This window comes from Myxococcus sp. AB025B (assembly GCF_006518215.1).
Lineage (GTDB): Bacteria > Myxococcota > Myxococcia > Myxococcales > Myxococcaceae > Myxococcus > Myxococcus fulvus.
The window spans coordinates 1-42,406 of sequence record NZ_SRLW01000049.1 but is presented as its reverse complement, the minus strand read 5'-3'; the positions used below and the strand labels follow the sequence as shown (position 1 = coordinate 42,406).

The 42,406-nt window shown below is 70.7% G+C and carries 33 protein-coding genes; 23 read left to right on the top strand and 10 right to left on the bottom strand.

Annotated features, from left to right (window positions below; translation table 11 throughout):
* The first annotated feature begins 2 nt into the window (after positions 1-2).
* From FL311_RS10835 to FL311_RS10825, 3 genes are all read left to right on the top strand, one after another.
* Positions 3-872: a hypothetical protein gene (locus FL311_RS10835; RefSeq protein WP_141324908.1), complete on the top strand. Its 870-nt coding sequence runs from the start codon at positions 3-5 to the stop codon at positions 870-872.
* 134 nt (positions 873-1,006) lie between these two features.
* Positions 1,007-2,188 (top strand): serine/threonine-protein kinase, encoded by a 1,182-nt coding sequence (locus FL311_RS10830; RefSeq protein WP_141324906.1) that lies wholly within the window; start codon positions 1,007-1,009, stop codon positions 2,186-2,188.
* 206 nt (positions 2,189-2,394) lie between these two features.
* Positions 2,395-3,387, top strand: coding sequence for a sensor histidine kinase (locus tag FL311_RS10825; RefSeq protein ID WP_141324914.1), 993 nt, complete (start codon positions 2,395-2,397; stop codon positions 3,385-3,387).
* On the opposite strand, the gene FL311_RS10820 is transcribed toward FL311_RS10825, so the two are convergent.
* On the bottom strand, positions 3,326-3,898 hold the full coding sequence (locus FL311_RS10820) for a cysteine dioxygenase family protein (protein ID WP_141324904.1): 573 nt from the start codon (positions 3,896-3,898) through the stop codon (positions 3,326-3,328). The two genes, FL311_RS10825 and FL311_RS10820, sit on opposite strands and share 62 nt — an antisense overlap.
* A 124-nt stretch (positions 3,899-4,022) precedes the next feature.
* Between FL311_RS10820 and FL311_RS10815 the strand changes: the two genes are divergently transcribed.
* From FL311_RS10815 to FL311_RS10805, 3 genes are all read left to right on the top strand, one after another.
* Positions 4,023-5,504 (top strand): FAD/NAD(P)-binding protein, encoded by a 1,482-nt coding sequence (locus FL311_RS10815; protein ID WP_141324903.1) that lies wholly within the window; start codon positions 4,023-4,025, stop codon positions 5,502-5,504.
* 118 nt (positions 5,505-5,622) lie between these two features.
* Complete coding sequence (locus tag FL311_RS10810) at positions 5,623-6,912, top strand: hypothetical protein (protein ID WP_141324901.1); 1,290 nt, start codon at positions 5,623-5,625, stop codon at positions 6,910-6,912.
* Positions 6,913-7,403: 491 nt separating this feature from the next.
* A complete protein-coding gene (locus FL311_RS10805) occupies positions 7,404-8,858 on the top strand; it encodes a hypothetical protein (RefSeq protein WP_194869156.1) in 1,455 nt (484 codons plus the stop codon).
* Between the two features lie 7 nt (positions 8,859-8,865).
* On the opposite strand, the gene FL311_RS10800 is transcribed toward FL311_RS10805, so the two are convergent.
* On the bottom strand, positions 8,866-9,651 hold the full coding sequence (locus tag FL311_RS10800; protein WP_141324899.1) for a 2-keto-4-pentenoate hydratase: 786 nt from the start codon (positions 9,649-9,651) through the stop codon (positions 8,866-8,868).
* A 233-nt stretch (positions 9,652-9,884) separates the two neighbouring features.
* Between FL311_RS10800 and FL311_RS10795 the strand changes: the two genes are divergently transcribed.
* Positions 9,885-10,493, top strand: coding sequence for a hypothetical protein (locus FL311_RS10795; protein WP_141324897.1), 609 nt, complete (start codon positions 9,885-9,887; stop codon positions 10,491-10,493).
* A 102-nt stretch (positions 10,494-10,595) separates the two neighbouring features.
* Here the strand turns inward: FL311_RS10795 and FL311_RS10790 are convergent, their stop codons facing one another.
* The 4 genes from FL311_RS10790 to FL311_RS10775 all read right to left on the bottom strand — a co-directional run bounded on the left by FL311_RS10790 (position 10,596) and on the right by FL311_RS10775 (position 16,940).
* Complete coding sequence (locus FL311_RS10790) at positions 10,596-11,930, bottom strand: hypothetical protein (RefSeq protein ID WP_141324895.1); 1,335 nt, start codon at positions 11,928-11,930, stop codon at positions 10,596-10,598.
* Positions 11,927-14,077 (bottom strand): hypothetical protein, encoded by a 2,151-nt coding sequence (locus FL311_RS10785; RefSeq protein WP_141324912.1) that lies wholly within the window; start codon positions 14,075-14,077, stop codon positions 11,927-11,929. The genes FL311_RS10790 and FL311_RS10785 overlap by 4 nt, the downstream gene beginning before the upstream one ends.
* Before the next feature lie 295 nt (positions 14,078-14,372).
* Positions 14,373-15,155, bottom strand: coding sequence for an SDR family oxidoreductase (locus tag FL311_RS10780; protein WP_141324893.1), 783 nt, complete (start codon positions 15,153-15,155; stop codon positions 14,373-14,375).
* A gap of 48 nt (positions 15,156-15,203) precedes the next feature.
* Complete coding sequence (locus FL311_RS10775) at positions 15,204-16,940, bottom strand: HAMP domain-containing sensor histidine kinase (RefSeq protein WP_141324891.1); 1,737 nt, start codon at positions 16,938-16,940, stop codon at positions 15,204-15,206.
* Positions 16,941-17,222: 282 nt separating this feature from the next.
* Between FL311_RS10775 and FL311_RS10770 the strand changes: the two genes are divergently transcribed.
* The 9 genes from FL311_RS10770 (at position 17,223) to FL311_RS10730 (ending at position 25,558) form a co-directional block, all read left to right on the top strand.
* The gene (locus FL311_RS10770) at positions 17,223-18,665 is read left to right on the top strand and encodes an aldehyde dehydrogenase (RefSeq protein WP_141324889.1); all 1,443 of its coding nucleotides are present in this window, start codon (positions 17,223-17,225) and stop codon (positions 18,663-18,665) included.
* Positions 18,666-18,686: 21 nt separating this feature from the next.
* Entirely contained in the window at positions 18,687-19,115 is a 429-nt protein-coding gene (locus FL311_RS10765) for a RidA family protein (protein ID WP_141324887.1), read from the top strand.
* Positions 19,116-19,640: a 3-hydroxyanthranilate 3,4-dioxygenase gene (gene nbaC, locus FL311_RS10760; protein ID WP_141324885.1), complete on the top strand. Its 525-nt coding sequence runs from the start codon at positions 19,116-19,118 to the stop codon at positions 19,638-19,640.
* Positions 19,637-20,653 (top strand): amidohydrolase family protein, encoded by a 1,017-nt coding sequence (locus FL311_RS10755; RefSeq protein WP_141324884.1) that lies wholly within the window; start codon positions 19,637-19,639, stop codon positions 20,651-20,653. Before nbaC ends, FL311_RS10755 begins: the two co-directional genes overlap by 4 nt.
* On the top strand, positions 20,650-21,927 hold the full coding sequence (gene kynU, locus FL311_RS10750; RefSeq protein ID WP_141324882.1) for a kynureninase: 1,278 nt from the start codon (positions 20,650-20,652) through the stop codon (positions 21,925-21,927). The genes FL311_RS10755 and kynU overlap by 4 nt, the downstream gene beginning before the upstream one ends.
* Positions 21,920-23,311, top strand: a complete 1,392-nt coding sequence (locus FL311_RS10745) for an NAD(P)/FAD-dependent oxidoreductase (RefSeq protein ID WP_141324880.1) — start codon at positions 21,920-21,922, stop codon at positions 23,309-23,311. The genes kynU and FL311_RS10745 overlap by 8 nt, the downstream gene beginning before the upstream one ends.
* Entirely contained in the window at positions 23,289-24,026 is a 738-nt protein-coding gene (locus tag FL311_RS10740; RefSeq protein WP_141324878.1) for an SDR family oxidoreductase, read from the top strand. The genes FL311_RS10745 and FL311_RS10740 overlap by 23 nt, the downstream gene beginning before the upstream one ends.
* A 94-nt stretch (positions 24,027-24,120) precedes the next feature.
* Positions 24,121-24,792: a TIGR02269 family lipoprotein gene (locus FL311_RS10735; RefSeq protein ID WP_141324876.1), complete on the top strand. Its 672-nt coding sequence runs from the start codon at positions 24,121-24,123 to the stop codon at positions 24,790-24,792.
* Between the two features lies 1 nt (position 24,793).
* Entirely contained in the window at positions 24,794-25,558 is a 765-nt protein-coding gene (locus FL311_RS10730) for a double-CXXCG motif protein (protein WP_141324874.1), read from the top strand.
* 63 nt (positions 25,559-25,621) lie between these two features.
* On the opposite strand, the gene FL311_RS10725 is transcribed toward FL311_RS10730, so the two are convergent.
* Positions 25,622-26,101: an SRPBCC family protein gene (locus FL311_RS10725; RefSeq protein WP_141324872.1), complete on the bottom strand. Its 480-nt coding sequence runs from the start codon at positions 26,099-26,101 to the stop codon at positions 25,622-25,624.
* Entirely contained in the window at positions 26,098-26,436 is a 339-nt protein-coding gene (locus FL311_RS10720) for a helix-turn-helix transcriptional regulator (protein ID WP_046711055.1), read from the bottom strand. Before FL311_RS10720 ends, FL311_RS10725 begins: the two co-directional genes overlap by 4 nt.
* Positions 26,437-26,663: 227 nt before the next feature.
* Here FL311_RS10720 and FL311_RS10715 point away from each other — a divergent pair, with 227 nt between their 5' ends.
* On the top strand, positions 26,664-28,718 hold the full coding sequence (locus FL311_RS10715) for a thaumatin family protein (protein WP_141324870.1): 2,055 nt from the start codon (positions 26,664-26,666) through the stop codon (positions 28,716-28,718).
* A 10-nt stretch (positions 28,719-28,728) separates the two neighbouring features.
* Here FL311_RS10715 and FL311_RS10710 read toward each other — a convergent pair whose 3' ends face one another.
* Positions 28,729-29,535 carry a S9 family peptidase gene (locus FL311_RS10710; RefSeq protein ID WP_141324868.1) on the bottom strand — a complete coding sequence of 269 codons (807 nt, stop codon included), beginning with the start codon at positions 29,533-29,535 and terminating at the stop codon, positions 28,729-28,731.
* Positions 29,536-29,824: 289 nt separating this feature from the next.
* Here FL311_RS10710 and FL311_RS10705 point away from each other — a divergent pair, with 289 nt between their 5' ends.
* Positions 29,825-31,264, top strand: coding sequence for a glutamine synthetase family protein (locus FL311_RS10705; RefSeq protein ID WP_141324866.1), 1,440 nt, complete (start codon positions 29,825-29,827; stop codon positions 31,262-31,264).
* Here FL311_RS10705 and FL311_RS10700 read toward each other — a convergent pair.
* The gene (locus FL311_RS10700; RefSeq protein WP_141324865.1) at positions 31,261-32,505 is read right to left on the bottom strand and encodes an APC family permease; all 1,245 of its coding nucleotides are present in this window, start codon (positions 32,503-32,505) and stop codon (positions 31,261-31,263) included. The two genes, FL311_RS10705 and FL311_RS10700, sit on opposite strands and share 4 nt — an antisense overlap.
* 339 nt (positions 32,506-32,844) lie before the next feature.
* Between FL311_RS10700 and FL311_RS10695 the strand changes: the two genes are divergently transcribed.
* The 5 genes from FL311_RS10695 (at position 32,845) to FL311_RS10675 (ending at position 42,272) form a co-directional block, all read left to right on the top strand.
* Positions 32,845-34,377: a hypothetical protein gene (locus FL311_RS10695; RefSeq protein WP_141324863.1), complete on the top strand. Its 1,533-nt coding sequence runs from the start codon at positions 32,845-32,847 to the stop codon at positions 34,375-34,377.
* Between the two features lie 263 nt (positions 34,378-34,640).
* Positions 34,641-35,132 (top strand): hypothetical protein, encoded by a 492-nt coding sequence (locus tag FL311_RS10690; RefSeq protein WP_141324861.1) that lies wholly within the window; start codon positions 34,641-34,643, stop codon positions 35,130-35,132.
* A gap of 5 nt (positions 35,133-35,137) precedes the next feature.
* Positions 35,138-35,818 carry a hypothetical protein gene (locus FL311_RS10685; protein ID WP_141324859.1) on the top strand — a complete coding sequence of 227 codons (681 nt, stop codon included), beginning with the start codon at positions 35,138-35,140 and terminating at the stop codon, positions 35,816-35,818.
* 95 nt (positions 35,819-35,913) lie between these two features.
* Positions 35,914-37,731 (top strand): sigma 54-interacting transcriptional regulator, encoded by a 1,818-nt coding sequence (locus tag FL311_RS10680; RefSeq protein WP_194869155.1) that lies wholly within the window; start codon positions 35,914-35,916, stop codon positions 37,729-37,731.
* A complete protein-coding gene (locus tag FL311_RS10675; RefSeq protein ID WP_228556805.1) occupies positions 37,728-42,272 on the top strand; it encodes an SUMF1/EgtB/PvdO family nonheme iron enzyme in 4,545 nt (1,514 codons plus the stop codon). Before FL311_RS10680 ends, FL311_RS10675 begins: the two co-directional genes overlap by 4 nt.
* The last annotated feature ends 134 nt before the right edge of the window (positions 42,273-42,406 follow it).

The following is a 42,406-nucleotide window of genomic DNA, read 5'->3' as shown; positions in this document are numbered from 1 at the left end:
GGGTGGAGTTGGAGCCGGTGGGGGAGGAGCTGGGGCAGCTGCGCGTGCATGCGCTGTCCGTCAACGGGCTCTCCACCAACGGCCTGTCCACCAACGGCCTGTCCACCAACGGCCTGTCCACCAACGGCCTGTCCACCAACGGCCTGTCCACCAATGGCTTCAAGGATTGGTTCAACCAGGACCCGAGCACGGCGGACGCGGTGATGTCCTACGTGGTGACGTGCGCGGTGGCGGCGGGGCAGACGCGCACCTTCACCAACCCGGTGACGGGGGTGCAGTACACGTGGCTGGGCTCGTTGGGGCTGGCGACGAGCTGGGCGAACGGGGCGGCGGCGACGGAGGCGGAGCAGCAGGTGGTGTCCGCGTGCCTGGCGGCGCACGCGAACAAGTACGGCCTGCACGTGCCCATCTCCGTGCTGGGCCGCGTCGCGGCGACCGGCTCCTCCACGCCTCCAGCCATCCCCTACACGCAGGCGGAGCTGGACCTCTACAGCGAGAAGGAGGCCTGCTACTTCGGCAACCTCTTCGACGGCACGGGCGTGTTCGCGGCCAATGACCAGCCGTACCTCGCCGCGGAGCGGAGCACGCCTCGCACGTGTGGGCTGGCCTCGGGCACCACGCAGCAGTGCCCACCCATCACCCACCTGGGCATGTGCGCCTCGCTGTGCACGGTGGCCAGGGACGCCGGCAACAACCCCCTGCCCTACTACGCGTCGTGCATGCACAACGGGAAGACCTACCAGCCCATCACCGCGCGCATCCGCCCCGCGGAAATCTATCGGTGCGGGGATGGCGTCTGCCAGTTCACCGAGCGCTGCGGCACGGGCACCACCGCGACGAGCTGCAACGCCGACTGCGGCGCCTGCCCCTGAGGGCAGCGCGCCATCCGCTGCCGCACACTCGCGGCCGGGGCGTGGGGGCCCCTCCCCGCTGTCGGGGGGGACATCCTCGGAGGTGGTGCTAGCGTCACCCCATTCCCGAGGTCGTGTCCGACTGGGGAGGTGGCATGGACAAGCATCACGTCCTGGACGCGCCCGAGGGCGCGGACATCGCGGGCTACCGGGTGGAGGCGTTGCTGGGCGCGGGAGGGTGCGGCGTGGTGTACCGCGCCTCTCGCGACGGGGCCCCCGTGGCGCTCAAGCTGCAGTCGCTGGAGCAGTTGGGGGGCTGGGCCCTGCGCGAGGTGGCCATCCTCACGCGGCTGGCGCATCGCAACGTGGTGGGCTTCCGCGCGGGCGGGCTCTTTCCTTCCGAGTCCCCCGCGTGGCTCTACCTGGCGATGGAGTACGTGAGGGGGCGTCCGCTGGCGCAGTGGGTGGAGGAGGAGAACCCGTCCGCGAGAGGGGCCGCGACGCTGGCGCTGGGCATGGCGCGGGGGCTGGAGGCGGCGCACACGGCGGACGTGCTCCACCGCGACATCAAGGAGGACAACGTCGTCGTGCGCGAGGAGGACGGCACGCCGGTGTTGATGGACTTCGGCGTGGGGGACTACTCGGGGGCGCCCCGGCTGCCGCGCGGGGTGCTGCCACCGGGCACGCCGCGCTACCGCAGCCCGGAGGCGCTGGCGTTCCGACGCGCGCACCCCGACGGGGTGTATCCGCCCACGTCCGCGGATGACCTGTACGCGCTGGGCGTGGTGCTCTACTGGATGCTCACCGCGCGCCACCCGTTCGTGGACGTGGAGACGCCCGAGGGCGAGCTGGCCGTCATCCACCACCCTCCGGTGTCGCCGCACGTGCTCAACCCGCGGGTGCCGTGGGCGTTGAGCGAGCTGTGCTCGCGGCTGTTGTCCAAGCAGCCCTGGCGGCGCGGCACCGCGAGCACGTGGTGCGCGGTGCTGGAGGCGGAGCTCGCGTCGGCGGACGGTGCGTGGGACGCGCCGCTGTTCCCCGATGTGGCGGACGTGCCCGCCTCCACCGAGGGGACTCGGCCACCGTCGAGAGGGCGGCGCGGCGCGGCCAGCTCGGGTGGACTGCCCGCGTACCGGCCGGCGTCCGAGCCCGAGGCGCCCCGGCTCGTGGTCCGGGCACGGCCCGCGACGGGGACGGCGCGGCTCAGGGGCGTGCCGAGCCTCCTGCTCGCGGTGGTCATGGGTGCGTGTCTGGTGGGTGGCGCGTGCTGGGCCCGGCGCGCGCAGCCCTCGGTGGCGTCGGACCGCCACGCCTCCGAGACTCCGCGCGCGCGATGACACACCTCGCGCCCAAGCTTCCACCGCCCAACGGTGGCTCCGACACGGGGGCGCGCCGCCGTCGACTACCCACCGGGAAGTGCTTTCGCCGCCTCGCCAGACGACATCGGCTCCTTGCCCAGGCCGTCCTGGCGGTGTTGACTGGCGCTGTCCCCCGTCCCCGCGCGTTCCACGGGCTGGACACCTGACGCTGGGATTGCGACGTGATGACGCTACGAGCCAGGGTGCTGTTGATGTCGGCGGTGGCGCAGCGGCGAGGCACGCTGCGACGCGCCTTCCTGGCACGTCAGGGGATACCGTCCGGCCCGGAAGCTTCCAGCACGACCAGCGCGCGCGCGGCCTCGGAGGCGCTGGAGGAGACGGTGCGCGAGCGCACCGCGGAGCTCGAGGCCGCCAACGCCAAGCTGTCGCGCAGCCTGGAGCAGCTCCACGCCACCCAGGCCCAGCTGCTCTTCGCCGACCGGCTCATCGCCCTGGGCCGCATCGCCGCGGGCGTGGGCCACGAAATCAACAACCCCCTCGCCTTCATCCTCAGCAACCTGGAGTACATCCACCAGGAGCTCCAGCAGAAGGAGCAGCTGCCGGAGCGCGAGCGCCAGGAGGTGCTGGAGGCGCTCGCCGAGACGCGCGACGGCGCCGAGCGCATCCGCCTCATCGTCCGTGACTTGCAGACGCTCTCGCGCTCCGAGGACGTGGGCAGCGGCCCGTCGGACGTGGGCGCGGTGGTGCGCACCGCGGCGAAGATGGCCATGCACGAGCTGCGGCACCGCGCGCGCCTGGTGGTCGAGTGCGACGGCGTGCCCCCGGTGCAGGGCAACGGCGCCCGGCTGGGTCAGGTGTTCCTGAACCTGCTGCTCAACGCGGCGCAGGCCATCGTCCCCGGTCAGGTGGAGCTCAACGAGGTGCGCGTCGTCGCGAGCGAGGCGATGCCGGGGCGCGTCGTCGCGGTGGAGGTGCGCGACACCGGCTGCGGCATCTCCCCCGAGCACCGCGAGCGCATCTTCGACCCGTTCTTCACCACCAAGCCCCTGGGCGTGGGCACCGGCCTGGGCCTCGCCGTCTGCCACGGCATCGTCACGTCGCTGGGCGGCACCCTCACGCTGGAGAGCGCGCCCGGCCGGGGCAGCATCTTCCGCGTCACCCTGCCCGTGGCCGGCGCCTTCGCCCAGCCCCCACGGCAACTGGACGCGGCGCTCTGACCACCTGGCTGTCGTAGGGCGTCATGCCCTCCATCGGCGGCGCGTACAGGTGCAACGACACCGCGCCCCGACGCGACGAGTTGTGCACGCGGTGGATGGTGTCCGACGCCTCGAGCAACAAGTCGCCCTCCCGCGCGCGCTCGACGACGGCCGGCAGCAGCCTGTCTCCCGCCCAGTCGTAACGCGTCTCGTCCAGGCTCCCCTGCACGAGCAGCGACACGCCGGCGGAGCCGCCATGGTCATGCACGAGCGAGCCCTGCCCCGGCCTCCAGCACACGAGCAGCAGCTCACACGCGTCCGTCTTCGCCAGCGTCCTGCGCACGTAGCGCGCGTCGTCGAACCGGACGAGCGAGCCCAGCAGCCCCCAGTCGGGGCGGCTGTCACGAAGCCGCTCCATCAGCCACGTCAGCGACGGGACGGCGTCCCGACCCTCTGGCAGTGACCAGCCGAGCAGGCTCTTCGTGTCCGGGACCTCACGGTCCCACTCTCCTATGGTGGAGCGCTCTCGCATGGGTCCTCCCGGGATGTGCGTGGGAGTGTGGACACGCCCTCAGACCCTGACCAGGGGTTGCCATCCGATTGTCCACACCGCCAGCGTGGATGCCGTCACGCGCAGGCGGACATAGGATTGCGGCGTGCAAGGACACAGCAGCCCATGGGATGTGGCCATCGTCGGGGGCGGGGCCAGCGGAACATTGTTGGCCATCCACCTCCTGAAGCAGGCACGCGCGCCCCTGCGGGTGCTGCTGCTGGAGCGAGGCCGGAGCGTGGGCCAGGGGCTCGCCTACTCGACCCGCAGCCAGCGTCATCTGCTCAACGTCCCCGCCGGGCGCATGGGCGCCTTCATGGAGGACCCGGAGCACTTCCTGCGCGCCGTGCGGCGACAGGCGCCCGACACGGCGCCCGGAGACTTCGTCCCCCGGCAGCGCTATGGCCAATACCTGGCGGAGGTGCTGGAGGAGACCCGCGCGCGCGCGGCCCCGGGGGTGCGGCTGGAGACCAGGTTTGCGCAGGTGGTCTCGATGCGCGAGCACGGCGGCCTGGTGACGCTGACGACCGGGGACGGCGCGGAGCACGTCGCGCGCCGCGCGGTGCTGGCGCTGGGCAACGCGGACCCCGCGGACCTCCGGGTGGAGGACGGCGGGCTGTACGCGAGCCCCCACTACCACCGCTCGCCGTGGGTCCCTGACGCGCTCGCCGGCATCGGCGCGAAGGACGCGGTGCTGCTCATCGGCACGGGGCTCACCATGGTGGACGCCGTGCTGTCGCTGGAGGAGCAGGGCCACACGGGCCCCATGTACGCGCTGTCGCGGCACGGGCTGCTGCCCCACCGGCACCTGCGCGCCTCCGCGGGGACGTACGACTCGCCCGGCATCCGCGACGTGCTGCGCGCGCTGCGACGCGAGGGCTTGCGGCCCCAGGACGACACCACCCCGCACCCCATCCCCGTGCGCGTGCGCGCGCTGCTGCGGGTGCTGCGGCGCGAGGTGCGCCGGGCCACGGACGCGGGGGCCAGCTGGCGCGCGGTGGTGGATGCGCTGAGGCCGGTGACGGTGCCCCTGTGGCAGCGGCTGTCGGACGTGGAGCGACGGCGCTTCCTGCGCCACCTGCGCTCCTACTGGGACGTCCACCGCCACCGGATGGCGCCCGGCGTCGCCGAGGGGCTCGAGCAGCTGATGGAAACAGGACGACTGACGGTGCGCGCGGCCCGGGTGCGCGGCTTCCGGCTGGACGACACCGGCACGGTCCACGCGCGAATCCTCCCGCGAGGCGAGGGCCGCGAGGAGCACCTCCAGGTCCGCCACGTGGTGAACTGCACCGGCCCCGAGGGCACCGTCACCCGACACGGCCACCCGCTGCTCAAGCGCCTGGCGGACGAGGGGCGGCTGCGGCCGGACGCGCTCGGCATGGGCCTGGACACCGACAGCCACGGCGCCCTGCTGGACGCGAGCGGGCGGACAGGAGGGCTCCTCTATACGCTGGGGCCCCTGCGCCGGGGGGAGCTGTGGGAGACCACGGCCGTGCCGGAGATTCGCGCCCAGGCCCGCGCGCTCGCGGACCACCTGCTGGCCCGGCTGAACCATGGCCTCCTGCCTCCCCGCCGCAGTGCCGGCTGACCCTCGGGCCGGACGCTGGCCCCCGGGCCCAGACGGCGAGTGAAGTCACGGAAGGATGACGCGGCGAGTCCCCCGAGCGGAGGTTTCATGCGAGGCTCCGCCCGCCGGACTCCCCCTCATGGCCCTCCACCGTCCCCTCTACACCCTCGCTGGCGGCGCACTCGCCGTCCTCCTCGCCTGCGGGGGCGGGTGGGCGTACGTGAAGCTGCGCACGGGGCCCCTGGAGGAGCGGCTGGTGCGGGAGGTGGGGGAGCTGTCGCGCACGAGCTACGCGCGGCCCTCACACGTGAATCCCTCGGTCCCGGGCAGCTTCGCGCGCCACCTGGAGCCGCTGCTCGAGCCCGTGCTGCAGCTGTATCAGGAGCAACAGAAGCCACAGGGGAACTCGGCGCAGGGGCAGCCCTGTCGGGACGTGGCGGACGGGAAGCTGCCCACGTCGGCGCTGACGCAGGGCTGTGAGCAGGCGCTGGAGCGGGCCCGGCCGTTGCTCGCGCGGGTGCTGCTGGCGACGCACGCGGAGGTGGGGGGGCTGCCCGAGCGCTTGGGGGCGCTGGCGCCCCTCACGCCCGCCCGCGCCAATGGCCGGTTCGCGCTGATGTACGTGGTGCACCTGGCGGCGTTGGAGACGCGGGTGCGGCTGTCCCACGGGCAGGCCTCGGCGGCGCTGGATGTGTGTCTGGACGCGCTGGCGCTCAGCCGGGAGCTGGAGCTGGGGGGAGGCATGGAGGGGCAGCTGCTCTCCGCCACGGGCCATGGCGTGCTCTATCACCCCTGCGCGGACGCGCTGGACGCCGCGCCGCTGGAGCGCAAGCGCCTGGCGATTTCGCAGCTGGCGCGCCTGGCGGATGGGTACGCGCCCTTCTCCGTCACGCTGCGGCAGGAGTCGGTGCTGCTGCAGCTGGTCCACTTCCGGCCGCTGCTCTCCGAGCAGACGCTGGCGCGGCTGCCGGCGGGGAGCCAGGACATCGTCCCGCCGGAGCTGCTGGGACTCGCGCCTCCGGACGACAACGCGCTGACGGCGCGGCGCGCGTGGTGGCGGTTGGTGGAGGGCTTCGACGCGCTGACGGCCGTCGCGGACCTGCCCACGGGGGCGCGCCGGCGCGCGTTCGCGCTGCTGGAGCTGGGCACGCTCAGCCTCCACGGCCCGGACGTCGTCACGTATGGCGAGTACGCGGAGCGGTTGGATTTGCGCCGGCTGCAGCACGACGCGCTCATCACGCTGGCGGAGGTGGACCTGGCGCGCGCCGAGCGGGGGCACTGGCCGGACTCGCCGCCCCGACACAAGGACTCCTCCTTCGTGCTGGAGCCGATGGGGCCCACCGAGGCCCGGCTGCGTCCCTGCTCGCGCGCGTACGCGGCCCAGGGGCTGCGCGTGACGGCGGACCTGGCGCGACAGCCGGGGCCCTGACGCACGGCGTCCACGCAAGCCTCCCGGGACTGCAGGCGAGCAGACCCCGGTCAGCGGCCTGCCCGGCAGGTGCGCCAGGGCTACCTTGCCTGAGGACGCCGAGCCAGAGCCCTGGAGGGGGAGATGAATCCACCACACGCACGTCGTGCGGCGTCGGACGCGCACGGGGCTCGTCGCGAGGAGTCTGCACGCGAGGCATGGTGCTCGCCCGATGCTCGTCGGCGCGTGCCGGACGCGTACGAGCCTCGGCGCGTGGCCCCGGAGCAAGCGGCGCGAAGCGCACTCCTCTCTTGTCGTCTCACACCGGACGCGAACGGGCCTCGGCGCGTGGCCCCGGAGCAAGCGGCGCGAAGCGCACTCCTCTCTTGTCGTCTCACACCGGACGCGAACGGGCCCCGGCGCGTGGACCCGGAGCAAGCGGCGCGGAGTTCGCCTGACGCACGTCATCTCGCACCGAACCCGCACGAGACTCGTCACGCGGAGCTGGCGCCATGATGGCGCGCCGCTTCGTCGCGGACCTCGACTCGTCGGCCGCGCTGCTGCGGGCGCTCGCGGCCTTCCTGCATGGCCGGGACGCCCCCGCGCTGGGCGCCCACCGCCACACGCATCCGCTGTTCGAGGCACTGGCGCCCGCCGTCAACCGCCTGTCGGTGCCGCTGCGCGAGAGCGCGTGGGTGCGCGGCGCGCTGGCGGAGGCGCTGACGCCGAAGGCGCTCGCGCGCTTCGACGCGGAGGCCCTCGCGCGCTGGGTGGTGAGCCGCTACCCGAGACGCCGCTATCCCGCGGCCGTGGTCGGCGCCACCAACGGCGCGCTCGTCCACCTGTGCGCCGCGCTCGGAATCCCCTGGCTGCCGCAGACGCACCTGCTGTCCGTGCGCCATGACGGCCAGGTGCCCGTGGACGAGCCGATGAAGACCCTCGGCTTCGCGCGCGAGCCCGCACGTCGTCTGCTGGAATCCCATCCGGAGCTGCAGCTCCACCACACCCACGACGCCAACCACGACCGGCTCCTCCTCCAGGGACTGACGCACTTCCGGGTGAAGCGGCGCGGGCTGAGCCCCGCGTACATCCGCTTCCTGGAGGAGGCGCTGGAGCCCGGCGCCACCCTCTTCGTGTCCGAGTGCGAGCTGCGCTGGCCCACGCTCCAACAGGGCGAGCGACACGTCTTCCAGCAAGGCTCGCTCGGGGGCGCGAGCCCGGACGAGTACTACCTGGGCGGCCCTCGCGTGGAGGCCTACCTGCGCCAGCAGGGCTCGTCCCTGACGCGCTGGCCGTCACCCCCGCCCGACAGCGACAGCCCGGAGGCGGAGTGGGGCTTCGAGCCCGCCCTGCGCGACGACTTGCTGCGGCTCGCACGCAAGCGGCGCTGGAGGCTCAAGCGCATCGTCTACCCGGAGCCGGAGGCGCTCAGCCCGCTGGTGGCGGACCTGTACCGGCACTGGTACCACGAGCGGAAGATGCCGTCCGTCAAGCTGCTGGCGGAGTGCTCCATCCTGCTGGAGCCCTGGTGGACGCTGCGCACCGGCGCGGTGCCGTTCTGGATGGTGCTCAACACGCGGGCCTCGGCGCGCGCGCTCGAGCGCTACCTGGACCGCTCCACGCCGTGGGACGCGATGTACCTGACGCTCTGCTCACGCGGGGTGGAGTCCATCGGCCTCGCCACGATGGAGCACTGGCGCGCGCTGCTGTCACGAGGCCGCACCCGGGGCCAGCTGCTCGGCGTGGACGCGCGCGAGTACCCGCGCGACTTCGCATCCTTCGTGCGCTACCACCCGGCGATGCGGCGCGCGCTGTCCGCGCATCACTCCACCCGCGAGCGCTTGAGGCCGGAGCGCCTGGACGCGTTCCTGAAGCAGCACGGCGAGCGGTACGCGGTGCAATGGCTGGAGGCGGACGTGCGCCCGCGCCACCAGAGCGCGGGCGTGGCCTCCTCCTGGTTCCTGTGACGACGCCTCAGGCGGCCGACACCGCCACCGAGCCGAGTCCCTCGACGACGAGCTTCACCCGGTCTCCGGGCTGGAACATGTGCGCGATGGTCGCCGCGCCCGCCAGGACGATGCTCCCCGCGGGCAGCACCTGTCCGCGCTTGGCGAGCAGCTCGCACAGCTGCACCAACGACAACACGGGGTCCCCGGAGATGGCGTCCGAGCGGGCCGAGTGCGCCAGCGCGTCGTTCACGAACATCTTCATCTCCAGCCGCGTCAAATCCATGGCGCGCGGCGGGTGCTCCTGGGTCGCCAGGACGAACAGGGACGAGGACGCGTTGTCCGCCACCACGTCCGGCAGGGAGAAGTACTTGAAGTCGCGGTAGCGCGAGTCGAGGATCTCCATCGCCGCGAACACGGACTCACACGCATCCAGCGCCTCGTCGCGCGTCACGGTGCCCTTGAGCTCGCGCGCGGTGCGGAAGGCAATCTCGGGCTCGATTTTCGGGTGGATGCCCTGGGCGAGCGACACCACGCCGTCCGCCTGCACGCGCATCTTGTCCGTGAGGACGCCATACACGGGCGAGTCCAGGTTCATCTGCCGGCGCTTGGCCTCGGACGTCAGGCCCATCTTCAAGCCCACCAGGCGCTCACCGGCCGCGAGCCGCAGCTTCAGCCCCTCCTCCTGGATGGCGTACGCGTCCGGCACGGACAGCGCGGGCAGCTCGTTGGTGAGGGGCGGCACCTCCCGCCGCTCCCGCCTCGCGTCGTCCAGTCGTCGGGCCAGCTCCGCGGGGTTCACAGTCCCAGTCATCGCATCCCTCTTCTGAGTCCGCGGCGCGGAGAGCCGGCGCCGGGGGGCGCGCAGCAGAGCAGCTTTCGCGGTGTCGGGCGAGGGTTGCTCGCATCGGCCGTCACCGGGGTATAAGCCCGAGGACCCGGGAATGGGGGTGTCTCCCGGGCTGGCATCGAGCGGTCGCCAGGCGGCATCACCCCGACGAGACCTCCCGGCCGGGGCGGGCTCCACCGAAGCAAGGACTCGACTTCATGCGCTACTCTTGGCTCTTCGCGGCAGTGCTGCTTCCCTCTTCCATCGCGCTGGCGGATGACCGCGGCCGACACACCCACGATGGCTTCTACCTGCGCGGTCAGCTCGGCCTGGGCTACACGCACTCGGCCGCCGTGGGACAAGGCGTGGACCTGGCCCTCAAGGGCGGCGCGGGCACGCTCAACCTGGAGCTGGGCTTCGCGCCCATCAACAACTTCATCCTCTACGGAAAGCTGTTCGGCACCTCCACACCCAACCCGGACATCGAGGTGGAGGGCGTCACCATCGAGGGGGACGAGGACGACGACGTGGCCAGCAACTACGCCGCCATCGGCGTGGGCCTCGCGTACTACTTCATGCCCGTCAACTTCTACCTCTCCGGCGCGGTGGTGGCCAACCAGCTCAGCGCCTCGTACGAGGGCGAGACGGAGGCGGAGACCGACACCGGCGTGGGCCTGCACCTGGGCCTGGGCAAGGAGTGGTGGGTGAGCGACAACTGGGGCGTGGGCATCGGCGCGGAGCTGGCGCTGGGCCGCATCCGCGGCGAGGGCAACGACGACTGGAACGTCACCCACTTCTCGCTGCTGTTCACCGCGACCTTCAACTGACGTGAGGTCGCGCGCCGGGCCGTGACGCCTCCTCGAGCCGAGGAGCTCACGGCCCGGTCCGTGCCCATCCGGTCTTCGTGTCGCCCCGCCATGGCTTCCCGGTCAGGGGCGGTGCCGCTCGGACTCCTTGAAGAACTGGGTGAGCGAGCAGTCCAGCAGCGACTGGCGCGACTGCAGGTACCGTCGGGCGCGAAGGAAAGGCAGCCACACGCGCTCGCCGACCCGCACCTGGGACTCCTCCAACTTCCGCCGCGGCACCCAGGTGCCGCCGAGCCGCCGTACCAGCATACCGCCCAGATATGCCCCCAGCGCTGGCGCGGTATGACTGTCGATGAGCTCGCGCTCGTACCTCTCCGGGAAGTTCTCCCTCCAGAAGTAGAAGTCCAGGTCCGTGAGGGACTCGGGGGTCTCCTCCATGATGGAGGGCACCTTCGTATGCAGCGCGGCCACGAGTTCCTCGGACAGCTCCGCGTAGGAAGTGAGGACGCTCTCCGGACTCTCCACGTCTGACGGCAGCGCGACGGGCAGCCACTCCTCCGGCGCCGGGGGCCGGAACGCGTTGAGTTCGGCAATCTTCTTCTGACGCTCGCCGATGGCGAACTCATCCGGCAGCCGCGAGAGGAATGGAGCCACGTCCGGGTGGAAGCTCGGCTCGACAGGCACCAGCGCGGCGCTGCGCTCCTTGAGCGCCCTCAGCACCGTGTCGAAGTCGAGGTCCGGGCGCAGGTGGACATGCGCTCGCGCTTGGGCCACGCGCGCCTCATCGCTCGCGAAGTCAGCGGCGGTGGGACGCAGCACCAGCAGGATGGCACCGTTGGGCAACTCCTCCACCAGGTGCGCGGGGGTCGACAACACCCGCTCACGCCCCACGCTTTCCACCAACTCCGGACCGAAGATGTTCAGCCAGAACAGCTCATAAATCTTGTCGAAGCCATCTCGCCTCGTCACTTCATCTTCGCGACCAAAGTTGGGGTAATCCGCCAGCTGCCTGTCGGCCATGCTGTGAGCCATGGCATTGACGACTGCGTAGCTCGAGGCCCATGCACGGATCATCTGCACGAACTTTCGGCAGCGCTCCACCTGCCCAAAGAAAGTCTGCGGCTGGACCGCGATCCAGATGTGCAGCCTGCATTCATCGGGCTCCAAGAATAGCCGAAGCGTCATGTCCAACGAGGGACGATTCGTGCGGTAGAACCCAACGACAGCGCTGCTCTCATCACGCTCTTCGTCAAATGCTTTCCAAAATGCAGCGCGAGAATATTTGCGCTGTCGCTTCCCCTCGACAACCTCCGGCATCCAATCGGCTGAATATTCTTCAAGAGCCAGAAGGAACGGCGCCAGCGCGTGCTCGACCCCCTCTTGATGGCCAAAGATACCTTCGAGGGAAAGGCGGAGAACGTCTTCCGAGGCGACCTCGCGGAGTTCAAGCACTTTCATTCGAACGACACCTCCACTCCCTTGACCTTCCTTTCAGTGATGCGCACGGACTCCCTCATTGCATCGAAATTCGAGGGTTTCAGTGGCCCCCCTTCGTAGACGAGGCGCACCCGCAGAACTTTCGCTTGCTGCCTGATGTGGGGCCTCAGGATGCTCAACGTCTCACCGTAGTACGTCAAAGCAGCGCTAGCATCCGTGATCATCTGTGCCTGGAGGGCCTTGTCCTTCAGTTGTGACAGCTCCCGACTCTTGAAGCTGAAGGTCTCCACGCGGGGTGACTGGCCGGGGGGCGGCCGCTCCTCGATGACGAGCACGTCCGCGAAGCGCAGGTCCGCCTTCATCACTCCCACGTGTGTCTCGATGCGCGGCTGGTCGAAGTCCTTCAGCCAGCGCCGCTGCCCTCGCGGAAGCGCCGCGTCCGCCTCCAGTATGGCGACCATGGTCTTCTCGAAGGCCAGGCCACGCGCATACCTGTCTCGCATCGCCCGGTAGCCCGCCCACTCCAGTGGCCCCTTCTGCGCGACGCCCGTCTCGAACTCAGCCGTCCTCCTCTCCAGGTACGACAAATACTCCGGCCAGCGCGCGTTCACCTCCGCGCCGCGTGGCGTCGCCTTCAACAAGGCCTCTCGGTGCCTCTCCAGCAACCTCACCTCCACCGGCAGACGCCCGCCCGCCGCCTCCGCCTCCGCCTGCTTCAGCTTTGCTTCCGCCACCTCCGCGCGGAGTCCGGCCGCCTCCGGTGGCAGGGACGGGGTGCCACCACCTGGCGTCCTACCGCCGCTCGTTGCGCTGGCCCGCGCGGACTCCCGATACCGCTCCGCCAGCATGGCCTGCGCCTTCGGCAGGTTGCCTCGCGCTTCATGCAGGGCGATGACACCAGCCGGCCCTTCTACCGCCGCGAAGAGAGCAACCTCACGCCTGCCCCTGAATAGGGAGACGAACTCGCCGACCACGGCGGAGCCGAATTGCTCCTCCATCTCTTTCACGATCGCCTTCAGTGCTTCGACGTCCGGAGCAGAGACTCGCCGCAGACCGCCGGGCCTGGACTCCACCAGCGCCCGCGCGCCCTTGCTCCCGGCATACAGCGCCACCACCAGCGCGGCCGGTGCCAGCTCCATCGTGGCCTGCTCGTACCTGCCCTGCGCCAACGAGCGCGCCCCGTGCCCCGTCCCCACCACCAGGTGGTAGAAGCCCATCGGCACTCCAAACGTCAGGCTGTCGAAGGCTCCCGCCGCGACACTCCCAGGCGCGTAGTGCCTCTGCATCAACTCCTTCTGCACGTCGTCGAGGACTTCCTGGTAGCGCGGGGGCATCTGCCCACCCATGGCCATCAACTCCGTATACCGGGCCTCGCCACTCACCAGGCTGCTGGAGAGCATGTCCCGGCCCGCTCGTCCCAGCCCCCGCAGCACGTCTCGCCCCTGCTCCCCACGCTCCGGGAAGCCCTCCAGCGCGAGGCCTCGCTGTTTCAGCTCCTCACGGACGACGGGCATGCTCCCCAGCGTCTCGCCCAGTTGCTTGTCACGCGACAGCCGCCGCACCACCTCGCGCAGCTCGTCGTCGAAGGCCGAGTGCAGGACGAAGAGGGCAAGCACCTCCGCATACGGCACCCCGTACTTCTCCACCGCCGTGACGAGGAAGGCCGCGCGCTTGCGGCCCAGCACTCCCGAGGCCCTTGCGTCCATCGGCCCCAGGGCCCCCAGGCGCACCGCGTCCCAGTCCGTGAGCGACTCCACCAACGCGGCCATGTCCACCCCGCGCTGCATCGCCACGAACTCCCCGGGCGAACCACACCCAAGGAACGACTCCACCACCTCTCGGCTGGGCGCCAGCTCGGGCCAGCCCACGGGCAAGGCCGTGCCACCACAAACCACTCGGGTCACCGACTTCGAGCCAGTGGCTCCCGCCCCTTCGCTCCCGTCCGACAAGGGCTCTCGTCGAAGGTGCAACGGCACGTCTTCCGATGAGGCCACCTCCTCCTCCGGCGATGCCCCCGCCCCCCTCATCACCTGGCCGGACGCGGAGAAGGCACCGAAGGCCAGCACGTCTGTCGGGCCTGGGTTCGCCGGCAACGAAGCGCACCCGGACACCAGCAACGCCACCCACACGAAGACGGACACACCGCGCCACCACCGCTCACCTCGCATCGTCCGCCCCATGCCCCAGCGCCAGAGCGGCGGCCCCCGCTACCGACACGTCTTCGCCAGCAGAGGTCAGTGCCTCCACCCACGTCATTCCAGGCAACACCACGACCGCCCAGCGCACGCGCATCGACGTCTCCCGTGAAGGCCCCGAAGGTGAGGCCATGGGCAAGGATTCCCTTCCGGTCCGACAGGGCGTCCAGCCGGAGGGAATGCATGGCTCGACGGAAGTCGCCGACGACCCGACCTCGCCGGGCCATCAGCCGCCGTGTCACGTCACGGCCCAGACCGTGTCAGACGCTCAGCCCTGCTGGTTGAGCCCGGCGACCATGGCGCGCACGGCGGCGCGCGGGCTCAGGCGCACCATGAAGGCCCCCACCGCGTTGGCCACGCCGTGGATGGCCAGCACGCGCCCGCGCATCATCTTCGCGTACGCGTGCTCCACCACGTCCGGGGCCTTGGCCACGCCGGTGCGCTGGAACAGGCGGGTCTTGTCGTTGCCCGCGCGCTGGGCGAACTCGGTGTGCGTCGCGCCGGGGCAGTGGCACGTCACCGTCACGCCCGTGCCCTTCAGCTCGTAGGAGAGCGCCTCCGACAGCGACACCACGAAGGCCTTGGTCGCGTAGTACGTGGCCATGTAGGGCCCTGGCTGGAAGCCGGCGGTGGAGGCGACGTTGAGGATGCGGCCGTGGCCGCGCTCGCGCATGGGCCGGGCGAACAGGTGCGTGAGCTTCAACAGCGCGGTGCAGTTGACCTCCACCATCTCCCCCTCGCGCTTCACGTCCTGGTCCAGGAAGGGGCCTGCGGAGCCGAAGCCCGCGTTGTTGACGAGGAACTCCACCGCGAGGCCGCGCTCGGCCACCTGCGCGAAGAGCTGCTCGGGCGCCTCCGGCCGCGTCAAATCCGCGGGCAGCACGTGGGCTGTCACCCCGTGCTCCTTCTGGAGCGTCGCGGCGAGCGCCTCCAGGCGCTCGGCGCTGCGGGCGACGAGGATGACGTCGTGTCCGTCCCGAGCGAAGCGCCGCGCGAACTGCTCACCCAACCCCGCCGATGCACCGGTGATGAGGGCCACCTTGCGTGACATGTTGTTTCCTCCCGGGGCGTTTATAGCCGAGCGGGAGCGGGACGCACGTCAGGTGCTCTCGCGTCGGGGCAGGGTCACCTCGAAGTGGCTGCCCTTCTGCGGCTCGCTCGCCACCTGGATGGTGCCGCCGTGGGCCTCGACGATCTGCCGGGTGACGTAGAGCCCCAGGCCCAGGCCGCCGTAGTGACGCTCGCTGACGGCGCGGCCGAAGCGCTCGAAGATGTGGGACTGGTACTCGCGCGCGATGCCGATGCCCGCGTCCTCCACGCGCACCACCACGTCCTCCCCCGCGCCCTCCAGCTCCACGCGCACCGGCTGCCCCGCGCCGTACTTCAGCGCGTTGGCGAGCAGGTGCGTCAACACCTGCTCCAGCCGGGCGCGGTCCCAGTGCCCCTTCACGTCCCCGTGCGTGGTGAGCGACACCTCGCTGCCTGCCTGACTCGAGGCGAGCGCCAGGCGCGTCTTCACCTCGCGCGCCAGCACCTCCAGGTCCACGTCCTCACGGTGCAAGGACAGCCGTCCGCTGGACATGCGCGAGACATCGAGCAGCCCGTGCACCAGCCCCGACAGCTTGTCCACCTGGCGCTGCACGACGTCCAGCTGCGAGAGCACCAGCGACGTGGGCAGGTAGGGCTTGTCCTTGCGCGTCTGCTGCCGCAGCCACTGCAGGCGCAGTTGAAGGGGCGTGAGCGGCGTCTTGAGCTCGTGGCTGGCCACGGCGAGGAACTCGTCGCGCAAGAGCACCGAGCGGCGCGCCTCGCGGTAGAGCCGGGCGTTGTCCAGGAACAGCGCCGCGCGGCGGGCCAGGTCCTGCGCTGTCTCCAGGTCCGCCTGGCTGTAGTGGCGCGAGGGGCGCACGGCGAGGAACGTGAGCGCCCCCAGCGAGCGTCCCCGCGCGACGAGCGGCACGGACAGGATGCCGTGGAAGCCCACCTCGCGCATGGTCTCGTAGTGCGCCTCGCTCACCGACACCCGATGCAGCCACGCGTCGTCGACGTCATCGACGAGCAGGGACTCGGCGTGACGGGCCACGCGCGTGGTCGGGTGGGAGCTGCCCTCGGGCCCCGGGGGGAACTCACGCACGCGCAGGGCGAGCGGCGCATCGCGCGCGTCGGCGTGCGCCACGGACGTGCGCTGCACGGTGCCCCCCTCGTCGATGATGTCGACGAAGCACCAGTCCGCCATCACGGGCACGCTGAGCCGGGCCAGCGTATCGAGCGTCACCTTGGGGTCGAGCGACGACGAGGCCAGCAGGCGGCTGGCGTCGGAGAGGAAGGCCGCGCGGTGCTCGGCGTCCTCGGCCTCCGTGCGCGCCTGTTGCTCCTCGCGCAGCAGGCGGGCGGACTCCAGCGCCAGGCCCGCGAGGCGGGCGAGCCGGGAGAGGGCCACCTCGTCCTCGCGGCTGAAGTCCCCCACCTCCCGGTCGAAGAGGTAGAGCACCCCCGCGTTCGAGGGCAGCGCCACCGCCAGGCGCCCCCGGGGCTCCGCGGCCCCCGTGGCGGCGCGGCGCCCCCGCCGGGCTCGGCCGCCTCCCGAGGGCACGGCGTACCCGCCCCAGACCTCGTAGGCGCGCGAGAGCGAGGTGACGCTCGCCCCCCCAGTCCTGCCGGGAGCAGGCGTCAGCACCACGGTCGCCTGGTGCGCGCGCGTCAGCCGGCGGGCGACCTCCACGAGCACCGTGAGCGCCTCCTCGACGGTGGCCGCCGAGAGGAGCTGCCGTGAGTCCGCATCCGCCGCCGCGCGCGCCTCTTCCTCGGACATCGGCGCGACAGGTTCCATGGGCATGTCTGACTCCCTTTACACACAACCCGGCCCGGCCCCTCGCGCCTCCAGTCCTCCGTATTCCCCCGCCGCTCGCCCACCCTCCAGGCAGCCGGAGTCGTCACCCGTTTGACGCGAGAGGACGACGCTCCGAGGCGCGCTTTCCGTGATGCTGGTGACGGCTGGCTCGGTTGCGTACATTGCGCCCCGTTCGACCCGGGCCCCCGCGCTCCCCCTGTCTCCCGGCACCCGAGGGACCAGGCGCTCGCGAGCCATCCCGGGGACGGGCGCACGGAGGGCTCGGACATGCAGAAGGTGCTCAACTACATCGGCGGAGAGCTCATCCCCGCGCGCGGCGGCCAGTGGCTGGACAAGCCCGAGCCCGCGACGGGCAAGGGCTACGCGCAGGTGCCGGACTCGGACGCCACGGACCTCCAGCACGCGGTGGAGGCCGCCCAGCGCGCCTTCCCGGCCTGGGCCGCCACGCCCGCCGCCGAGCGCTCGCGCCTCCTGCGCAAGGTGGCGGACACGATTCGCGAGCGCCTGGACGCGTTCGCCCGCGCGGAGTCCATCGACTCCGGCAAGCCGCTGTCGGTGGCGTCCACGGTGGACATCCCGCGCAGCATCCTCAACTTCGAGTTCTTCGCGGACGCGGTGACGCAGTTCTCCAGCGAGGCGCACGCCACGGACGGCGTCGCGCTCAACTACACGCTGCGCTCGCCGCTGGGCGTGGTGGGCTGCATCTCGCCGTGGAACCTGCCCTTGTACCTGCTGACGTGGAAGCTCGCGCCCGCGCTGGCCATCGGCAACTGCGTGGTGGCCAAGCCCTCCGAAGTCACCCCGATGACGGCGTTCCTGTTGTCGCAGGTGTGCCGCGACGTGGGCCTGCCGCCCGGCGTGCTCAACATCGTCCACGGCCTGGGCCCCAAGGTGGGCGCGGCCATGAGCGAGCATCCGGACATCCCGGCCATCTCCTTCACCGGCAGCACCCGCGTGGGCGCGGAGATTGCCCGCGTGGCCGCGCCGAGCTTCAAGAAGCTGTCGCTGGAGATGGGCGGGAAGAACCCCAACGTCATCTTCGAGGACTGCGACTTCGAGGAGGCGCTGGCGACGACGGTGCGCTCGTCGTTCTCCAACCAGGGGCAGATCTGCCTCTGCGGCCCGCGCATCTTCGTGCAGCGCCCCCTCTATGAGCGCTTCCGGGACGCGCTGGTGGCGCGCACGCAGGCGCTCAAGGTGGGCGACCCGCTGGAGGCCGGCACCGAGCAGGGCGCGCTGGTGTCGCAGCAGCACTTCGACAAGGTGATGGGCTACATCGACCTGGCGAAGCAGGAGGGCGGGCGCGTGCTCGCGGGTGGCAAGCGCGCGAGCCTGGCGGGCCGCTGCCGCGAGGGCTGGTTCGTGGAGCCCACGCTCATCGAGGGCCTGGACGCAAGCTGCCGCACCAACCAGGAGGAGATCTTCGGCCCGGTGGCCACGCTCATCCCGTTCGACACCGAGGACGAGGTGCTCGCGTGGGCGAACTCGACGAAGTACGGCCTGGCGGCGAGCGTGTGGACGCGGGACGTGAAGCGGGCGCACCGCTTCGCCTCGCGGCTGCACAGCGGAATCGTGTGGGTGAACTGCTGGATGCTGCGCGACTTGCGCACGCCGTTCGGCGGGGTGAAGGACTCGGGGGTGGGGCGCGAGGGCGGCTGGGAGGCGCTGCGCTTCTTCACCGAGCCGAAGAACGTGTGCATCAAGCTGTGACGCGCTGGACGGAGACGCGACGTGAGCACCAGTGAGCGAGTCGATTCCCAGAAGGCCCCGGAGCCGGTGGGCCTGTATCCCCACGCACGGCGTGTGGGCAACTTGTTGTTCCTGTCGGGCGTGGGCCCGCGCGAGCGCGGGACGAAGAAGATTCCCGGCGTGGAGCTGGACGCCGAGGGCAACATCACCTCGTACGACATCGAGGCGCAGTGCCACTCGGTGTTCCGCAACGTCCGCTACATCCTGGAGGACGCGGGCTCCTCCTGGGACAAGCTGGTGGACGTCACGGTGTACCTGACGGACATGAAGAAGGACTTCCCCACGTACAACCGCCTGTGGGCGGAGTACTTCAAGGACAACCCGCCGTGCAGGACGACGCTCGAGATCAACCGGCTGCCCACGCCGATCGCCATCGAGCTCAAGTGCATCGCCACCATCGGAGATGAATGAATGGGCCGGCTGACCCCCATCAACTTCAAGAAGTGGATCGACGAGCACCGCCACCTGCTCAAGCCGCCCGTCGGCAACCAGCAGGTGTGGGCGGACCGTGAGTTCATGGTCACCGTCGTCGGCGGTCCCAACTCGCGCACGGACTTCCACATCAACGAGGGCGAGGAGTTCTTCTACCAGTTGGAGGGCACGATGAACCTGCGCGTGCTCGACGAAGGCAAGCCCGTGGACATCCCCATCTCCGAGGGCGAAATCTTCCTGCTGCCGCCCAAGGTGCCGCACTCGCCCCAGCGCCCCGCGGGCACGGTGGGGCTGGTGCTGGAGCGCCGCCGCCTGCCGCATGAGCTGGATGGCTTCATGTGGATGTGCCCCTCCTGCGGCGAGAAGCTCTACGAGGAGTTCGTGCACGTCACGAATCTGGTGACGCAGCTGCCGCCCATCTTCGAGCACTTCTACGGCAACGACGCGAACTGCACCTGCAAGAAGTGCGGGACGAAGGTGACCAAGGGAGGGCCTTCTCGTTGAAGGTCGACATCCACACGCACCTGCTGCCCGAGAAGCTGCCGCGCTTCGCCGAGCGCTACGGGTACGGCGGCTTCATCACGCTGGACCACCACGCGCCGTGCCGCGCGCGGATGCTGCGCGACGACGGGAAGTTCTTCCGGGAGGTCGAGAGCAACTGCTGGGACCCGGTGAAGCGCATCGAGGAATGCGACGACGTGGGCGTCCACGTGCAGGTCCTCTCCACCGTGCCGGTGATGTTCAGCTACTGGACGCAGCCGGAGCACGGGCTGGACCTGTCGCGCTTCCTGAACGACCACGTGGCCTCGGTGGTGCGCGAGCACCCCAAGCGCTTCGTGGGGCTGGGCACGGTGCCGCTGCAGTCGCCGGAGCTGGCGGTGCGGGAGCTGGAGCGGTGCGTGAAGGAGCTGGGCCTGGCGGGTGTGCAGATTGGCAGCCACGTCAACGACTGGAACCTCTCCGACGAGAAGCTCTTCCCGTTCTTCCAGGCGGCGAGCGAGCTGGGCGCGTCCATCTTCGTCCACCCGTGGGACATGATGGGCGAGGCGAAGATGCAGAAGTACTGGCTGCCGTGGCTGGTGGGCATGCCCGCGGAGATGTCGCTGGCCATGTGCTCGCTCATCTTCGGCGGCGTGCTGGAGCGGCTGCCCGAGCTGCGCTTCGCCTTCGCGCACGGCGGCGGCGCGTTCCCCGGGACGCTGGGGAGAATCGAGCACGGCTTCGAGGCGCGGCCGGACCTGGTGGCGGTGGACAACAAGGTGCCGCCGCGCGAGTACCTGGGGCGCTTCTGGGTGGACTCGCTGGTGCATGACGCGGACACGCTGCGCTTCATCGTGAAGCTGTTCGGCCAGGACAAGGTGGCGCTGGGCAGTGACTATCCGTTCCCGCTGGGCGAGCTGCGCCCGGGCACCCTCATCGAATCACTGACGGAGCTTTCATCCGACGCGCGCGAGCAGCTCCTGTGGAAGAACGCCCTGGCGTGGCTGGGGCGCTCGCGCGAGGACTTCGCCCCATGACGACGTACACCTTCGAGGACTCCCAGGACTTCGCGCGCAAGGCCGACGCCGAGGATGCGCTGCGCTCCTTCCGCGAGCAGTTTCACTTCCCGCCCGGCCCGGATGGCAAGCCGGTGGTGTACCTGGCGGGCAACTCGCTGGGGCTCCAGCCGAAGAACGCCGCGCGCTACGTGCAGGAGGAGTTGGAGGACTGGGCCCGCTTCGGCGTGGAGGGCCACCACCACGGGCGCCACCCGTGGCTGCACTACCACGAGCTCGTCACGGAGCAGGCCGCGCGGCTGGTGGGCGCGAAGCCGCGGGAAGTCGTGGTGATGAACACCCTGACGGTGAACCTGCACCTGATGATGGTGTCGTTCTACCGGCCCACGAAGGAGCGCTTCAAGATTCTGGTGGAGGGTGGCGCGTTCCCGTCGGACCAGTACGCGGTGGCCTCGCAGGCGCGCTTCCACGGGTTCGACCCGCGCGAGGCGGTGCTGGAGCTCAAGCCGCGCCAAGGTGAGGAGACGCTGCGCACCGAGGACATCCTGGCGACGCTGGAGCAGCACGGCCACGAGGTGTCGCTGGTGCTGCTGGGCAGCGTGAACTACCTGACGGGCCAGGCGTTCGACATCCCCGCGATTACGCGCGCGGCGCACGCGAAGGGCTGCTTCGTCGGGTTCGACCTGGCGCACGGCGCGGGGAATCTGAAGTTGTCGCTGCACGACGACGGGCCGGACTTCGCGGTGTGGTGCTCGTACAAGTACCTCAACGGCGGACCGGGGAGCCTGGGCGGGGTGTTCGTGCATGAGCGGCATGCGCGCTCGAAGGACATCCCCCGGTTCGAGGGCTGGTGGGGGCACGACAAGGCCACGCGCTTCCAGATGGGACCGCACTTCGACGCGCTGCCGGGCGCGGAGGGGTGGCAGCTGTCGAATCCGCCCATCCTCCAGCTGGCGGCGCTGCGCGCGTCGTTCGAGCTGTTCGACCAGGCGGGCATGGCGGCGCTGCGCGCCAAGAGCGAGCGGCTCACGGGGTATCTGGAGTTCCTGCTGGACACGCTGCCGTCGGGCTACGTGCGCATCACCACGCCGCGCGACGTGAAGCAGCGCGGGGCGCAGCTGTCCCTGCGGTTCCAGGGCGACGCGCCGAGCATGCTCAAGCGGCTGGCGGACGCGGGCATCATCTGTGACTTCCGCAAGCCGGACATCATCCGCGCGGCGCCCGCGCCGCTGTACTGCTCGTTCACGGATGTGTACCGCTTCGTGAAGACGCTGGAGGGACATGCCCGTGGGTGAGCGGAACGAGGCCGTCACGGTGGTGGGCGCGGGCCTGGTGGGCTCGCTCTTGTCCGTGTTCCTGGCGCGGCGTGGGCACACCGTGGAGGTGCTGGAGCGTCGGCCGGACATGCGGCGCGAGGTCATCGACGCGGGGCGCTCCATCAACCTGGCCATCTCCACGCGCGGGCTGTACGCGCTCAGGCAGGTGGGCCTGGAGGAGGAGGCGCTGCGCCACGCGATTCCGATGCGGGGACGGATGATTCATCCCCCGAAGGGCGCGCTGATGTACCAGCCCTACGGGAAGGATGACTCGCAGCACATCAACTCGCTGTCGCGCGCGTGGCTGAACAAGTTCCTGATGAGCGCGGCGGAGGCCACGGGCAAGGTGCGCATCCGCTTCAGGCAGCGGGTATCGGGCGCGGACCTGGATCAGGGCGTGCTCACGGTGGTGGACGAGGCCACGGGTGAGGAGCGCCGCGAGGAGGGCCGCGTGGTGTTCGGCACGGACGGCTCCGGCTCGGCGGTGCGGCAGGCGCTGGAGAAGGTGCCGGGGTTCGAGTCGACGGCGGAGACGCTGGGGCACGGGTACAAGGAGCTGACGATTCCCCCCGGGCCGGGCGGCGCGTTCCAGATGGAGAAGCACGCGCTGCACATCTGGCCGCGCGGGACATACATGCTGATTGCGCTGCCGAACGAGGATGGCAGCTTCACGTGTACGTTGTTCCTGCCGTGGAAGGGGCCGGTGAGCTTCGAGTCGCTGGACTCCCCGGCCCGGCTGGAGGCGTTCTTCGAGGAGCAGTTCCCGGACGCGAAGGCGCTCATCCCGGACTTGACGCAGGCGTTCTTCGCTCGGCCCACGGGCAGCATGGTGACGGTGAAGTGCGCGCCGTGGAATGTGGGCGGCAAGGCGGTGGTGATGGGGGACGCGGCGCACGCCATCGTCCCGTTCTTCGGCCAGGGGATGAACTGCGGCTTCGAGGACTGCACGGTGCTCGAGGGGTTGCTCGGCAAGCACGGGGACTGGGAGACGCTGTTCGGGGAGCTGGCGCGGCTGCGCAAGACGAACGCGGATGCCATCGCGGACATGGCGGTGGAGAACTTCGTGGAGATGCGCGACAGCACGGGCAACCCGCGCTTCCTGTTGGAGAAGGCGGTGGAGAAGGTGTTGCTCAACACCTTCCCGGGCGAGTTCGTGAGTCGGTATTCGATGGTGAGCTTCAGCCGGGTGCCGTACCGGCTGGCGTACGAGGTGGGGGCGATTGCCGGTGGCATCGTCTCGGAGCTGTCCGAGGGGCTGACGCGCGCCGAGGACGTGGACCTGGAGCGGGCGAAGCGGCTCATCCACGAGCGGCTGGTGCCATTCATGAAGGAGCACGCGGATGGATTTCGGACTGAAGGGTAGGCGCGCGCTCGTGATGGGCGCGTCTGCGGGGCTGGGCTACGCGACGGCCGAGGCGCTGGTGAAGGAAGGCGCCACGGTGGCCATCTGCTCTCGCGGTGGGGAGAAGCTGGAGAAGGCGGCGAAGTCGCTGGGCGCGGCGCTCGCGGTGCCGGCGGACTTGAACCAGCCGGGGGCGGCGAAGCGGTTGGTGGACGAGGTGGTGGCGAAGCTGGGCGGCGTGGATGTGCTCGTGGTGAACACGGGTGGGCCCCCGGCGGGTGGCTTCGAGTCGCTGACGGCGGAGCAGTGGCAGCTGGGGTTCCAGAGCCTGTGGATGGCGGCGGTGGATGGAATCCAGGCGGCGCTGCCGGGGATGAAGGAGCGCAAGTGGGGGCGCATCGTCCTGGTGACGTCGCTGGCGGCGCGTGAGGCGATGCCGAACCTCACCATCTCCAACGGCCTGCGCGCGGGGTTGCTCGGGTTGGTGAAGACAGTGAGCAACGAGGTGGCGCAGCACGGCGTCACGCTCAACGCGGTGCTGCCGGGCTTCCACGCCACGGAGAGGATGACGCAGCTGGGCCTCACGGACGAGAAGGTGGCCCCGCAGATTCCCGCGCGGCGACTGGGGAGGCCGGAGGAGCTGGCCTCCCTGGTGGCGTTCCTATCCTCCGAGCAGGCCTCGTACATCACCGGCCAGTCGATTGCCGTCGACGGTGGCGCGGCGCGCGGGTTCTGACGTACCTCCGTGACGCCGAGCCCATGCCAGCTCGGTGACGAAGGCAGGAGACGGTGGCGCAGTGCTTGGATTGCAAGGCAGGCTGCGCCACCCAATGAACGTTCTGAGAGCTGTTTGGCTTGCGGCGCTTCTAGCTGCGTGGTCGGGCTGTGCAACCGCAGGGAAGGCTCCCATGCAGGGGGCTTGGGAAGCGGCGGAGCTCGAGTGCGATACACCGCTCGAAGACCAGTGCGTCACACTGCTGTGCCTGGGTGATGCCTGTGGTTTCTACCCGTGCGACCAGGACTTCGGGCAGATAGAACTGGCCCGATTCCCGCCGGCGCGCCCGCCAGCAGCCGCGGCCGCACCAGGTTCCGGCCCGCGGCGGAACTGGGGTGGCGGGCAGCGGCTCCCCAAGGGTTGGGTGATGACGTTCCCCAACTGGAACGGCGCTCCCGAGAGAATCATCCCTCCCTCGCACCAGCTTCCTTCTGGGAGATGGGAGAAGCACCACATCTTCCCGCAGGAGGCTCGGCTCAAGGAGTGGTTCGAGCGGCAGGGGGTCAAGATCCATAACTACACGCTCCCGCTCCCATACGAGGTGCATCGACGGATTCATCAAGTCGGAGGACAGGGAGGGCAGTGGAACGAGGCCTGGCGTCAGTTCATCAGGAGCAACGCCTCCGCATCGCCAGAGGAGATCTTCAAGCACGCCGGCGAGCTCATCTACCGGTTCCAGCTCACGGGCGGACCGATTCAATCGTACTATTCACGGCCTGGGACGTGAGATGGACCGATTCTACTGGTTGGACGAGGACCAAGGCGCGGCCACCCAGCACGGCGGGCATGTCGACGCTGCGCATCGCTGGGGGCTCCCTGGCCTGCTGAAGTGCCCCACCTGTGAGAAATCATGGGCCGCGGCCGGCCACTACTACCCTGGAGTCGACCTCGCGCCACTCGGGGAGACGGAACGTGAGTTCCGGAAGGCACGGCAAGAGCCCTTCGATGAGTTCGCGCGACTGAGAGCGATGGTGCTCCCCCTTGCGCCACCTGGTGCCGTTCTGCCGCCTGGGACGACCTTCGGCCCATTGGTCGGCAGATGCAGTGGGCAGCTCCCGGACTTCACCTGGGTCGTTGATGAACTGTTGCTCCATCGTCGGGTGCTCGATGGCCTCCAGTCGGGGGGAGTCCGAGGACTCGAGGCCTTTCCTACGGAACTCCGGTCTCGCCAGAAGACGCCACCAGACCTCGTGGAGGTGCAGTTGGCCCACCGTGGGCAACTCCACCCGGACTGCATTCCGGACGGAGTCGCGCCGCCCTGCACGACCTGTGGACGGTTTGCGCTCAAGCGCCCCGATGAGCCCATTCTGGACGCGTCGTCACTGCCCTCCGACCTTGACCTCTTCCGGGTCGGGAACTTCGCGACGATGGTCATCTGCACCGAGAGATTCCTCGACGCTGTGAGCAAGGTCGGGGGCGACGGACTCACCTGGCGCGAGTTGCCAGTTCGAGCGCGCACTGCGACGGCATGCGATTCTACGACCGCACCCTGAACTGATGCGAGCCTCCCGCCCATCACCTCGCGTGGTGGGCGGGAGGGCTTCACGCTTCCGCGACTACGGCTCGCGGGCCAGCAGTGCGTCGAGCGCGCGGTAGCTCTGGTTGAGGCCGTCCGCCATGCCGGAGGCCGCCATGCCGTCGCGCTCCTCCGTCGTGAAGAAGAACGACACCGCCACCACCTTCGTGCGCCCGTCGCCCAGGTCCTCCAGCGTCGTCGTGTTGAGGATGACGTAGCCGGGCATGCCGTCCCATTCGAAGGTCTGCACCAGCCGCTCGACGGGCGTCACCTCGCGGAAGCGCCCCTCGAAGCCGTGCTCCTGTCCATCCGCGTGCTCGACGAAGCGCCAGTGGCCACCCCGCTCCACCTCCAGGCGCTCCACCACGAGCTTGTTGCCCCGCCCCCACCACTGCGCCACCTGCTTCGCGTCCGTCATCGCCTTCCAGACCCGCTCGCGCTTCGCATCGAAGATGCGCTCGATGCGAATCTCGCGGTCCGTCGGCTGCGTGACGAGTGCTTCCCTGAGTGCCGTGTTCATTCCTCTTCCCCTTTCGTTCGCGCGAGGAACTCGCCGAGCCGGTCGAGCCGCGCTTCCACCAGACGCCGATAGCCATTCATCCACGCCACCTCGTCCTCGAGGCGACATGGCCCTAGCCGGCAGGTCCTCACCCGCCCCTGCTTCTCCGTGATGACCAACCCTGCTTCCTCGAGCACGTGCACGTGCTTCTTCATGCCCGTCAGGGTCATGTCGAAGCGCTCCGCCAGCTCCGTGATGGACGCCTCCCCCTGGCCCAACCGCTCCAGGACTCCCCTGCGCGTCACATCCGCCAGTGCTCCAAACGTCGCATCGAGTCGGGCTTGATACTGAACCATATAGTTCAGTTTAGCAATGGCTCTTTCTCGCGCAAGTCCTGGGGCGCGAAATCCCACGACGGGCAGTGCGTCGGGCCGGACTCGGCCATGGGGGTGGGGCCCATGCCCCCGGGAATCACGGGCCTTGGGTTCGTTCGCGCACGTGCGAGCAGCCGACGCCCCGAATCCTTGGGCTGGAGGCGGCCGCTCACTACCGTCGCTCGGCAGACCTGATTGAGAGGCCCGTCATGGCATCACGTCGTCTGCTCATCCCCGCGGTGTCACTCGGACTGGCTGTCGCGCTCGTGGTGTTCGGCACGCTTCAGGGCCGCGCACCCTCGGACACACCGGCTCCGGGCGACGCGGGCTCGTCGACCTGCCCGCCCGGCTTCCGTCCCTTCACGCTGACGAACCAGGCGAGCCAGACGGTCTGGATTGGCCAGACCGCGGGCGCGGCGCCTCCGCCCTTCACCTGCACCACAGGCAGCGACTGTGGTCCGAACCAGGCATGTTTGAACCCCGGTTGCACCAGCAGCGCGGATTGCAACGCGGGCAATATGTGCGACACGAACACGGGACAGTGCATGGTGGCCCCGGGCACGACGTGCAACGGCGGTGCTCCCATCGTCACCGTCAATCTCCCCACCGCGCTTTGCACGGGTGCGACGCAGGTGCCCGCGTGCGCCAACTGCGGCTCCGAGGGTTGTGACTCCACCACGGGCCTGTGCAAGTGCGCCGACGGAGGGCAGGCCGCGTGCCCCGGCAGCACGACCTGCTCCACCACGGTGCAGGAGTGCAGCCTCGCCAATGGCGGGACGTGCTACTTCCAGTCCGTCGTCCCTGGTGAGAACCAGGCGTGCAGCTCCGAGAGTTCACCGTGTCCGAGCGGGCAGTCCTGCACGGTGGCGCTGGGGCTCTGTCAGTACCCGAGGACGGATGGCGGGGTTCCGCTCGATGCACTGAAGTTGACCGCCCAGGAGTCGACGACGCTGTGCATGCCCTCGTCGCTGCCTCCCGCGTTCGCGAACCTCCAACCTGGGATGACGGCGTGCACGCAGAACGCCCAGTGCCAGAGTGGCCGCTGCCTGCTCGCGGACGGAGTCAACCTCGCGAATCCGCCGACGCAGTGCCCGGAGGATGGCGGCGTCGCGTGCCTGTGCCGTTCTCCCATCGGCTGGAGCGGCGGTCTGTTCGGACGGCTCGGCTGTCAGTCCGATGGGACGGGCTGCCTGAGCGCGGACTGCGGCAACGCGGCCGGCATGCCCTGCCCGCTCGGCAAGGGCGGAACCAATCCCTTCACGGCCGCGGAGTTCACACTCCAGCCGGACACGGTCGACTTCTACGACGTCACCGTCATCAACGGAGCGAACGTGAGCCTCCAGATGGGCCCCAGCGGTGACGGAGGCTTCGCGGCGGCGAACCCTCCCTCGCCGTACTCGTGCGGCACGGCGGGCTCCACGAGCGCCCAGGGGAACAGCACCCTGGGCATGCTGGAGGCGTGCTCTTGGAGCTTCACGCCCGACACGAGCGCGGGCCTCCCCGCCGACTACACCACCCTGCTCCGGGCCGTCGTGCTGCCGGCCTGCGGACAGGACAGTGACTGCGGCACGGGGACGACGTGCACCGGCGGCGTGTGTCAGCCGACGTGGACGAAGTGCGGCCCCACGTGTGCGAACGGCGCGACGTGCGGCAACCCCAACAACCCGGACGCGGGCTACTGCGGCACGTGCACGTCGGACAGCGACTGCGCGGGGGGCGCCGTGTGCGGAACGGCGTTCCTGCCAGGAGTCGGCGGTACGTCTCCGCTCGTCCAGACGTGTGGCCAGTCCATCGGCTGGTGGTCCTATGAAGACCTGTGCTCGGCGAGCACCAGCTTCGGCTACGGGCCCCTGGACTGCAGCCAGCTGATGACCGTGCAGGTTCAGGGCGGCACGGTGCAGGACACGCTGAGCAACCTGTTCCAGTGCGCCGGCAACTTCGGTGCGTCCTGCTACAACAGCAATGGCAACACGCCGGCCTGCTGCGGCTGCGCGACGTATCCGGGCAACGACGCGGGGAGCTTCTGGCCCACGCTGCTGGAGCCCGGCAACAACCCGAGCCAGCAGGCCCAGGGGCAGTGCTACGCGAACAACCCGGCGTGGGCAGAGAGCGTCCAGCCGTGGCTCGCGTTCCTGAAGAAGGCGTGTCCCACGGCGTACACGTACGCCTACGACGACGTCACCAGCACCTTCACGTGCATGAGCGGGGGCACGGGCGGCACGAACACGGTGGGCTACGACATCGTCTTCGGTGACGTGAACTGACGCGCTCGCGTCACAGCAGCGAGCGCACGGCGTCGACGACCTGGGCCCACTCGCGCGAGCGTGGGTCCACGACCTCGAAGTGACCCGCGCCGGGGAGCACGACACAGCGAACTTCATCCCCGTGCGCGCGGCCCCGTGAGCAGAAGTCCGCGCTCATCGACACGGGGACGGTGTCGTCCTCGGAGCCATGCAGGAGGACCTGGGGGACGCCGAGCGGCTGGAGCGCGGCGGGAGAGGCGCGCTGGTAGCGCAAGGGCACCTCCAGGGGCGAGCCCCCGAGGAACTGTCCCGCCGCGTTGTCACTGAGGCCCAGCTCATAGGCGCGCGTCACATCGGCCACGCCCGCGAGCGAGACGACGCCGACCGGACGCAGCGGCGTCTGGCTGTAGAGAGGACTGCCCGAGGGCAGCCGGGGCCGCGCGGCGAGCCACAGCGCGAGGTGACCTCCCGCCGAGTGTCCGAGGAACACGACCCGCGACAGGTCCAGGGGATGCGACTCCGCGAGGGTGCGCAGGAAGTCCGCGCCAAGGGCGACGTCCTCCAAGGTGCCGGGGTAGCCGCCGCCCTCGTGGCCGACACGTCGGAACTCCAGGCTCCAGGTGGCGAAGCCGCTCGCGGTGAGCGCCGCGCACGCGTGGCCCAGGTGGGCCAGGTCGTACTTCGCGCGCCAGAAGCCGCCGTGGATGGCGACGACGACAGGATGCGGCCCCGGCCCCGAGGGAAGCCGCAGCTCTCCGAAGTGATGCATCCCCGGTCCATAGGGGATGCGCGCATCCGGCGCCGGAGGTGCCTCGTCCAGAATCCACATCGAGCTCATGCCGGCATCTTCGAAAACCACCCCAACGCTCACAAGAAACTACCCCGCCACCCCCGACCAGGCAGGCAGGCTCCGGAGGGCGCCCAAGTGTCCACCGGGCGTCATCCCAGGCCCTCCAGCCCCCCTCCAGAGTGTTGCCCACCGTGCTCTAAAGCTTTTTGGACCAATCCTTTAAGCTTCGCGGCGCGGAATTTAGGCTTGATTTCCCGTCCTCAAATGTAAATACCTGCGCCCACGGATTCGAAATCACCGCGCTGACGGTGACGACCGGCCTGGAGGCACGGCAAGCATGGACACGAAGGGGCTGCGGACGTTCCTGGAGATTCCCTACGACGAGTTGGAAGAGCGCAACCTCAAGGTGAAGGAGCAGCGCCTCCAGCACGTGTCGGCCGACAAGGTCCGCGAGGAGCGCATCAAGTACCTCACCGACGAGCGCAGCCTGAAGGCCGTCACCGTGTGCTTCACCGACCTCGAGGGTCGGCTGCACATGCTGGACTACGACAAGAAGTTCCTCCTCAAGAGCGCCGACAACCTCACCTTCGACGGCTCCTCCATCCGCGGCTTCTCCCAGCAGGCGGAGAGTGACCTGCGCCTCAACGTGGACTGGGGCTCGTTCTACTGGCTGCCCTCGGACATCTTCGGTCCCGGCAAGGTGCTGGTGTTCAGCGAGGTCCTCGAGCGCGACGGCTCGCCCTACCACGCCGACATGCGCGGCCAGCTCAAGCGCGTCACCGAGGCCCTGTACCAGAAGGACGGCACCGTCTTCCACGCCGCGCCCGAGGTCGAGGGCTTCCTCTTCAAGGGCCGCGACGCCGAGCGCCACTACCACGAGACGGGCAAGTTCGACTTCATCTCCACCGGCGGCTACTACCACTCGCTGCCCGGTGACCCGCTGCGCGCCTTCATCGACAAGGCCGCCGAGGCCCAGCGCGCCATGGGCTTCCAGAACGAGAAGGACCACCCCGAGGTGGCCCCCAGCCAGTTCGAGATGAACTTCACGTACAGCGAGGCCCTCATCTCCGCGGACCAGATCCAGCTCTACAAGCTGCTGTGCCGCCAGGTCGCCGCGCAGATGGACACCACCGCCAGCTTCCTCCCGAAGCCGGTGACGGGCGTCAATGGCAACGGCATGCACATGAACATGTCGCTGTCGAAGAACAACAAGAACCTGTTCTACGACAAGGCCGGCCAGGACAACCTGAGCCAGATGGGCTGGGACTTCATCGACCGGCTGCTCACCAACGCCAACGACATCTGCCTGGTCCTCAACTCCAGCGTCAACGCGTACCGCCGCCTGGACCCGCACTTCGAGGCGCCGAATCAGATCAAGGCCAGCGCCAACAACCGCGGCGCCATGGTGCGCATCCCCTATGGCAACGAGCGCTCGGCCCGCGTCGAGTGCCGCTCGGTGGGCCCGGACGCCAACCCGTACCTGGTGCTCTACACCCTGCTGCGCACCGGCCTGGAGGGCCCGCAGCCGCAGGAGGACGCCGAGTCCAAGCGCAGCCGCACCCGCTTCCTGCCCGACAACATCTTCGACGCCATCCGCCTCTTCAAGGGCAGCTCGTTCGTCGCCAACATCCTGGGCGAGAACGTGCAGAGCAAGTTCGCGGAGCTCAAGACGGCCTCCGCCGAGCGTTGCCCCAAGCAGCTGGGCACGCGCGTGAAGACGTCCGAAATCCAGTTCCACCACGAAATCACCAACCAGTACCTCTGGAGCCAGTTCTAGGCCCTCGGCCGGGACAGGCCCCAGAGCACCAGGCCCGCCACCACCGCCACACCGGTGGTGGCGGCCTCCCGCACGCTCGCGCCGAACGCCACCAGCGTCAGGCCGAGCGCGAGCGTGGGCACCGCCAGCACCGCATGCCACGGCGTCAGCGCGCGCTCCCGCTTGAAGGAGAGCCACGCCAGCGCCGCCGCCGTGACGCCGTACTGCATCAGCACGGCGATGCTGGAGAGCGCGAAGAGCTCCGACAGGTTCCCCAGGTTCACGAACACCAGCACCACCGCCCACGTCACCCCCAGCGCCCGCTCGGGCACGCCCCTGGGTGACATGCGCTCCAATCCCAAGAGCGTCCTGTCCCCCGACGCGAGCGCGGACAGGTAGCGCGGCGTCGTCACCATCATCCCCACGCAGATGCCCAGCGCGGACAGGCTGGTGCCCATCGCCACCACGCGCGACAGCCCCGCCCCTCCCCACACGCCCGCCGCCGAGGCCAAAGGCGCGCTGGAGGACGCCAGCTCCGGCAGCGCCGTCACGCACGCCCACACCAGGCCCACGTACAGGAGCACCGCGCCCAGCAGCGAGCCCACCGTGGCCCACGGCACGCTCTTCTCCGACGAGCGCACCTGCCCGGCAATCACCGGCACGATTTCGAAGCCCTGGTACGCGAACATCACCGTCAGCCCCGCGGGCAGCCACGCCCCCGCCGTCCACGCCACGGGGCTCGCCGCGACGGGCAGCGGCCCCGACAGCGCCACCGCCGCGAAGGCCACGAGCAGCGCCCCGAGCGGCAGCAGCTTGAGCACCGTGAGCGCCGTCCACGCCCTCGCCGACACGCGGATGCCCGAGGCGACCATCGCCCCCAGCACCGTCACGAGCGCCGAGGCCAGCACCCGCTGCCCCCACGCGCCCTCCAGCCCCAGCGACGGGGCCACCGCCTGCGACAGCCCCGCCACCACCGCGGACGTGCTCAGGAATGCGCTGACGTAGGCCACCCAGCCCACCAGGAAGGCCACCCGCTCGCCGAAGGCCGCGCGCGCGAAGACCACGGGCCCGCCATCCGCGTCGAAGCGCCGGCCCAGCACCGCGAACGCCAGCGCCACCGGCACCAGCGCCAGGCCCGTCACCGCGAACGCGAGCACCGCGCCCAGGCCCGGCGTGCGCGCGGCCACCTCCGCGGGCGCGAAGAAGATGCCCACACCGACGATGCCGTTGACGCCCAATGCAAGCAGCTGGAGCGGACCCACGGTCCGTTCCTGCGCCACGGAGGAGACAGCGGGAGAGGCAGGCACGGCCGAGAAGTTCACTACAGCCAGGGGCCCGACACCAACCCACCGCGTCAAAGAGGGCCCGCCGAACGCTCGCTCTGGGGGCGTGAGAGCGACGGGCTCCGGTTCGTCCCCGTCGACGGGAGCACAGGCCTGGCGCCCTCCGCGCGGGCGCGTGTCCCCCACCGCACGGCCCGTCCCCACCGGCTGGGGAGGTGACTCCCCCCGCGATATACTCCCCGTGCACCGGTCGTTCCCGCAGCGGTTCCAGCATGAGACACCGCGGCCCGGATGCGCCTGGGCTGCACGGAGGAAGTGATGCGTCGAATCGGCTTGCTGATGGGCGTCCTGGGGTGTGCGGGGTGTGCCACCCTCACCCGGGGACTCGACACCCAGTTGAACCCCGAGACGGGGGAGTACGAGACGCCCACGCACGAGACCGTGTACCTGGCGCCCCCCGAGGACGCGATGATGATGGCGCGGCGCGTGCTCGAGGAGCAGCGCTACGACGTGATGGAGAAGGAGGGCGGCCTGGAGCTGTTCTCCTCCGCGCACGAGCCCGGCAAGAACCGCAACGGCCTGCGCAACCACGAGCGCTACTACGTGAAGGGCGAGCGGCTGGGGCCCCGCCAGACGCTCATCCGGGTGTTCCGCCTGAGCTACTCCGAGATGGAGAACCTCATCGAGGAGACGCCCAAGCAGCTTGGCGACATGACGAGCCGCGACAGCCAGCTGTCGCTCGAGGAGACCGAGCACGCGTTCGACGCCAGGTCCGAGGCCCACCTGAGCGCGCCCCCCGCGCGGCACAACGCCCTGCGCACCATCGCCATGCGCAACCCCTTCCCCAACGCGCCCGGCCTGGAGCGCTTCCGCTACGTGCGCGGCTACCGGGACCTGGACGTCGAGCAGACGCTGCTGGCCCGGATGGAGATGGTGCCCGCGCTGGAGCTGGTGGGTGGCAACGCGCCGGTGTCCATGCGCTCGGTGATGATGGAGGGCTGGGGCGAGGCCGGTGATGCGTCCGCCGCCACCCCCGACTGCGGCGAGCCGGTGGAGGGCGCCACGTCGCTCTTGTCGGCCGGCGGGGTGGTGCTGATGGCGGACCCGCTGGGCACCCAGGAGCTGCCCTCCGCGGCGCTGCGCATGCTGTGCGAGGCCACCGCCCAGGGGCTGCCGGTGACGCTGGCGCTGTCGGTGCCCGCCTCCGAGCAGCCGCTGCTGACGCGCTACCTCGCCAGCGCGGGCACGTCGCAGGACGCGCAGGAGCTGCTCCGGGAGAGCGCCTTCTGGCGCCGCGCGCACCAGGACGGGCGCAGCAGCCGCGCCATGCTGTGGCTCGTGGAGCAGGCCCGCCGCCTGCGCGCCTCCGGCAAGGACGTGGCGCTGGCCGCCATCGACGCGGACAAGGCGCAGGGCAACGAGCGCGAGGCGCAGCTGGCCGCCAACCTGCTCTCCTTCCAGGCCCAGCGCGCCCAGGCGTGGACGCTGGTGCTCACCGGCAGCGTGCACGCGCGCACCACCAAGGTGGACTGGGATGGCGACCTGGAGCCCATGGGCGCCCGGGTGGCGAAGGCGCTGCCCTCCGTGCGCGCGCTGGACGTGGGCTTCCAGCGCGGCACCCAGTTCGCCTGCCGCTACAGCGTCTGGGACGACGTGGAGTGCAACGTCTTCGGCATCAGCCCCACGCTCCAGGCGCGGCAGTCCTCGAAGCAGCGCCCCGGCGTGGCGCTCGCGAGCGAGGCGCGCGCGGATGGCTTCCACGGGCGGCTGTACCTGGGCACGCTGAACGCCTCGCCCCCGGCGCTCCAGTCGCAGAGCCACGTCGCGCACAGCGCGCCCGCGCGCAAGTAGTCCCCCCAGCGTCGTGAGTCCCGAAGCCCCGGCGCCAGCACCTGGCCGGGGCTTCGTCGTTCCCACCGGCAAGGTTCGCCGGCCGAAGGCAGGGCTTGCCGGCCGACGCGCGCGGGAGTCCGGCAAGACTTGCCGTGCTCGCGAGCCGCTCCGGGGCGCGGATGGCTGGCACTCGCGTTGCTCTTCCTCGCGGTCAGCACGTCACTCCAGGTTTCGCATGACGCGACAGCTCGCGGGGGACGCGCGCGACGAGGAAGACCTCCATGACGAAGAACCTGTTCAAGCAGTCCGTGGCCGCGCTCGCGCTGCTCGGTGCGATGCCGACGTTCGCGGGGCCGGCGACCTACGCGGGCTCGCTGTGCACCTCCGTGTCGGGCTTCAGCGCGCCCAGCATGTTCCGCAGCGGCCGGCTCATCAACCAGACGGGCAGCGCGCTCGAGGTGGTGTGCCCGGTGCAGCGCAACGTCTCCATCCCCAGCTTCAACGAGACGGTGTCCTTCCTCGTCACCGCCAGGGACCCGCACCTCACCGAGAACGTGTGCTGCACCGCCACGGTGACGGAGCCCGACGGCAGCGCCATCGCCTCCGACTCGGGTTGCACGTCGGGCGCCGACACCGCGAACCCGAAGACCATCAGCCTGAGCGTGCCGACGACGTTCGCGTCCTCGAACGGCTTCATCGCGCTGCGCTGTGAGCTGCCAGCGCCCTACTCCGGCTTCCAGTCCGCGCTCTCCAGCTTCTACATCTCGGAGTAGCCGCCATGTCCAAGGTCCGCTGGGGAGTGATGGGGTTGGCGGGAGCCGTCGTGCTCACCGCGGGAGTCTGGAGCTGGAAGGGAGAGGCGCCTGGGGGAGGCGCCGCGCCCGCGGAGGCCGCTGGGGCTTCCGCCAACACTCCAGCGGACCTGGAGCGGGAGGTGCGCGCGCTGCGCGCGGAGCTGGAGTCCTTGCGTCAACGACAGGGGCGTCTGGAGCAGCAGCCGTCCGCGGGCGCGCTGGAGCAGGGGGCTCCCCAGACGCGCGAGGACGTGCCAGCAGCGGAGGACCCCGCGCCCTCGCGGGAGGCGGCGATGGTGGTGCACGAGCAGCGGCGGCAGGAGCGGGTGCTGGAGCTGGAGGCGGAGCTGGAGGTGGCGATGAACACCGAGCCTCGGGACACGGCGTGGGCGGGGAGCACCGAGTCGCTCGTCACGGAGTCCTTCCGGGGGGAGGACTTCGCCGGCTCGCGGCTCACCCGGGTGGAGTGCCGCACCCACCTGTGCACGCTGGAGGTGGAGCACGAGGGGAACGATGCCCAGGCGGAGCTGCTCATCTCGCTCTCCCGCGTGCCGGGTCTGCGCGGACAGACGGTGGTCCGCCCGCACAACGAAGGAGGCCGCGTGACGTCGCGCGTCTACCTGTCGCGCGCCGGTGAACGCCTGCCCATGACGCTGCGCCGGTGAGCAGGCTCCGGCTGGGTTTCATGTGGCTCCAGATTTCCAGAATGCCCACGAGTTGCCCGAATCGACGCGGGCGTGCCAGCATGGACGCCCGCTCGATGTCGTCCGCTCCGCCCCCCAGCGCCCGAGACACCCGTCCCCTCGGCTCCGGCCTGGAGTCCGCCGAGACGAGCGCCGCGTACCTGCTGGTGCTGGAGGGCGAGTCGTCGTGGCGCTTCCCCCTGCCCGCGGAGGGCGTGGTGCTGGTGGGGCGCGACGACAAGGCGGACCTGCGGCTGAAGGACGAGAGCGTCTCGCGCCGACATGCGCGCATCCTCGTCACGGACGAGGGGCCCAGGGTGGTGGACCTGGGCAGCCAGAACGGGACGAGCCTCAACGGCCGGCCCCTCGACGATGCCCGGCCGCTGTTGTCCGGGGACGTGGTCGCCTTCGGGGCGGTGGTGGCGGTGGTGCGCGCGCGGCATCGGCCCATGCCGGCGCGGCGCGCGCTGGACTCGGAGCGGTTGATGGGGCGGCTGCGCGAGGAGGTGGAGCGCGCGCTGCGGTATGGCCGGCCGCTGACGGTGCTGGCGCTCGCGCTGGGCGAGCCGGGGGGTCGCGAGCTGGTGGAGGCGGTGCTGACGTCGGAGGCGGGCCCGGCGGAGGCGGCGGGCTGGCTCGACGCGGGGCACCTGCTGTGGCTGCTGCCCGAGGTGGCCGGAGAGCCGGGGGAGGAGGGGTTGGGGGAGCGCGTGGAGGCGCTGCTGTCCGCCAGCCCCCGCGCTCGGCTGGGCGCGGCGACGTGTCCGTCGGATGGGTGTGACGCGGAGACGCTGGTGGCCGCGGCGCGCACGGCCGCGCAGACGGCGGCGCCGGGAGGCTTCGCGTCGGCGGCGGAGGGCGTCACGCGGCTGGCGCTGGCGGAGCGCGTGGTGCTGGTGGCGGACCCGGCGATGGCGCAGCTGTATGCGCTGCTGCGGAGGCTGGCGGCGAGCGAGCTGCCGGTGCTCATCCGCGGTGAGACGGGCGTGGGCAAGGAGAACGCCGCGTTCGCCGTGCACCATTGGTCCCGGCGTGCGGGTGGGCCCTTCGTCCCGGTCAACTGCGCGGCGCTGCCGGAGGGGCTGGTGGAGAGCGAGCTGTTCGGCCACGAGCGCGGCGCGTTCACCGGGGCGACCCATGCGCGCGTGGGGTTGTTGGAGAGCGCGCAGGGCGGCACGGTGTTCCTGGACGAGGTGGGTGAGCTGCCCGCGTCCGCGCAGGCCAAGCTGCTGCGCGCGCTGGAGGTGCGTCGCATCACCCGCGTGGGAGAGACGCGGGAGCGGCCCATCGACATCCGCGTGGTGGCGGCGACGCATCGGGATTTGGAGGCGGAGGTGGCGCAGGGGCGTTTCCGACAGGATTTGTACTTCCGGCTGGGCGCGGCCACGGTGCTGCTGCCGTCGCTGAGGGAGCGGCCTCGCGAGGTGCCGATGCTCGCGCGGGACTTCCTGGAGCGGGCGTGCGCGGCGCTCGGGCGCCCCGGGTTGGAGCTGGCGTCGGGGACGATGCATGCGCTGTCGCGGCATGGGTGGCCGGGCAACGTGCGCGAGCTGCGCAACCTGATGGACTACGTGGCCGCGGCGGTGACGGGGAACGTCGTGGAGCCGCACCATCTTCCGGCGCGCATGCTCGGCGGCGGACGGGGGGCGCCGGTGGGTGAGCCCGTGGCTCCCGAGGCGGCGCCCGTGGAGCTGTCCCGACGCGCGCGGTTGCCGCTGGCGCAGGAGATTCGCGAGCTGGAGCGTCGGCGGATGCAGGAGGCGCTGGAGGAGGCGGAGGGTGTGCAGACGCGCGCGGCGGCGCTGATTGGGATGCCCATCCGGACGTTCTCGTTCAAGTTGAAGCAGCTCGGACTCCAACCGCGGGCCCCGCGCCGGGGCCCACCGACGGAATGAGCACTCCGCCCGGGCTGCTGGAGCCGCCCCGCGAGTTCGAGGAGTACCAGGTGCTCCGGCCGCTCGGACGCGGGGCGATGGGACAGGTGTTCCTGGCGCGCGACACCCTGCTGGACCGGCTGGTGGCGGTGAAGTTCATCGCGACGCCGGCGGGGCGGTTGCCGGACGCGGGGGCTCGGGCGCGCTTCTTCCAGGAGGCCCGGGCGATTGCGCGCCTGCAGCACCCCAACGTGGTGGCCATCCACCGCGTGGGCGAGGTGCGCGGACAGCCCTATCTCGTGTCCGAGCTCATCCGGGGCGAGACGCTGGACACGCTGAGTCTGCCGGTCGAGGGGAGACGGCTGCTGGCGCTCGCCATCGGACTGGCGCGCGGGCTCGCGGCCGCGCATCGCCGAGGCGTCCTGCATCGGGACCTCAAGCCCGCCAATGCCATCCTCTCCGAGGACGGTGAGGTGAAGCTGCTCGACTTCGGGCTGGCGGAGGCGTGGTCGGGGGACAGGCGTTCGCACAGCGTGGCGCAGGAGGGGCCGCGCGCGACGCCGGATACGGACCGGGGAACGGGCTCCGAGCAGGGCACGCGCGTCGAGTCGACACGGGACGAGCGCCGTCACCTCGACTCGGACCGCGCTGTGCGCAAGCCGGAGGTGGAGACACGACCGATGGCTCCGGCGGAGCCTCACGAGGGAGTACCGGCGTCGGTGACGGAGACGCGGGCTCCGGGCCTCGACTCGCCCGGGCAGCCCGCGATGAGTCCTGGCTTCGTCGAGCCGGAGCATCCTGGGAAGACGCGGGACCTCGGCACGCCAGCACATCCGTCGATGACGGTGGGACTCGATGCGCCGGCAGTATCTGCTCGCCCCTCGGAGCGCGAGACAGCTCCGGGACGCGGAGGGTTCGAGCATCCGCCAGCGGCGCTCGGCGTTGCGCCAGGATTCGGCCAGCGAGCCGATGCGTCCCCGCGTCGCGTCATGAGCCCGGGCCTCGGCGCGCCAATGCAGCCCGCGAGCCCTGGCGACGACTCGGCGCCTGGAGGAGCCAGGGACGGGGTCGCTCCCGCGCATCGCGCGCCGCAGCTCACCGTGCCCGGCACGCCGCTCTATCTCGCACCCGAGCTCTGGCGCGGCGAGCCCGCCAGTCGCGCCACCGACATCTACGCGATGGGCGTCATGCTGCACGAGCTGTGTACGGGCAGCGCACCCCATCAACACGTGCCCCTCGCGGAGCTGGGTCGCGCCGTGACAGCCGAGCGCCCTCCACTGCTCGAGGGACAGCGGCTCGACCTGCCGGCGGGTTTTGCCTCCGTCGTGGACCGATGTCTCGCGCTGGAAGCAGACCAGCGCTTCGACTCCGGCGACGCGCTCCGGGAGGCCCTCGAAGCCCTGTCCCTTCCCGTGCAGGCGACGCCCCTGCCCTCCGGCAATCCCTATCGCGGACTGCGCGCCTTCGAGGCCGAGCACCGCGCGGTCTTCTTCGGCCGCGAAGCGGAGCTGCGTGAGGTGATGGACCGCCTGCGTGGCGAGCGCTTCGTGTTGCTCGCGGGTGACTCCGGCGTCGGCAAGTCCTCACTGTGTCGCGCGGGCGTCCTCCCCGCGCTCACCGGCCCCGAGAGTGACACGTCGTGGGACATCGTCTCGTGGACACCCGGGCGGCGCCCCCTGGAGTCACTGGCGGCCGCGCTCGCACCGATACTCGACGAGAGCCCGGATGCGCTGCTGTCACAGGTGGCCGACGAGGAGCCGGGCGCCCTGGCTCGCGCGCTGCGCAGACGCCGCAGGAGCGCCCATCCGGTGCTCCTGTTCATCGACCAGCTCGAGGAGCTCGTCACCTTCTCCGAGCTGACACAGGCCACCCGACTCGCCGAGGAGCTGGCGCTCGCGCTGCACCGGGTGCCTCGCATCCGGGTGCTGGCCACCGCGCGGAGCGACTGTCTCACCCGACTGGTGGCCCTGCCGGGACTGGGCGACGAGCTGCCTCGCGCGCTCTACCTCGTGCGCGCACTGACGGAGCGCGGACTGCGCGACGCTGTCGAAGGGCCCGCGCGGGCGCTCGGCGTGGCCTTCGAGTCCACCGAGCTGGTCGATGCGCTCGTCACCTCCGCCGCGCGCGCCGAGGGTGGACTGCCGTCATTGCAGTTCGTCCTGGAGGCCCTGTGGGAGGCACGCGACGTCTCGCGCGGCGTCATCCCGATGGCGGCGCTGACCGCGCTCGGCGGCGTGGAGGGCGCGCTGGCCCGGCACGCGGACGCGGTGGTGGACCGGCTGAGACCCGAGCAGCGACCTCGGGCACGAGAGCTGCTCCTCGAGCTGGTCACCTCCGAGGGAACCCGGCTGCGTCGCACCCGTGACGAGTTGCTCCGCGGGCCCGACGATGACACCGGTCGCGCGGTGCTGGACGGGCTCGTGCGCGGTCGACTGCTCACGGCGAGCGAGGCGGAGAGTGGCGAGGGCGTGTACACGCTCGCGCACGAGAGCCTGCTGACCCACTGGGACACGCTGCGCGGATGGCTGGGACAGGACGAACAGCATCGCGCCATCCGCCACCGGCTCGCGCGCGCGGCGGCGGAGTGGGAGCGACTGGGGCGTCCCTCGGAGTTGCTCTACGCGGAGCGACAGCTCTCCGAGGCCGCTGCCGCGAACATCCTTCCCGGAGCCGCCCTCCAGCAGGACTTCCTCGCGCGCTCCAGGCAGGTGGTGCGCCACCGCCGCGTCGCCCGCTGGGCGGTGGCCATCGTCGCGCCGCTCGCCCTGCTGGCGGTGGTGGCCGTCACCCGGGTCCAGTCTCGCGCGCAGCTCGACGCACGCATCTCCCAACACCTGAGCGAAGCACGGCGACATCACGACGAAGCACGCGCGAAGGATGCGCGAGCCCAGCAGATGAGACAGGACGCCTTCACCCTGTTCGACACGCCGGGCCCCCAGAATCGCGAGGCCGCCGAGGCGCTGTGGACACAGGTCCAGGAGGAAGAGCAGGCAGTGGAGACGCTCAGCCTCCGAGCCCAGGCCGCGCTCGAGACGGCGTGGGGACTGGACCCGGGAAGCACCCGGTTGAACGAGCTGCTCGCGGACCTGCTCGCGGAGCGCGTGGAGCGCGCGGACCGTCAGCGCCAGCCCGAGGTGCGTGCGCAGCTCCTCGCACGGCTCGCCGCCTATGACACCGGAGGACAGCGACAGCGGCGGCTCGATGCGCCCGCACGAATCTCCCTCATCACCTCGCCTCCAGGCGCACGGGTGACCTTGTTGGATGCACGCGCGGGCTCCACATCGACACCGAGTGCGGCGCCCGCGAGCGAGACGAACATCGCTCTAGTCGGTACGCGGTCAACGGCAGACAACGCGAACCTCGCGCCTCCAGCCTCGACACCAAGCATGGAGAGCCCGCGGCAAGCCTCCGCGAGCGATACGAACATCGCTCCGGTCGGCACGCAGCCAACGGCAGACAACGCGGACCTCGCGCCTCCTGCTTCGACGCCAGGCACGGAGCGCCAGGCGCAGGACTCCGCGAGCGAGTCGAACATCACCGCGCGGTCTGGCCCCGCGGGCGCACCGCCGAATCAGCCCGCCACCACACTCCTCGGCCAGACACCGCTGACAGACCTCTCGCTCCCCGCGGGCTCGCACCTGCTCCTCATCGAAGCGCCCGGCCGCGTCCCCGTGCGCGTCCCCGTCCTCCTGCGCCCGGGTGAATTCTTCTCCCAGGAGCTCACCCTGCCCCAGCCCCCCCAGGTCCCCGAGGGCTTCGTCTACATCCCGCCCGGCCGCTTCCTGCAAGGCGCGTCCGAGAGCGAGTACCTGCGCCGCGCCTTCTTCTTCGCCCCACCCCTCCACGAAGTCGAGACCGGCGCGTACCTCATCGCCCGTCACGAGGTGACCTTCGGCGACTACATCGCCTTCCTCGAGACCCGCTCCCCCGAGGAGCGCGCCGCGCGCATGCCGGGCTCCCGGCGCCGGCTCACCGTGGTGGACCTGGCCCGCGAACCCGATGGCCGCTGGCGCCTCAACCTGCGCCCCGCCTCCGCCAGCTACAGCGTCCTCGACGGCGAGCCCCTCCGCTACGGCAAGCGCACCCGCCGCGCCGAGCAGGACTGGCTGCGCTTCCCCGTGTCCGCCATCTCCTTCGAGGACGCCCTCGCCTACGTCGCCTGGCTGGACCACACCGGCCGCGTCCCCGGCGCCCGCGTCTGCACCGAGCACGAATGGGAGCGCGCCGCCCGAGGCGCCGACGGCCGCCGCTACCCCTCCGGCGACTGGCTCTCCCCCGACGACGCCAACCACGACGTCACCTACGGCCGCGAGCCCTGGGGCTTCGGCCCCGACGAAGTGGGGAGCCACCCCGGTTCTCGCAGTCCCTTCGGCGTGGACGACCTCGCCGGCAACGTCTGGGAATGGACCCGCTCCAGCGTGGACCCCACCAAGCCCTCCGCCCAGGGCGGCAGCTGGTACCAGAGCGACCTCACCGCCCACTCCGCCAACCGGGACCGCGTCGAGCCCACCCAACGCGAGGCCCTCACCGGACTGCGCGTGTGCGCCACCCCTCGGCCCTGAAGGCCGGCCCCGGCAACTGGGACGCCACCGGCGCCACCTTCCTCTACCGGGTGCAGGTGACGCCCGCGTCCGGAGCCACCGTCGACCTGTGCACGACGGGCGCGAATCCCGCCGTGGGCTGGGCCTGGGCCGTG

Excerpts from the sequence above, each read along its gene's own strand:
- FL311_RS10830 (WP_141324906.1), top strand. The coding sequence starts at position 1,007 with ATGGACAAGCATCACGTCCTGGACGCGCCCGAGGGCGCGGACATCGCG.
- FL311_RS10825 (WP_141324914.1), top strand. The coding sequence starts at position 2,395 with ATGACGCTACGAGCCAGGGTGCTGTTGATGTCGGCGGTGGCGCAGCGG.
- FL311_RS10820 (WP_141324904.1), bottom strand. The coding sequence starts at position 3,898 with ATGCGAGAGCGCTCCACCATAGGAGAGTGGGACCGTGAGGTCCCGGAC.
- FL311_RS10810 (WP_141324901.1), top strand. The coding sequence starts at position 5,623 with ATGGCCCTCCACCGTCCCCTCTACACCCTCGCTGGCGGCGCACTCGCC.
- FL311_RS10805 (WP_194869156.1), top strand. The coding sequence starts at position 7,404 with ATGATGGCGCGCCGCTTCGTCGCGGACCTCGACTCGTCGGCCGCGCTG.
- FL311_RS10800 (WP_141324899.1), bottom strand. The coding sequence starts at position 9,651 with ATGACTGGGACTGTGAACCCCGCGGAGCTGGCCCGACGACTGGACGAC.
- FL311_RS10795 (WP_141324897.1), top strand. The coding sequence starts at position 9,885 with ATGCGCTACTCTTGGCTCTTCGCGGCAGTGCTGCTTCCCTCTTCCATC.
- FL311_RS10790 (WP_141324895.1), bottom strand. The coding sequence starts at position 11,930 with ATGAAAGTGCTTGAACTCCGCGAGGTCGCCTCGGAAGACGTTCTCCGC.
- FL311_RS10785 (WP_141324912.1), bottom strand. The coding sequence starts at position 14,077 with ATGCGAGGTGAGCGGTGGTGGCGCGGTGTGTCCGTCTTCGTGTGGGTG.
- FL311_RS10780 (WP_141324893.1), bottom strand. The coding sequence starts at position 15,155 with ATGTCACGCAAGGTGGCCCTCATCACCGGTGCATCGGCGGGGTTGGGT.
- FL311_RS10775 (WP_141324891.1), bottom strand. The coding sequence starts at position 16,940 with ATGCCCATGGAACCTGTCGCGCCGATGTCCGAGGAAGAGGCGCGCGCG.
- FL311_RS10770 (WP_141324889.1), top strand. The coding sequence starts at position 17,223 with ATGCAGAAGGTGCTCAACTACATCGGCGGAGAGCTCATCCCCGCGCGC.
- nbaC (WP_141324885.1), top strand. The coding sequence starts at position 19,116 with ATGGGCCGGCTGACCCCCATCAACTTCAAGAAGTGGATCGACGAGCAC.
- kynU (WP_141324882.1), top strand. The coding sequence starts at position 20,650 with ATGACGACGTACACCTTCGAGGACTCCCAGGACTTCGCGCGCAAGGCC.
- FL311_RS10740 (WP_141324878.1), top strand. The coding sequence starts at position 23,289 with ATGGATTTCGGACTGAAGGGTAGGCGCGCGCTCGTGATGGGCGCGTCT.
- FL311_RS10735 (WP_141324876.1), top strand. The coding sequence starts at position 24,121 with ATGAACGTTCTGAGAGCTGTTTGGCTTGCGGCGCTTCTAGCTGCGTGG.
- FL311_RS10730 (WP_141324874.1), top strand. The coding sequence starts at position 24,794 with ATGGACCGATTCTACTGGTTGGACGAGGACCAAGGCGCGGCCACCCAG.
- FL311_RS10725 (WP_141324872.1), bottom strand. The coding sequence starts at position 26,101 with ATGAACACGGCACTCAGGGAAGCACTCGTCACGCAGCCGACGGACCGC.
- FL311_RS10720 (WP_046711055.1), bottom strand. The coding sequence starts at position 26,436 with ATGGTTCAGTATCAAGCCCGACTCGATGCGACGTTTGGAGCACTGGCG.
- FL311_RS10715 (WP_141324870.1), top strand. The coding sequence starts at position 26,664 with ATGGCATCACGTCGTCTGCTCATCCCCGCGGTGTCACTCGGACTGGCT.
- FL311_RS10710 (WP_141324868.1), bottom strand. The coding sequence starts at position 29,535 with ATGAGCTCGATGTGGATTCTGGACGAGGCACCTCCGGCGCCGGATGCG.
- FL311_RS10705 (WP_141324866.1), top strand. The coding sequence starts at position 29,825 with ATGGACACGAAGGGGCTGCGGACGTTCCTGGAGATTCCCTACGACGAG.
- FL311_RS10695 (WP_141324863.1), top strand. The coding sequence starts at position 32,845 with ATGCGTCGAATCGGCTTGCTGATGGGCGTCCTGGGGTGTGCGGGGTGT.
- FL311_RS10690 (WP_141324861.1), top strand. The coding sequence starts at position 34,641 with ATGACGAAGAACCTGTTCAAGCAGTCCGTGGCCGCGCTCGCGCTGCTC.
- FL311_RS10685 (WP_141324859.1), top strand. The coding sequence starts at position 35,138 with ATGTCCAAGGTCCGCTGGGGAGTGATGGGGTTGGCGGGAGCCGTCGTG.
- FL311_RS10680 (WP_194869155.1), top strand. The coding sequence starts at position 35,914 with ATGTCGTCCGCTCCGCCCCCCAGCGCCCGAGACACCCGTCCCCTCGGC.
- FL311_RS10675 (WP_228556805.1), top strand. The coding sequence starts at position 37,728 with ATGAGCACTCCGCCCGGGCTGCTGGAGCCGCCCCGCGAGTTCGAGGAG.